General features: G+C 69.4%; 48 protein-coding genes (2 of these 48 running past the window's edge). 30 read left to right on the top strand and 18 right to left on the bottom strand.

All coding sequences use genetic code 11. The features are described from left to right. A protein-coding gene (gatB, locus tag JFB92_RS00750) for an Asp-tRNA(Asn)/Glu-tRNA(Gln) amidotransferase subunit GatB (protein ID WP_199033898.1) crosses the window boundary here: on the top strand, positions 1-256 show its final stretch. The gene continues 1,232 nt to the left of window position 1, outside the view; 256 of the gene's 1,488 nt are visible here — the last part of the coding sequence; its start codon lies beyond the left edge, outside the window; it ends in the stop codon at positions 254-256. Positions 257-558: 302 nt separating this feature from the next. Continuing rightward, the gene (gene mgtE, locus JFB92_RS00745; protein WP_199033897.1) at positions 559-1,899 is read left to right on the top strand and encodes a magnesium transporter; all 1,341 of its coding nucleotides are present in this window, start codon (positions 559-561) and stop codon (positions 1,897-1,899) included. Between the two features lie 27 nt (positions 1,900-1,926). On the opposite strand, the gene JFB92_RS00740 is transcribed toward mgtE, so the two are convergent. Beyond that, entirely contained in the window at positions 1,927-3,501 is a 1,575-nt protein-coding gene (locus JFB92_RS00740) for a metallophosphoesterase (protein WP_199033890.1), read from the bottom strand. Next, positions 3,501-4,658: a PQQ-dependent sugar dehydrogenase gene (locus JFB92_RS00735; protein ID WP_199033888.1), complete on the bottom strand. Its 1,158-nt coding sequence runs from the start codon at positions 4,656-4,658 to the stop codon at positions 3,501-3,503. The genes JFB92_RS00740 and JFB92_RS00735 overlap by 1 nt, the downstream gene beginning before the upstream one ends. 49 nt (positions 4,659-4,707) lie before the next feature. On the opposite strand from JFB92_RS00735, the gene JFB92_RS00730 reads away from it, so the two are divergent. Beyond that, positions 4,708-5,619: a 2-hydroxyacid dehydrogenase gene (locus JFB92_RS00730; protein ID WP_199033886.1), complete on the top strand. Its 912-nt coding sequence runs from the start codon at positions 4,708-4,710 to the stop codon at positions 5,617-5,619. On the opposite strand, the gene JFB92_RS00725 is transcribed toward JFB92_RS00730, so the two are convergent. Then, entirely contained in the window at positions 5,616-6,056 is a 441-nt protein-coding gene (locus JFB92_RS00725) for a PH domain-containing protein (RefSeq protein ID WP_199033884.1), read from the bottom strand. The genes JFB92_RS00730 and JFB92_RS00725 overlap by 4 nt on opposite strands. Positions 6,057-6,193: 137 nt before the next feature. Between JFB92_RS00725 and JFB92_RS00720 the strand changes: the two genes are divergently transcribed. From JFB92_RS00720 to JFB92_RS00690, 7 genes are all read left to right on the top strand, one after another. Continuing rightward, on the top strand, positions 6,194-6,688 hold the full coding sequence (locus JFB92_RS00720) for a hypothetical protein (protein WP_199033882.1): 495 nt from the start codon (positions 6,194-6,196) through the stop codon (positions 6,686-6,688). Between the two features lie 266 nt (positions 6,689-6,954). After that, positions 6,955-9,009 (top strand): ABC transporter substrate-binding protein, encoded by a 2,055-nt coding sequence (locus JFB92_RS00715; RefSeq protein ID WP_199033880.1) that lies wholly within the window; start codon positions 6,955-6,957, stop codon positions 9,007-9,009. Between the two features lie 16 nt (positions 9,010-9,025). After that, a complete protein-coding gene (locus tag JFB92_RS00710; protein WP_372451546.1) occupies positions 9,026-10,021 on the top strand; it encodes an ABC transporter permease in 996 nt (331 codons plus the stop codon). A 7-nt stretch (positions 10,022-10,028) separates the two neighbouring features. Further along, positions 10,029-11,171 (top strand): ABC transporter permease, encoded by a 1,143-nt coding sequence (locus JFB92_RS00705; RefSeq protein WP_199033876.1) that lies wholly within the window; start codon positions 10,029-10,031, stop codon positions 11,169-11,171. Positions 11,172-11,178: 7 nt separating this feature from the next. Then, positions 11,179-12,192, top strand: coding sequence for an ABC transporter ATP-binding protein (locus JFB92_RS00700; RefSeq protein WP_199033874.1), 1,014 nt, complete (start codon positions 11,179-11,181; stop codon positions 12,190-12,192). Beyond that, positions 12,189-13,202, top strand: coding sequence for an ABC transporter ATP-binding protein (locus tag JFB92_RS00695; RefSeq protein WP_199033872.1), 1,014 nt, complete (start codon positions 12,189-12,191; stop codon positions 13,200-13,202). The genes JFB92_RS00700 and JFB92_RS00695 overlap by 4 nt, the downstream gene beginning before the upstream one ends. Positions 13,203-13,265: 63 nt before the next feature. Next, entirely contained in the window at positions 13,266-15,230 is a 1,965-nt protein-coding gene (locus JFB92_RS00690) for a beta-galactosidase (RefSeq protein WP_199033864.1), read from the top strand. Between the two features lie 23 nt (positions 15,231-15,253). Here the strand turns inward: JFB92_RS00690 and JFB92_RS00685 are convergent, their stop codons facing one another. The 3 genes from JFB92_RS00685 to JFB92_RS00675 all read right to left on the bottom strand — a co-directional run bounded on the left by JFB92_RS00685 (position 15,254) and on the right by JFB92_RS00675 (position 17,597). Further along, complete coding sequence (locus JFB92_RS00685) at positions 15,254-15,820, bottom strand: hypothetical protein (protein ID WP_199033862.1); 567 nt, start codon at positions 15,818-15,820, stop codon at positions 15,254-15,256. 274 nt (positions 15,821-16,094) lie between these two features. Beyond that, positions 16,095-16,709: a Pycsar system effector family protein gene (locus tag JFB92_RS00680; RefSeq protein ID WP_199033860.1), complete on the bottom strand. Its 615-nt coding sequence runs from the start codon at positions 16,707-16,709 to the stop codon at positions 16,095-16,097. Between the two features lie 213 nt (positions 16,710-16,922). Further along, the gene (locus JFB92_RS00675; RefSeq protein ID WP_307788978.1) at positions 16,923-17,597 is read right to left on the bottom strand and encodes a DUF3159 domain-containing protein; all 675 of its coding nucleotides are present in this window, start codon (positions 17,595-17,597) and stop codon (positions 16,923-16,925) included. Positions 17,598-17,756: 159 nt separating this feature from the next. On the opposite strand from JFB92_RS00675, the gene JFB92_RS00670 reads away from it, so the two are divergent. From JFB92_RS00670 to bfr, 4 genes are all read left to right on the top strand, one after another. Beyond that, entirely contained in the window at positions 17,757-18,749 is a 993-nt protein-coding gene (locus JFB92_RS00670; protein ID WP_199033856.1) for a DUF6301 family protein, read from the top strand. 20 nt (positions 18,750-18,769) lie between these two features. Then, positions 18,770-19,780, top strand: coding sequence for a threonine aldolase family protein (locus JFB92_RS00665; RefSeq protein ID WP_372451549.1), 1,011 nt, complete (start codon positions 18,770-18,772; stop codon positions 19,778-19,780). A 90-nt stretch (positions 19,781-19,870) separates the two neighbouring features. Then, positions 19,871-20,059: a (2Fe-2S)-binding protein gene (locus tag JFB92_RS00660; RefSeq protein WP_199033846.1), complete on the top strand. Its 189-nt coding sequence runs from the start codon at positions 19,871-19,873 to the stop codon at positions 20,057-20,059. A gap of 162 nt (positions 20,060-20,221) precedes the next feature. Continuing rightward, the gene (gene bfr, locus JFB92_RS00655) at positions 20,222-20,704 is read left to right on the top strand and encodes a bacterioferritin (protein WP_199033840.1); all 483 of its coding nucleotides are present in this window, start codon (positions 20,222-20,224) and stop codon (positions 20,702-20,704) included. Positions 20,705-21,163: 459 nt separating this feature from the next. Here the strand turns inward: bfr and JFB92_RS00650 are convergent, their stop codons facing one another. The 3 genes from JFB92_RS00650 to proC form a co-directional block, all read right to left on the bottom strand. Further along, complete coding sequence (locus JFB92_RS00650; protein ID WP_199033836.1) at positions 21,164-21,601, bottom strand: GNAT family N-acetyltransferase; 438 nt, start codon at positions 21,599-21,601, stop codon at positions 21,164-21,166. 64 nt (positions 21,602-21,665) lie between these two features. Then, positions 21,666-22,613 carry an NAD-dependent epimerase/dehydratase family protein gene (locus JFB92_RS00645; RefSeq protein ID WP_199033834.1) on the bottom strand — a complete coding sequence of 316 codons (948 nt, stop codon included), beginning with the start codon at positions 22,611-22,613 and terminating at the stop codon, positions 21,666-21,668. A gap of 174 nt (positions 22,614-22,787) precedes the next feature. After that, entirely contained in the window at positions 22,788-23,594 is an 807-nt protein-coding gene (gene proC / locus JFB92_RS00640; protein WP_233162088.1) for a pyrroline-5-carboxylate reductase, read from the bottom strand. Positions 23,595-23,750: 156 nt separating this feature from the next. Here proC and JFB92_RS00635 point away from each other — a divergent pair, with 156 nt between their 5' ends. The 3 genes from JFB92_RS00635 (at position 23,751) to JFB92_RS00625 (ending at position 26,781) form a co-directional block, all read left to right on the top strand. After that, the gene (locus tag JFB92_RS00635) at positions 23,751-23,972 is read left to right on the top strand and encodes a hypothetical protein (RefSeq protein ID WP_199033830.1); all 222 of its coding nucleotides are present in this window, start codon (positions 23,751-23,753) and stop codon (positions 23,970-23,972) included. Between the two features lie 100 nt (positions 23,973-24,072). Beyond that, positions 24,073-24,717: a 2'-5' RNA ligase family protein gene (locus JFB92_RS00630; RefSeq protein ID WP_199033828.1), complete on the top strand. Its 645-nt coding sequence runs from the start codon at positions 24,073-24,075 to the stop codon at positions 24,715-24,717. A gap of 486 nt (positions 24,718-25,203) precedes the next feature. After that, the gene (locus JFB92_RS00625) at positions 25,204-26,781 is read left to right on the top strand and encodes a stealth family protein (RefSeq protein ID WP_199033826.1); all 1,578 of its coding nucleotides are present in this window, start codon (positions 25,204-25,206) and stop codon (positions 26,779-26,781) included. A gap of 33 nt (positions 26,782-26,814) precedes the next feature. Here the strand turns inward: JFB92_RS00625 and JFB92_RS00620 are convergent, their stop codons facing one another. Beyond that, complete coding sequence (locus JFB92_RS00620) at positions 26,815-28,860, bottom strand: M3 family metallopeptidase (RefSeq protein WP_199033824.1); 2,046 nt, start codon at positions 28,858-28,860, stop codon at positions 26,815-26,817. A 128-nt stretch (positions 28,861-28,988) separates the two neighbouring features. On the opposite strand from JFB92_RS00620, the gene JFB92_RS00615 reads away from it, so the two are divergent. From JFB92_RS00615 to JFB92_RS00600, 4 genes are all read left to right on the top strand, one after another. Further along, a complete protein-coding gene (locus tag JFB92_RS00615) occupies positions 28,989-30,005 on the top strand; it encodes a metallophosphoesterase (RefSeq protein WP_199033822.1) in 1,017 nt (338 codons plus the stop codon). Positions 30,006-30,379: 374 nt separating this feature from the next. Beyond that, positions 30,380-31,618: a helix-turn-helix domain-containing protein gene (locus JFB92_RS00610; RefSeq protein ID WP_307788977.1), complete on the top strand. Its 1,239-nt coding sequence runs from the start codon at positions 30,380-30,382 to the stop codon at positions 31,616-31,618. 99 nt (positions 31,619-31,717) lie between these two features. Beyond that, complete coding sequence (locus tag JFB92_RS00605) at positions 31,718-32,545, top strand: Nif3-like dinuclear metal center hexameric protein (RefSeq protein ID WP_199033820.1); 828 nt, start codon at positions 31,718-31,720, stop codon at positions 32,543-32,545. Further along, positions 32,542-33,324: a zinc ribbon domain-containing protein gene (locus tag JFB92_RS00600; RefSeq protein WP_199033817.1), complete on the top strand. Its 783-nt coding sequence runs from the start codon at positions 32,542-32,544 to the stop codon at positions 33,322-33,324. Before JFB92_RS00605 ends, JFB92_RS00600 begins: the two co-directional genes overlap by 4 nt. A 46-nt stretch (positions 33,325-33,370) precedes the next feature. On the opposite strand, the gene trpD is transcribed toward JFB92_RS00600, so the two are convergent. Then, complete coding sequence (gene trpD, locus JFB92_RS00595; RefSeq protein ID WP_199033815.1) at positions 33,371-34,432, bottom strand: anthranilate phosphoribosyltransferase; 1,062 nt, start codon at positions 34,430-34,432, stop codon at positions 33,371-33,373. 32 nt (positions 34,433-34,464) lie between these two features. Then, positions 34,465-34,824, bottom strand: a complete 360-nt coding sequence (locus tag JFB92_RS00590) for a hypothetical protein (protein ID WP_233162117.1) — start codon at positions 34,822-34,824, stop codon at positions 34,465-34,467. Positions 34,825-35,088: 264 nt separating this feature from the next. Between JFB92_RS00590 and ctaE the strand changes: the two genes are divergently transcribed. From ctaE to qcrB, 4 genes are all read left to right on the top strand, one after another. After that, entirely contained in the window at positions 35,089-35,703 is a 615-nt protein-coding gene (ctaE, locus tag JFB92_RS00585; RefSeq protein ID WP_372451545.1) for an aa3-type cytochrome oxidase subunit III, read from the top strand. 153 nt (positions 35,704-35,856) lie between these two features. After that, on the top strand, positions 35,857-36,663 hold the full coding sequence (gene qcrC, locus JFB92_RS00580; RefSeq protein WP_199033811.1) for a cytochrome bc1 complex diheme cytochrome c subunit: 807 nt from the start codon (positions 35,857-35,859) through the stop codon (positions 36,661-36,663). Then, positions 36,660-37,778, top strand: coding sequence for a cytochrome bc1 complex Rieske iron-sulfur subunit (gene qcrA / locus JFB92_RS00575; protein WP_199033809.1), 1,119 nt, complete (start codon positions 36,660-36,662; stop codon positions 37,776-37,778). The genes qcrC and qcrA overlap by 4 nt, the downstream gene beginning before the upstream one ends. Then, entirely contained in the window at positions 37,775-39,358 is a 1,584-nt protein-coding gene (gene qcrB, locus JFB92_RS00570; RefSeq protein WP_307788975.1) for a cytochrome bc1 complex cytochrome b subunit, read from the top strand. Before qcrA ends, qcrB begins: the two co-directional genes overlap by 4 nt. 67 nt (positions 39,359-39,425) lie before the next feature. On the opposite strand, the gene JFB92_RS00565 is transcribed toward qcrB, so the two are convergent. The 5 genes from JFB92_RS00565 to JFB92_RS00545 all read right to left on the bottom strand — a co-directional run bounded on the left by JFB92_RS00565 (position 39,426) and on the right by JFB92_RS00545 (position 47,610). Further along, entirely contained in the window at positions 39,426-41,141 is a 1,716-nt protein-coding gene (locus JFB92_RS00565; protein ID WP_233162086.1) for a RelA/SpoT family protein, read from the bottom strand. A gap of 173 nt (positions 41,142-41,314) precedes the next feature. Beyond that, positions 41,315-43,009 (bottom strand): DEDD exonuclease domain-containing protein, encoded by a 1,695-nt coding sequence (locus JFB92_RS00560; RefSeq protein ID WP_199033807.1) that lies wholly within the window; start codon positions 43,007-43,009, stop codon positions 41,315-41,317. 10 nt (positions 43,010-43,019) lie between these two features. Then, positions 43,020-45,356, bottom strand: a complete 2,337-nt coding sequence (locus JFB92_RS00555; RefSeq protein WP_199033806.1) for a transglutaminase TgpA family protein — start codon at positions 45,354-45,356, stop codon at positions 43,020-43,022. Next, entirely contained in the window at positions 45,353-46,600 is a 1,248-nt protein-coding gene (locus JFB92_RS26405) for a DUF58 domain-containing protein (RefSeq protein ID WP_199033805.1), read from the bottom strand. Before JFB92_RS26405 ends, JFB92_RS00555 begins: the two co-directional genes overlap by 4 nt. 2 nt (positions 46,601-46,602) lie before the next feature. Further along, the gene (locus JFB92_RS00545; RefSeq protein ID WP_233162085.1) at positions 46,603-47,610 is read right to left on the bottom strand and encodes an AAA family ATPase; all 1,008 of its coding nucleotides are present in this window, start codon (positions 47,608-47,610) and stop codon (positions 46,603-46,605) included. Positions 47,611-47,943: 333 nt separating this feature from the next. Here JFB92_RS00545 and leuS point away from each other — a divergent pair, with 333 nt between their 5' ends. Continuing rightward, positions 47,944-50,760, top strand: a complete 2,817-nt coding sequence (leuS, locus tag JFB92_RS00540) for a leucine--tRNA ligase (protein ID WP_199033804.1) — start codon at positions 47,944-47,946, stop codon at positions 50,758-50,760. A 198-nt stretch (positions 50,761-50,958) separates the two neighbouring features. Beyond that, complete coding sequence (locus JFB92_RS00535) at positions 50,959-52,365, top strand: endo-1,4-beta-xylanase (RefSeq protein WP_199033803.1); 1,407 nt, start codon at positions 50,959-50,961, stop codon at positions 52,363-52,365. Positions 52,366-52,415: 50 nt separating this feature from the next. On the opposite strand, the gene JFB92_RS00530 is transcribed toward JFB92_RS00535, so the two are convergent. Continuing rightward, positions 52,416-52,886 carry a Dps family protein gene (locus JFB92_RS00530; protein WP_199033802.1) on the bottom strand — a complete coding sequence of 157 codons (471 nt, stop codon included), beginning with the start codon at positions 52,884-52,886 and terminating at the stop codon, positions 52,416-52,418. A gap of 234 nt (positions 52,887-53,120) precedes the next feature. On the opposite strand from JFB92_RS00530, the gene JFB92_RS00525 reads away from it, so the two are divergent. The 3 genes in view from JFB92_RS00525 to xylA are tightly spaced (at most 15 nt apart) and all read left to right on the top strand, a layout consistent with a single transcriptional unit that may run on beyond the window. Further along, positions 53,121-55,418 (top strand): TIM-barrel domain-containing protein, encoded by a 2,298-nt coding sequence (locus tag JFB92_RS00525; RefSeq protein ID WP_199033801.1) that lies wholly within the window; start codon positions 53,121-53,123, stop codon positions 55,416-55,418. After that, positions 55,419-56,825: a xylulokinase gene (xylB, locus tag JFB92_RS00520; protein ID WP_199033800.1), complete on the top strand. Its 1,407-nt coding sequence runs from the start codon at positions 55,419-55,421 to the stop codon at positions 56,823-56,825. Between the two features lie 15 nt (positions 56,826-56,840). Beyond that, positions 56,841-57,671, top strand: partial view of a xylose isomerase gene (gene xylA / locus JFB92_RS00515; RefSeq protein WP_199033799.1) — the 5' portion only. It continues 342 nt past the right edge of the window; the window shows 831 of its 1,173 coding nt (coding positions 1-831); it begins with the start codon at positions 56,841-56,843; its stop codon lies off the right edge, out of view.

Here is a 57,671-nt window from a genome sequence, read left to right as displayed (position 1 = left end):
CATCGACGGTGTCCTGGCCGGCGAGGGCGGCCCGGCCGAAGTCGCCGCCGCGCGCGGCCTCGAAGTCGTCTCCGACACCGGCGCGCTGGAGGCCGCCGTCGAGGAGGCCATCGCGGCCAACCCCGACGTCGCCGAGAAGATCCGCGGCGGCAAGCACGCCGCCGCCGGGGCCCTCATCGGCGCGGTCATGAAGACCACCAAGGGCCAGGCCGACGCCAAGACGGTGCGTGAACTCATTCTGAACAAACTCACCTGAGCGGCTGAAACCACAGCGAATCACCACGCGGCACCGGCCCGAAGGGCCGGTGCCGCTGTTACGCTTGAGCGCGGCAGACGGGCCCCGACGGGCCCAGAGACGCCACCGAGAGGTGCACGGCCTGAGGAGGTGAGCGAAGTGGGCGACGACCCCAGTCCCAGTCGAGATACCGACGAGTTCTTCCCATTCGCTCATGACCGTGCCCCGCGTCCCCTTGCATTCTGAGGCGGGCGTCCTCGACCGCGGCTTTCACACCACCGCAGGCGGGCACGGCAGCAACCCCGTGTAAGGAGGTGGCTGAGATGTCGCAGACCATCCACCCGATCTCCCCGGCGGCCGTCGACGAGCTGGCGGCCCTTCGCCTGGAACTGGCCGATTCCTCGACCGTCGAACTGGCAGAGGAGCTGCCCCGCGTGGACCTGGCCGACCAGGCCGTCCGCTTCCGGCTGCTCCCCAAGGACCGCGCGCTCGCCGTCTTCGAGGAACTCGACACCGTCCACCAGCAGGAACTGCTCGACGCGCTCAAGACCGAGACCGTCCGCGACCTGCTCGACTCCATGGAGGCCGACGACCGGGCCAAGCTCTTCGACGAGATGCCCGCGATGGTCGCCACCCGCTTCCAGGCCCAGCTGAGTCCGGCCGAGCGCATCTCCACCGCCCGGCTCCTCGGCTACGACCCCGAGTCGGCCGGGCGCATCATGACCCCCGACTACGTCTCGCTGCGCGCCTCTATGAGCGCCGCCGCCGCGATCGAGCGCATCAGGCACCTGCGGGAACGCCCCCGCCACCTGGACGTCCTCCCGGTCACCGACGGGCACCGCAAGCTGCTGGGCACGGTGGCCCTGCCCGACCTGGTCGCCGCCGACCCGGACTCGGAGGTCGCCTCGCTCATGGCCGAGGACCACCACCAGGTCCGCACCGACACCGACCAGGAGGAGGCCGCGCGCCTGATCCAGGAGGCCAACCTGGCCGCCCTGCCCGTCGTCGACCACGAGGACCGCCTGGTCGGCCTGATCACCTTCGACGACGCGATGGAGGTCCTGGAGGCCGAGGACACCGAGGACGCGGCCCTGTCCGGCGGTTCCGAGCCGCTCGAGCGCCCCTACCTGTCGGCCGGGGTGTTCATTCTGGCCCGCAAGCGCGCGGTGTGGCTGCTCCTGCTGGGCCTGGCCGGGACGCTGACGGTCTCGGTGCTCAACTACTACGAGGCCGCCCTGGAGGAGGTCACGGTCCTGGCGGTGTTCATCTCGCTGCTGACCGGCGTGGGCGGTAACTCCGGCTCCCAGGCATCGGCGGTCATCATCCGCGCCATGGCCGTCGGCGAGGTCCGCTTCTCCGACACGATCAGGATCATCTGGCGCGAGGGCCGGGTGGGAGTGCTGCTCGGGGCGATGCTCGCGATCGTCGGCGGGCCTCTGGTCGCCGTCTTCTACGGGCCCGACATCGGCCTCGTCATCGCCCTGACGCTGCTGACGATCTGCACCTGGTCGACCTTCGTCGGGGCCTTCCTACCGCTGATCGCCAGGAAGGTCCGCATCGACCCGGCCGTCATCTCGGCGCCGATGGTCTCGACCCTGTGCGACGCGACCGGTCTGGTCCTGTACTTCTCCATCGCCGCCTTCGTGCTCGGCCCGCTGATGTGACGGCGGATCGGCGGGCCGGCGCCGGGGTCAGTCCTCGGGCTCGGTGGAGGGCTCGACCTCGGTCGGGGTCTGGCCGTCCGGGATCTCCTCGGTCTCGTCGTCGGGAGGGACGATGGTCCGGTCGAGGGTGATGTCCGATTCGCCGACGGTGCCGACCGAGATCGAGTCGTAGGCGACCAAGTCCTTCGTGTCGGGGTCGAAGTAGAGGACGTCCATGTCCATCTTGAGCACCTGCTCGTTGGCGAAGGCGCGCAGTCCGGCCGCGCCGGTCGAGCCCTCGACCATCAGCGTGGTGCCCTCGCCGAGGTCCTGGACGGCCCGCTTGTGGGTGTGCCCGGCCAGGACCAGCGGCACCTCTCCGGTCAGCGGCACCGACATCGGCGGCTCGTGGACCATCGCCACATCGGCGCCCCCGGAGTCGATGATCACCTCGCGGAGCCGCTCGCCGGCCTGTTCGAGCATCTGCTGGGCGTACTCGCTGGAGGGCTGATCGCCCTTGTCGGGGGTGAATCGCGGATCGGCCACCCCGGCGAACCGCAGCCCGGCGATCTCCTGGACCTCCCCGTCGAGCACGGTCACGTTGTCGTAGGCGGCCAGCGCCGCGACGGTCGTGGCCGAGTCGTGGTTGCCCTTGACGAATACGTACGGCGCGTCGATCTGGGTGACCCCGCGCGAGAAGATCTCGGCCTCCTGCTCCGAGCCCCAGTCGTTCAGGTCGCCGGTGTCGGCCACGGCGTCGATGTCGAACTGGGCGACCACCGACTCCATGACGTGCCAGGCCGAAGGGTTGAGGTGGATGTCGGAGACGTGCAGGACCCGGATGGTGTCGTCGTCGACCTCCAGCTGCGGGAGGTCGGTGGCCAGGGCGTAGAACGAGGAGATGTTGGTGACGAACTTCTGGAGGTTCGCCACGTACTGCTCGTAGTTGTCGGCGATGTCCTCGGCGTTGCCGACCACCTGCGGGGCGTAGGCCAGCAGCCCCTCGTAGCGGGGCTCGGCGATCGACTCCGGTTGCAGGGTCGAGGCCGAGTAGCCCAGCAGGGACGCGGTGACCGCCAGTGACGACAGTCCCGTCAGGAGGGTGCGCCGCATGTTCCGGAACACCAGCGCCCCCACCAGCAGCCCGAACAGCGTCACCACCGCCAGCGCCTCGACGACGACGCGCACGACCGCGGCGGTGACCTCGGAGGCCAGGTGCTGGGAGGCCGAGGTGACCCCGTCGGGGGTGTTGATGATGCCCTGCGCCGCCTCGGGGTCGACCGAGTCCAGCCGCATGCTCAGGCCGAGCGGCCCGTCATGGCTGTCGAAGACGACGTCGCCAAGCGGCGGGATGTTGACCACGGTCTCGCCGCGGAAGTCCGGATGGACGGCCAGGGTCGTGCCGAAGGGCCCGATGTCGGCCTGCGTGCTGCCCACCAGCAGCCCGCCCGCCGCGGCGACGGTGCCCATCAGGAGGACGGCGACGGCGGAGCCGAGGCGACGGGCGCCGGAGGACGAGCGGACCCTCCGGGACACCGCCCGGGCCCGCCTCCACGCCCGCTTCGCCCCGCGTCCGGCACGGCTCCAGGCCGCCCTGGTCTTCGAAGCGATCGGTCGAGCCATCAGATTCTTCCTTCCGCGGCGTATGCGGTGGCGAAGCGAAGAACGCGATCATCGGTCTCTCCGACCGTGCAACCGCGTTCGGCGACGCATTCTCCGTCGCGATTCGAGGTGGTCAGCCACAGCATCCCGTCGGGGCCCATGGCGACCGATCGTAGCCGACCGTACTCCGCCTCGAGCGTCGGACGCGGTTCGCCGGCGACCGCACCGTTCGAGTCGAACTCGAGTATCCACAGGCGCTGGCCCCGCAGGCACGCGGTCACCAGCGTCTGCTCGGCGAAGGCCGTGCCCGAGCAGGTAGCCTCGAACGGCTCCCAGTACGCGATCGGGTCGACGTACTCCTCGTCGCCGGCCGGGCCCTCGTAGATCGGCCACCCGTAGTTGCCGCCGGCCTCGATCATGTTGATCTCGTCGGCCAGATCGCCGCCGAACTCGCTGGCGAACAGCTGCCCGTCGGGGTTCCAGGCCAGCCCTTGGACGTTGTGGTGGCCGCTGGAGTACACCGGCGACTCCGCATCGGGGTTTCCCTCGGCCGGTTCGCCCTCGGTGGTGACGCTGAGGATCTTGCCGCCCAGCGAATCGGGGTCCTGCGCCAGCTCCGGGTTCCCGGCGTCGCCGGTGGCCGCCCACAGGTTCCCCTCGGGGCCGAAGGCGAGAGCGCCGCCGTTGGCGGACGGCCCGGACGGGATGCCGGTCAGGATCGGCTCGGGTTCGTCCTCGCCCGCGAGGTCGATCGCGGCGACCCGGTTGTCCTCGTCGGTCGTGTAGATGGCGTAGACGGTCGAGTCCTCCTGGTAGTCGGGGGAGACGGCCAGTCCGAGCAGGCCCCCGTCGCCCTCCGAGTCGATGTCCTCGACGACGTAGACCTCCTCCGGCTCCGAGGGTGTCCCGTCCTCGGCGACGGTGATCGACAGGATGCGGCCGGAGTCGCGCTCGCCGATGAGGGCCGCTCCGTCCGGCAGGAAGTCCATGCCCCAGGGCACCTCGAGGTTCTCGGCGACGACGTTCAGGAAGCTCGCCGGCTCCTCCTGCGCCCCTTCGGAGGGCGTCGGCAGGTTCGGTGGCTGCCCGGCCTCGGGCTCGGGCGGTTCGCCGAACGAGCACGAGGCGAGCGTGAGGGTGGCTGCGGCAACCAGAGCCGCCGGAGTCGATCGGCGCATGGCCTCCAGCCTAGTTCCGAACGTCCCGCCGTCGACTAGGCTGGGCCCGATGAAGGTATGGATCGCTCACGAGGAGGGTCGCCCACTCCTCGGACCGTTGCCCGACGAGGTCGAGGTCGAGGTGTTCTCGGGCCGCGGCGACTACCCCTCCGACCCGGCCGAGGTCGAGTTCTGGGTGCCGCCGTTCCTGGCCAAGTCGAAGGTAACCACGCCGCTGGAGGACATGCCGAACCTCAAGGCGGTCCAGCTGCTCAGCGCGGGCGCCGAGGTGTGGGTTCCCGCCGTCCCCGAGGGGGTCGTGCTCTGCGACGCCCGCGGAGTCCACACCGGAGTGACCGCCGAATGGACCGTCGGCGCCGTCATCGCCGCCCTGCGAGGGTTCGACCTCTTCGCGCGAAAGCAGGTCCACCACGAGTGGAAGGTCGAGTTCACCACCACCGTCACCGACAAGCGGGCGCTGATCCTCGGCGCCGGAGACATCGGCGAGAAGGTCGCCGACGTCCTCACACTGCTCGGCACCGAGGTCACGAAGGTCGCCAGGCGCCCGCGCGATGGCGTCCACGGCATCGACGAGATCGGCGCGCTCCTGCCCGAGCACGACGTGGTGGTCCTCATCCTGCCGCTCACCGAGGCCACCCGCGGGCTGGTGGACGCGAAGTTCCTCTCCCAGATGAAGGACGGCGCGCTGCTGGTCAACGCCGCTCGCGGGCCCATCGTCGACACCGACGCGCTGGTCTCCGAGGTCGCCTCGGGCCGCCTGCGGTGCGCCGTCGACGTGGTCGAGCCCGAGCCGCTTCCGGCCGGACACCCGCTGTGGGACCTCGAGGGTGCCCTGATCACGCCGCATGTCGGGGCCTCCACCGACGGACTGATCGGGCGCGCCTACGCCCCGGTGGGGCCGCAGATCCGCCGCTTCGCGGCCGGGGAACCGCTGGAGAACGTCGTCAGCGACGGTTACTAGCGCTCGTCCTCGGCCGGGGGAGCGTCCCGCAGTTCCTGGCCTCCCACCTCCAGTACCTGGGGGAGGTTCTCGGGTCGCATCGGCATCAGGCGCACCTGCGACTGGTCGTCCAGTATCGCCGCCACGCCCTCGTTGCCGGTGGCGAAGCCGTCGATGCGCTCCCAGGCGATGTGCCGCCGGGAGAACAGGCCGCGCACCGCGATGCCCTCGGCGGTGACGTCGACGCCCGATCTCCAGGCCCACAGCGAGACCAGGATCGGCGCGGCCAGCAGCGCCGCGCCGAGCGCGATCGACAGGGCCGGCAGGAAGGGCTGCTCGACCATGAGCGCCAGCGCCAGGGGAGCGGCGGTCAGCCACGTGACGAAGGCGGCGACTGTCACCGCCGCCGAGCGGCGGATGCGCAGGCGGGGCGAGGAGGCGGACGCGGCTGAGCTCATCTTCCGATGTTGACACACGGCCGCCTGGGGTCGTACTCCGGTCTGGTCCGGTTTCTGGGGGATTGTCGCTTGACGTACCGGTCCCGCATGGCACGATCACATCAGGAACCTCACTTCGAGTCCGGCGGTGATACGCGGTGGCTGCCAAGATCACATTCCGGCCGACACCGCGCCAGATCGCCGCGCGGACGCTCCTCATCGCCTCGCCGTCCTGCCTGGTCGCCCTCCTCCCGGCCGTCATCCACATGGCCGTCTCCGGCCGCTGGCGGCCCGGGGCGCTGGGCGCGATCGTCCTGGCGGCGGTGGTCATCGCCTGGACGGTGGCCGTGTGGGGCTCGCGGCGTGTCGGCGTGGTGGTCGACGAGCGCGGCATCCGCCCGATCGCCGGCGGCGGCGAGTGCGGCTGGCGCTGGACTGCCGTGGCCGACATCCGCGCGGAGCGCCGCGGCGGCCGCACCGTCCCGGTGCTCTACCCGGTCGACCCGGCGCGCGGGCCGTGGCGGCTGCGCGCCCCATACTCCGGACGCGGCCTGGCCGTTGACGAGGGGTTGGACGAGAAGATCTTCGTGATGCGGAGTCTGTGGGGAAGTCACCGTCTCGGACCGGCTTCCGGCCGAAAGTTTCGGTCCTGAGGACGGGATATCTTGTGGAATGCGATTGCCAATCGTGATCCGATCGTGATCTTGTCACGAGTCGACCAGGCTTGACGCGAAAAATGTGTTGCCGTAGTCTCACCGTCATTACCGAAAGTTTTCGGATACGTTCCGGAAGTTTTGTAAGCGCTTTCGGTTTTGACGGCGGGGTTCGAGCCGGGCCCCGTCGCCATGGCCTCCTGGAGGGCCATGAAACCCCTCGGCCGCCCCACGGCCGCGACCGACCACGGAAGGAGCGCTCACCGATGAGCACTCGCAACCCCCAGTCCAGCATGCTTTTCAACAGGCGCAACCAGAAGAGCTCCGGGTCGGCCCCATGGCCCGACCCCACGGTCACCCGGCGCGGACTCGTCGTCGCCGGCGGAACCGCGCTGACGGCCTCCGCGGCCGGATGCGGCTGGTTCTCCACTGATTCCGATTCCGGCGGCGGAGGCGGCGAGAAGGGCTCCGAGGCCCCCATGCTCGCCGAGCGCGTCGAGGCCGGCGACCTCCCGCCGGTCGAGGAGCGCCTTCCGAAAGAGCCGCAGGTCGTCACCGTCGCCGAATCCATGGGCGTATACGGAGGCACCTGGAACTCCACCGTCACCGGTGCCGCCGACGGCCCCTGGCTGTGGCGCACCATCAACGACGGCCACCTGCTCGAACGCTCGCGCGACTGGACCGAGATCAGGCCGAACATCGCCTCGAACTTCGAGGCGAACGAGGACGCGACCGAATTCACCATCACCCTCCGCGAGGGCGTCAAGTGGTCCGATGGTGAGCCGCTGACCACCGCCGACGTCGAATTCGCCTACAACGACGTCGCGCTCAACACCGAGCTGACCGAGGCCGTCCCGAGCGAGCTCACCGCCGCCGACGGCACGCCCATCGAACTCGAGATCGTCGACGACTACACCTTCATCGTCCGCTTCAGCAGCCCCAAACCGCTGTTCGAGGAGGACATGGCGGTCGGCGTCTCCGGGCAGCGCTTCACCATGTACCCGCGCCACTACCTCGAGCAGTTCCACATCGACTACAACGAGAACGCCGAGCAGGAGGCCCTCGACGAGGGATACGACAGCTGGGTCGCCCGCTTCACCGCGCTGGGTCACCTCTGGAGCCAGCAGTGGGAGAACCCCGACCTGCCGACCCTACTGCCGTGGGTCTGCAAGCAGCCGATCTCCGACGCCGAGTCCTCCCTGTTCGAGCGCAATCCGTATTACTGGAAGGTCGACGAGGAGGGCAGCCAGCTTCCCTACATGGACGAAGTCCGCTTCGACATCACCTCCGATGTGGAGACGATGTTCGCCCACGCCATCAACGGCGACTACGAGTTCCACTCGAGGCACTTCAACGACAACGCCCACCGCGCCGACGCCGTCGAGGGCGAGGCCAACGGCGAGTACAAGGTCGTGGAGCTGGAGTCGACCTACTCCAGCGACATGAACATCGGGTTCAACCTGAACCACCGCGACGCCGGCCTGCGAGAAATCTTCTCGGACAAGCAGTTCCGCATCGCGATGTCGCACGCGATCGACCGGCAGGAGCTCATCGACGTCCTCTGGAACCGCGTCGGCGAGCCCAGCCAGCCCGCGCCCAGGCCCGAATCGCGGTTCTACGACGAGGAGTTCGCCACCCAGTACACCGAGTTCGACCTCGACCTGGCCAACCAGATCCTCGACGACGCGGGGTACGAGCTGTCCGGCTCGACTCGGACGGCTCCGAACGGCACGCCACTGGAGTTCACGATGGCCGTAGCCGACGACGCCCTCCTGGGCACGATCTGGATCGACGCCCTCGACATGATCAAGGGTTGGTGGGCCGAGGCGGGCGTCACGATGCACATCAACAGCCAGCCCCGCGAGAACTGGCAGAACCTCATCAACGAGTTCGACTACGACGCCACCGTCTGGACCGGCGACGGAGGCCACATCGACGAGCACACCTCGTGCTACTGGTACATGGCCGCCGGGGCGGGCGGCGGGGCCTTCTTCGGCCGCCAGTGGTCGGAGCTCTACACCAACGGCTCGACCGAGGAGGATCTGGTCGCAGAGCCCCCGGCCCCCATCGAGGAGCAGTGGGACCTGCTCAACCAGTTCAAGACCGAGGCCGACCCGGCGGTCCGCGACGAGCTGTTCGGGCAGATCTTGGACATCGCCAAGGAGGAGTTCTACGCGATCGGCACGGTGCGGGGCCATGGCGGCTGGTGCGTCGTCGCCGACCGGCTCAAGAACGTCGGCGGGCCCATGCCGGAGAACCCGACCTACGGGACGCCGGGACCGGCCTCGCCCGAGCAGTGGTACATCACCGAGGACAAATAGGTCGAGGTAGAGGACATTGGTGCAATTCCTGGGTCGCCGTGTGTTCTACATGGCGGCGACATTGCTGGCGATCTCGCTGGTCGTGTTCGTGATCATCAGTCTGCCTCCCGGCGACTTCGTGACCGCGCTCGAGGCGAGGTACGCGGTGCAGGGCACGAGACTGACGCCGGACGAGGTGGCGCAGCTGCGGGCGCGGTACGGCCTGGACGGCAACGTATTCCAGCAGTACTGGCACTGGTTCTCGCAGATCGTCCTGCACGGCGACCTGGGCATGTCCTTCGAGCACCAGAAACCGGTCAAGGAGGTCATCGGGGCGCGCCTCGGCGCCACGCTCGGCATCTCGCTCATCACCCTGGTCGTCACCTGGGTGCTGGCCTTCGCCATCGGCATCTACTCGGCGGTCAAGCAGCGCTCGATCGGCGACTACGCCGCGACGACGGTCGGTTTCCTCGGACTGGCTACCCCGAACTTCCTGATCGCGCTGATCTTCATCTACTTCAGCGTCTCCTGGTTCGGCTCGGTCCCGTCGGGGCTGTGCTCGCCCGAGTGGTGCGACGCGTCCTGGAACCTCGGCAAGCTGCTGGACCTGTTGGGACACCTGTGGATCCCCATGATCGTCATCGGCACCGCCGGCGTGGCGGGGCTGATCCGCGTCATCCGCAACAACCTGCTCGACGAACTGCGGCGGCCGTACGTGACCGCCGCCCGAGCCCGCGGCGTCCCCGAGGGACGGCTGCTGCGCCGGTATCCGCTCAGGGTGGCCCTCAACCCGTTCGTCTCCACGATCGGTTGGGTGCTCCCAGTCCTGCTGGTCGGGGACATCGTGACCGGGCAGATCCTCGGCCTGCCCACTCTCGGGCCGATCCTGCTCGGAGCGCTCAAATCGCAGGACATGTACCTGGCCGGATCCATCATCATGGTCCTCAGCCTCGTCACGGTGATCGGAACCCTGATCTCCGACTTCCTGCTGGGCTGGCTCGACCCCCGCATCCGACTCGGAAACCAGAGGTGAGGCGACGATGACCCTCAAAGAGACCGAAGGAATTCCGCCCGAGGACGACAGGAAGACCGAGCGCGCCACCGCGTCCCAGCGGCAACTGGTGTGGTGGGGCTTCAAGAAGCACCGCCTCGCGCTGTTCTCGGCCTGGCTGCTGATCGGAATGCTGGTGGCGGTCGTCTTCACGGAGTTCCTCGCCCCGTTCGACGATCGGCACCGCGACTCGGACTACACCGCCGCACCGCCGCAGGTGCTGAAGCTGTGGGACACCGACGGAGGTGAAGGCTTCCAGTGGGGCCTGCACGTCGACGGCTACACCTCCGAGCAGGATCCGCGGAGCCTGCGCATCACCTATGAGGCCGACCCCGAGGACAGGGTCGAGATCGGCTTCTTCGTCAAGGGCGAGGAGTACGAGCTGTTCGGCCTCATCCCCTGGGACCGGCACCTCATCGGCCCCGAGGACCCCGAGGACCCGATGTACCTGCTGGGCACCACCACCGACGGGAAGGACCTGCTCACCGACCTGGTGTACGCCACCCGTGTCTCGGCTTCGGTCGGCATCATCGGCGTGGCGCTGGCCTTCCTGCTGGGCGTGGTCCTCGGCGCGGTGTCGGGCTACTTCGGAGGATGGATCGACAACGGCATCCAGCGGCTGATCGAGCTGATCATGGCCGTGCCGTCGATCCCGCTGTGGCTCGGCCTCGCGGCCGCGCTGCCGGTCGACATGGGGCCGGTGATGCGGTACTTCATCATCACCACGATCCTGGCGCTGGTGGCATGGACCGGCCTGGCCAGAGAGGTCCGGGGCCGATTCCTCGCAATGCGCAGCGAGGAATTCGTGACCTCGGCGATGCTCGACGGCTCCAGCCACCGACGGATCATGTTCCGCCACATGCTGCCCTCGTTCTCGTCCCACATCATCGCGGCGCTGAGCCTGTCGATCCCGACCATGATCCTGGCCGAGACCGCGCTGTCCTGGCTGGGCCTCGGGCTGCGGCCGCCGGCCATATCGTGGGGCGTGCAACTCCAGGAGGCGAGCAAGTGGAGCGTCCTCTCGGGAGCCCCGTGGCTGCTCATACCGGGCGCGGTGGTCGTGATCGTGGTCCTGGCCTTCAACTTCGTCGGCGACGGCCTGCGCGACGCCGCCGACCCGTACAAGCACTAGGTGAGCGATGTCTGAACCACTACTGGAGATCTCGGGGCTGCACACCAGCTTCGACACCTACGACGGGAAGGTCGGGGCCGTCGACGGCGTGGAACTGACCGTCGAGGCGGGCAAGACCCTCTGCGTGGTCGGCGAGTCCGGTTGCGGCAAGTCCGTCACCGCCCGATCGATCCTGCGGCTGGTCGAAAAGCCGGGGTCCATCGACTCGGGCACCGTGACCTGGCACGGAGGCGAAGAGCCGTTCGACGTCCTCTCTCTCGACGACAAGGACCCGCGGCTCCAGAAGCTGCGCGGCGACGACATCGGAATGATCTTCCAGGAGCCCGCCGCGTCGCTGCTGCCGCTCCGGTCGATCGGCGCTCAGTTGATCGAGGCGCTGCGCATCCACACCGGCATGGACAAGAAGGCCGCCCGAGCCAGGGCGGTCGAACTCCTCGGCCTGGTCGGCATCCCCGACGCTGAGCGGCGCGTCGACGCCTATCCGTTCCAACTGTCCGGCGGCATGTGCCAACGCGCCATGATCGCGATCGCCCTGTGCGCCGAGCCGGCGCTGCTGATCGCCGACGAGCCGACGACCGCTCTCGACGTCACCACTCAGGCCCGGATCCTCGACCTCATTCGGGACCTACAGGCGCGCAACCACATGGCGGTCATGTTCATCACCCACGACCTCGGCGTCGTCGCCGAGATGGCCGACGAGGTCGCCGTCATGTACTTGGGTCGGGTGGTCGAGCGCGCGAGTGTCGAAGAAGTGTTCGCCGATCCGAAGCACCCTTATACGAAGGCGCTGCTGCGCTCGGTCCCGGTCCTGGGCCGCGACCGGGGCCGGGACCTGCCGACCATCCCCGGAACCGTCCCCAACCCGCTGCACCGCCCGAAGGGCTGCTCGTTCCACCCCCGCTGCACCGAGGCGATCGCCGGGCGCTGCGACCTCGACGAGCCGCCCGAAGTGGTCTTCGACGGCGGCCGCACCGCGCAGTGCGTGCTCTACGACGACCAGTCCGAAGGAGACCGAGCATGACCGCGACACCCGAGACCGAGCCGCTGCTCGACATCCAGGACCTCCACGTGCGATTTCCGGTGCGGCGGAACCTCCTCGGCCGCACGACCGTCGAGAACCACGCCGTCAGCGGCGTCGACTTGGCCCTGCGGTCCGGCGAGACCCTCGGCCTGGTCGGCGAGTCCGGCTGCGGCAAGACCACCCTGGGGCGCACCATCGTCGGCGCCCAGGAGGCCACCAGCGGGTCGATCCGCTACGACGGCAATGACCTGACGCGGCTCAAGAACCGCGAGAAGGGCCGCTACCGCCGCCAGATCCGCATGGTCTTCCAGGACCCGTTCTCCTCGCTCAACCCGCGCATGACGCTCCGGCAGGTCATCGGGGACCCCCTGGTCGCGATGGGGGAGGCGAAGGGCTCGGAGCTGGAGGACCGGGTGGCCGAGATGATGCGCAGGGTCGGGCTGTCCCCGGACTACATGGACCGGTACCCGCACGCGTTCTCCGGCGGCCAGCGCCAGCGCGTCAACATCGCCCGCGCCCTCATCGTGGACCCGAAGCTGGTGATCGCCGACGAGCCGGTCAGCGCACTGGACGTCTCGGTCCGCGCCCAGATCCTCAACCTGCTGCGCGAACTCCAGGACGAGTACGGGCTGACCTACCTGTTCATCTCGCACGACCTCTCGGTGGTCGAGAACATCGCCGACCGCGTGGCGGTCATGTACTTCGGGAAGATCGTCGAACTGGCCGACACCGCCGAGCTCTACGAGAAGCCCGCCCACCCCTACACCGAGGCGCTGATGTCGGCCGTGCCGGTCCCCGATCCGTCGCTGCGCGACCGCGGCGGCCGGATCCTGCTGGCCGACGAGCTGCCCGACCCCTCGAACCCGCCCGCGGGCTGCGCCTTCGCCGGCCGGTGCCGGTACGCCGAACCGGGACGGTGCGACACCGGCACCGTCGACCTCGAAGGCGGGGTCCGCTGCGTCAGGAGCGAGGAGCTTGACTTGCGCGGGATCGAACTGACAGAATCCTGAGTCGGACTGGATAACGCTATCCTTGAAGGAACCCCCTTGTCACCGAAACCAGTACGAGACATCATGCCCACCGTCGACGGGCTCGCCTTCGGCGGCGACTACAACCCCGAGCAGTGGGAACGCGAAGTCTGGGAAGAGGACATCGCGCTGATGCGCGAGGCCGGCGTCAACGTCGCCACGGTCAATGTCTTCTCTTGGGCGAGCATCAACCCAGGCCCCGGCAAGTGGGAGTTCGGGCAGCTCGACGACATCATGGACCTCCTCGCCGACGGCGGTGTCAGGGCCGACCTGGCCACCTCCACCGCCTCCCCGCCGCCGTGGTTCTCCCATGCCCACCCCGAGACCCTCCCGGTGGCTCCCGAGGGACACCGCCTGTACTACGGCGCCCGCGCCGAGTACTGCCCGCACGCCCCGGCCTACCAGGAGGCCGTGGTCGAGATGGCCTCGAAACTGGCCGAACGCTACGCGGGCCACCCGGCCCTGGCGATGTGGCACGTCGGCAACGAGTACTACCGGTCCTGCTTCTGCGACCTCGCCGCCACGGAGTTCCGGACCTGGCTCCGCGAGCGCTACGGCGACCTCGACGGCCTCAACCGCGCCTGGGGGACGACCTTCTGGTCCCAGACCTTCACCGACTGGGAGCAGGTCCTGCCGCCGCGCGCCTGCGCCGAGACCCCTAACCCCGGCCATGTGCTCGACTTCCGCCGCTTCGGCTCCGACGCCCGGCTGCGGCTGTTCGACTCCGAGGCCGCCGCCATCGCCGAGCACAGCCCGGACAAGCCCATCACCACGAACTTGATGGTCACCGGGAACTTCGCCGGCAACGACTACTTCCGCTGGGGAGAGGACCTCAACGGCGAGAACCGGCTCATCGCCGTCGACCACTACCTCATCCCGGGCGACGAGATCGCATACGAGCCCCAGGTCGCCTACGCCTCCGCCCTCTCCCGCGGCCTCGCCCACGGACAGCCGTGGCTGCTCATGGAGCAGTCCGCGAACTCCTCGGCCTGGCGCGGCGGCGGCTTCCCCAAGCGGCCCGGCGAGCAGCTGCGCCACTCCCTCGGCTACGTCGCCCACGGCTCCGAGGGCGCCATGTACTTCCAATGGCGCGCATCGCGATACGGCACCGAGCGCTGGCACGCGGCGATGGTGCCCCACGGCGGCCGCGAGACCAAGACCTTCCAGGAGGCCGTCCAGCTCGGCCAGTGGCTCAAGAACCTGGCCGAGGTCAAGGGCTCGACCGTCGAGCCCCAGGCGGCGATCCTGCTCGACTACGAGTCGGTCTGGGCCTTCGACACCCCCGGCCAGCTCTCGTCGTCCATGGCGCCCTTCCCGGAGCTGCGGCGCTGGCACGCGGCCCTCTGGAAGCGCGGCGTGGTCTGCGACATCGCCCACCCGGCCGAGGACCTCTCGCGGTATCCGGTGGTCTTCGCCCCGTCCCTCCAGATGCTCGACGACGACGCGAACCTCCGCCGCTACGTCGAAGGCGGCGGCACCCTCGTCGTCGGCCCCTTCTCGGGCGTCATGGACCGCAACGAACACGTCCACCCCGGCCTCCCCGGCGCCCTCCGCGACCTGCTCGGCGTCCGCGTGGTCGAACACGTCCCGCTGCGAGAGGACGAGTCGGTCGCCCTCGACGACGGCACGACGGGTCGACTCTGGGCCGAGACGGCGGTCTCCGAAGGGGCCGAAGTGATCGCCACCTACACCGAATACCCGCATGGCCCGGCGGTCTTCCACCGCCGGATCGGCTCCGGCCGAGTCTGGTACCTCACCACCCGCCCCGAAGACCTGAACCCGTTCCTGGACCGCCTGGACCTGGAACCGGAGTTCCCCGACCTCCCCACCGGTGTGGAAACGGTCCGCAGAACCCACGACGACGGCCGCTCCTACCTATTCGCCCTCAACCACACCGACCAAGAGGCCAGGATCCCGGCCGAGGGCCGCGACCTACTGACCGACACCGAATGGACCCCGACCAAGCCCCTCCGACCCAACACCTGCGCGGTGATCCGCCAGCATCGATGAGCTTCGCGCGGAGCGGGAGCCGATCAAACCGTCACTAAAGTCGCCCGGTTCCCGGGCTGCCGGTTCCCCGCTTCGCGCGGCACCTGCCGAGGCACTTCGATCCGACCGGAGGGGTACGGCCATCGCGGAGGCGAGTCGGGCAGGAGCCCCATTCGGGCCAGGTCTGCGCGGTCCTTGGGTCGGAAGAGCTTGAGCTTGTAAGCGATGATCTCTCCGAAACCGAAGTAGCGGAGGCCATCGATGATCTCGGCGGAATCGATGAGGTCGTCGGTGTCACTGCCCTCCATGAACCAGTGATCGGCCACCTCGATCAGCCCGCCGTGCAGCTTCACGACCTTGGCTCCGCTGATGTGAGTCGTCGCAAGGTATCCCTGCCCGTCGTAGACCAGCTCGAGAGCCCTCGACCAGGTCTCGCCGCGGGCGACGATATCGATGTCCGAGATCCGGTCGCGGTGGCCGCTCAGCCACAGCCTGGCGCTGCCTGAGATCACGAAATCGTCGGGATCGAACCCCTTCTTCAGCACCAGTCGCTGGGCCAGATCGATGAGTCGGCTGCCGCTGTCACCGCGAGGTGGTCGTCCTTCGTCCACGGTTCCCCCTGCCGTCGGGTTGCTCGACTCAACACAAGCCGAGCAAACATGACGATTGTTCCCGACAGGCCACGCTGGCACCAAATGGCAGTCCTGTTCGAGAAAGGAGCAGAAAACGCTCCCTCCCCTTCTCGCTCAGTGGGAATCAGTAGTCGGCAGGAGTCGGGACTCGGCGGCACTGGGGGAGCGGGACGCGTTTCGTCCGGCTCCCCAACGTGATTCGGCCGGCGTCCATTGCCCTGTATAACTACAAGGGATGCTTAGTGTTCATCGACTATGCATTATGGACTGATAGTGTCACGGAGACGCAAATCACGAAAATGAGCAGGGTTCCCGTTCCGAGGCATAGGATCGCCTTCTGGACGCGCCGGAATTTTGCAGTTGCAAGCCGTGCGAGCAGGTTGGATTCTCTCGCGGCGTAGGTGCGTCGCTCGTCAGGATCCTGGGAATGGTCCACAGAGACTTTCACGAGTTGTTCGGGAGAAGTGGCGGAGACAAAAGATATTCCAACGTTCCCGCGCAGGTTCGGCCAGACCACTGACCCGAGGTAGCCGACTCCTAGCAGCATGAACGACGCGGCCGTCCAAGCGAGCACCAGATTGTGGGCCTCCAGCGTGGTCAAGGACGGGACCGCCAGGAGTATGCCCGCGATCGGGATCGCTATGGCCGCAAGCGACGCCGCCTTGGCGTCCGCCCGGGCGATCTCCATGCGTGCCAGGTCGCCGGCCCGGTGCAGGTCTTCGACGGCGAGATCGAACTGCTCCCAAGGGGCGGTCCGGTCGGCCGAGCCGCCCAGGGCAGGGCCCTTCCGGCCGGCCGCCGGGTTCCGGCGGTTGGTCACCGGCTCTAACGGCACGGACGCTTCGGTATCTCTCACATGGTGGCTCATCGGAGGATCCCATCGGCGGTATCCGGGCGAGCGGCTGTCCGACGGAGGTGTCGGACGTCGCTCGGTCACAGGTTCCCCGTAGGGAACCAGTATATTGAAGCTCTTCAGTCCATGTAGGTCATAGAACCGGTGATGTCGGAAGGTCGACACAGGTGCGGCGCTGGTCCTGGGGCTGCCGGGAAGCGCGGGCGTCGCCGGACCGCCGGGCCGGGGTCAGTCCGGGGCGTGCGGCCGGATCGGGGCCGCTTCGTCGACGGCGCGGGGATGGCGGATGCCGGGGTGGGGCCCGGGGAGGTTTGCCTTGATGATCCACCCTGAGACGGCCAGGCAGGCGATCAGGAGGGGGTAGGACAGGAGGACTTGGACCACGCCTCCGCCGATCACGGCGATCTCGTCCTCGTCCGAGTTCCAGAACGGAGTCAGGACCGCCACTCGCAGGGTGTACATCGCGACCCAGGCCCAAGAGGCCGCGCTGTAGGCGCGCAGGAGGGCCGGGTCCGATCTCCAGCGGGTCCTCTGGCCCAGGAGGGCTCCCACGATGAGACCGAGCAGTGGCCTGCGCACCGCGATCGAGCCCGCCCAGACCAGGGCGCTGGCCGCGTTGGTCAGGATGCGGGGGAGGAGGATGTCGGCCGCGCGGCCGGTGTAGAGCACGATGACCCCTGCCAGGCACACCGAGAGCAGCCCGAAGATCACCGCGCGCGGCTTGGTGCCCCGCGCCAGCCGCACCGCGGCGATCGCCGCCGCGCACAACACCGAGGCCGCCACGCCCCACAGGATGGAATTGCCGGTCAGGAGCCACGTGAGGACGAACACTATGAGCGGAGCGGTGGCGTCGAAGGCTCCTCGCCTGCCGCCTAGTAGGCTGACGAGCGTGTCTTGTCGCACAGTGTCGGACTCCGTAGAAGACAACCGCCAACCCTTACCCGCTAGTGCCGATACGACGAGGCAAGGCTACCCTAAACGCAGCGAGCCGCTGGGTGTCGCAACCCAGTCGGGCCCATCACGGACGGATTGGCGCAGTACCGGATGCTCGGCACACATCGGATGGACGAACCGCAGCTCATCGAGCTCATCCGCCGCGCCCGACAGACGGATTTCGGGCGCTGGACAAAGCAGGACCTGCAACGGGCCATGGCGAGCCTGGGATGGAACGTCCGCTCGGCCGAGGTCGACATCGGGATGTGGCGGGCTGAGACCGGATACGCCACCGGTGACGCCATCGCCGACTCCATTCCACCCGGTACCCCGGTTTCGGGGCGCGCCGACTTCTACTCCATCGAAGTGATGGTGCTGCGGTCGGCCGAGCGAGGGCGCCAGGGCGAGAACCACCGCACCCTGATCTTCCGCGAAGTGCTGCGGACCATGATGAACGAGCTCGGCGCCCCCGAAGTCCGCGGCGGCGACGGCGGGCCGTGGGTCCGCTGGCACCGCGGCCAGCTCGTGTTCGAGCTGCACCTGCGCCGCTTCCACGGCGGGGTGAACCTGCGGCTGCTCTCGCCGGAGCTGTTCGACCAGCTCGAGGCCCACGCCGTGGGCAAGGGCGACGTCTCCGGTTGGCAGGCGTACGCCCGCAAGTCCAAGCACCCGCCCGAGCCGGCCTGCTACGAGCTCGGCGAGTTCACCGAGCGCCTCAGCTCCCTGCTGGGCGACATGGCCGCCGACGTCCCGACCATCGACACCTCCGGGACGGTCCTGCTGCGCACCAGCGACTGGTCGGCGCGGTACGTGGCCGCGTTCGTCGACGGCGGCCTGCGGGTCGAGGCCTCGGCAGCGGTGACCGGCACCTGGCGGGGCGGGCTCTCGAGCCTGCCCGGCATGGGCTACCGCGCCCCCAGCGGCGGCCAGCCGAACTGGTCGCGGAGCTTCCCGTCCTCGGACCGGTCCGCCACCACGCAGGCCGCGCACATGATGGTCGACGCGCTTCGCGCCTTCGGAATCCAGGACCTGTTCGACATCGTCTACGACGGTTTCACCGCCGACGGCGAGCGCATGTACCTGCCGGTGCTCGGCATCGGGAGCGGTATCAATCCCTATTAGCGCGTTAGGGTGTGAGCATGATCGTCGATCTGCGCTCAGACACCGTCACCCGTCCCACGTCGGCGATGCTCGAGGCGATGGCCTCGGCCGAGGTCGGCGACGACGTCTACGGCGAGGACCCCACGGTCAACGCCCTCGAAGCCGAGGTCGCGGCCCTGCTCGGGCAGGAGGCGGCGATCTTCACCCCGACCGGGTCGATGGCCAACCAGATCGCGCTCCAGCTGCTGGTGCCGCGGGGCGACGAACTGCTGGCCGACGCCAAGTCGCACGTGGTGAACTTCGAGATGGGCGCGGCCGCCGCGCTCGGCGGCGTCTCCAGCCGCACCTTCTCCACGCCCGGCAGCCGTCTCGACGTCGCGGCGATCGAGCCGATGATCAACCGGCCGAACCCGTACGTGACGACGACACGGGCGGTCGCGGTCGAGAACACCCACAACATGGGCGGCGGCACCGTGCAGCCGCTGGCCGAGCTGAAGCGGCTCCGCGGGCTCGCCGATGCCGAAGGGATCGCCCTGCACCTCGACGGGGCCCGCCTGTGGAACGCCCATGCCGCCACCGGCGTACCGCTGAGCGAGTACGGACGCCTGTTCGACACCGTGTCGGTCTGCCTGTCCAAGGGGCTGGGCGCACCGGTCGGCTCCCTGATCGCGACCAGCGCCGAGCGCGCCGAGCGCGGCCGGATCCTCCGCAAGCGGCTGGGCGGCGGCATGCGGCAGGTCGGCTACCTGGCCGCGGCCGGACGCTACGCGCTGGCCAACCACATCGAGCGGCTGGCCGAGGACCACGCCCGCGCGAGGCGCCTGGCCGAGGCTCTGGAGCCCTGCGGGGTCTGCGGGGCCGCGCAGGTCGAGACCAATATCGTGCTGCTGCGCGTGCCGCAGATCGCGAAGGTCGCCGAGGCCGCGGCCGAAAGAGGGGTCAGGGTGTCGGTGCTCGGCCCCGATTGGGGCCGCCTGCTGACCCATCTCGACGTCGACGACGCCGGGATCGACCATGCGATCGAGGTGCTGACCGACCTGGTAGGCGAGTGATCGTCCGAACGGGCGGTTGCCGGAATCCTCCGCGCAATGTAGGTTAGGCATACCTTCTTTAGTCCGGCCTAATTATCTCGGAGGGCGGCGATGTACGCCTGCATCTGCCACGGAGTCCACGACCAGGAGGTCCGTGAGTGCATCCGTGCCGGCGCGCACACTGAGGACGCCATCGGCGACGCCTGCGAGGCCGGGACCGGCTGCGGCAACTGCCGCGAGCGGCTGGCCGACATGATCGAGAACTACTTCGCCTCCGAGCCGGCCGCCGCGGCGGCCTGAGGCCCCTGAAACCCCGTTTATCGGTGTATACCACTACCCTTGGTAAGGCTAGGTTGTCCTATTTTAGGCATTCCTGACTGGATACCGTCCCCGACCTCGCCCTACGCTGGGAATCGCCGGCCCGACGCCGGCCTGGGAACACCGTGGGAAGGACGGAGCGACATGCAGGGCGACGAGAGAGTCATCGAGTTCCTCAACGAGCAGTTGACGGCCGAGCTGACCGCCATCAACCAGTACTTCCTGCACTACAAGATGCAGGAGAACTGGGGCTACACGAAGCTGGCCAAGTACACCCGGAGCGAGTCGCTCGACGAGATGCGCCACGCCGAGATCCTCACCGACCGCATCCTCTTCCTGGACGGCCTGCCGAACTACCAGCGGCTCTTCCCGTTGCGGATCGGCCAGTCGGTCCCCGAGATCTTCCGCTGCGACCGGGAGATCGAGGTGGAGGCGATCGACCGCCTCAAGCGCGGCATCGAGCACATGGAGTCGGTCAAGGACTACGTCTCCAGGGACCTCTTCGAGAGCATCCTCAAGGACGAGGAGCACCACATCGACTACCTGGACACCCAGCTGGACCTGATCGAGAAGCTGGGGGAGAGCCTCTACCTCCAGACCCTCATCGAGCAGCCCGAGGGCGACTAAGGGGGTGTCTGGTGGTCCCGAACGGTCTGTATTCGGTCCGTTCGGGACCACCAGACACCCCTAGGGCGAACGCGCGAGAGGGGGCCGGCTTTCGCCGGCCCCCTCTGCTGTTTGCGGCAGAGCCCCTCACATCTCCACCACAGTGGTATGCCGTCGCTGGTGTTGACAGCGCCGACGTTCGGATCGTAACATACCGATACTTCGGATGAAAGTTTCGCGAAACTTTCAGTTCGGATCGCCGGGAAATTGGCACACTTGCGGTGCCGGACCGGATGAAGCCGCTAGCAGGCCGCCGTACGTTCGGGGGAGTACTTCACCTGAAACTTCCGGTATCGACCCTTCGGAGACCTGCGAGGGCCTTTCATGAGAGGGGAACAGGGGGCGGGACGTCCAGAGCCGGGGCGTCCCGCCTTTCCTTCGTTCCTCGCTCGTCTCCCGTAGCGCCGTGCCGGGCCGCGCTCATTTCCCGATGCGCCGCATCGGCACGTGCCAGATGTCGTCCTCGATGAACTCGGGTCCGTCCTCGACGAAGCCGTAGCGCCGGTAGAACCCGGACGCCTGGACCTGGGAGTCGAGCACCACTTCCGCTTCCGGCCCGACCTGGTCGAGGGCCGCGGTCAGCATCGTTCCGCTGAGGCCCCGCCCGCGTTCGGCCGGGACGCAGCAGACCCGGCCGATCCGCCAGCCGGGCCCGTCGCGCAGCAGCCGCAGGCAGGCAACCGGTGAGGTTCCTTCGCCGATCCAGAAGTGCACCGTCTCCGGGGCGAAGTCATTGTCGTCGAGGTCGGGGTAGGCGCAGTCCTGCTCGACCACGAACACGTCCTGTCTGAGGCGGGCCAGCCCGAACACCGTCGCGCCGTCGAGTTCCTCGAACCGGCCTTGTTGTATTTCGCGCATGCCCGCCATTAGAACAGGTATCCGCTTATTTCTGCCAGCAAGCGTCTAGACGGTGACCGCTCCGTCACCGGAGGGCGGCCGGCCGCTCGCCCCACCATTCCAGAGTCTCGGCGAGCGCGGTGTCGGTGTCGGTCGGCTTGTCGCCGAACACTTCGGTGAAGTCGGCGGACTCCATGATGTAGGGACCGTCCCACTGGTGCCGTGTCTCTTTGAGTCCGCGCAGGTGCGGCTGGAACGCGCCTATCGCGTGTATCAGGACCCACCACGGGAGACGGCGGATCGGGGCCGGTTCTCGGCCGAGGACACCAGCCATGGCCCCGATCATCTCGCGCATGCTCCTGGCCGGGGCGGTGGGCACGTGCCAGGGGCGGCCCCAGGCGCGGTCGTCTCCGCCGAGCCGCACCAGCGCCGAGGCGACGTCCGGAATGTAGGTGAAGCTGTGCGGCGCGTCCGGATCGCCCACCACCGACACGATCTTGTCCTCGACGACGGGGCGGACGATCCGCTCGCCCAGCATCGCGTCGGCCAGCGCGCCGGGCCCGAAGTAGTCCGAGCCCCGGGCCTCGGTGAAGCGGATGTCGCCCTGCTCGTGGAGGGCCATGGCGTCGTTCCACATCCGGATGCGGATCCGCCCCTTTTCGCCGGGGGAGCGCAGCGGGGTGCGCTCGGTCATGGGCTCGGTGACCGGCCCGTAGACGTAGAGGTTGCCGGTGTTGACCAGGCTCGCGCCGCCCGCACGGGCGGCGGCCAGGATGGCCGCGAACATCGGCGGCCACTCCTGGGCCCACTGGTGGTAGCCGGCCGGGTTGAGGCAGTTGTAGATGACGTCGGCGCCGGCCGAGGCCGCGGTGAGGGCCTGCGGGTCGCGGGCATCGACCTTGACGTGCTCGATGCCGGGGGTGCTCCGGCCGCCGGAGCGGCTGAGGACGCGGACCCGCTCGCCTTGTTCGGCGAGGATGGCGGCGACGGTGGACCCGATCTGGCCCTTGCCGAGTACGACGTGGTCGGTCATGGCGAGTTTCCCTTCGAATGCGAGAGCGCTGCTCTCTGTTGAGATCAACGATCGCACGCGGGTCGCCCTTTGTCAAGATCACTGCTCTCGATTTTGATCGGCGATTTCAGAATCTCGCGGGCAAGAAGAAACCGCGGCGCGCCAGGCGCCGCGGCTGATCGGTCCGATCGCAGGTCAGGCGTACTCGTCGGCGATCTCCCGCGCCCGGTCCCGCGCGGCCTCGATGGCGTCGTTGACCGCCGAGCGCACCCGGTGGTCGTCCAGGCGCCGGACCGCGCTGATGGTGGTCCCGGCCGGGGACTCCACGGCCTCCCGCAGCTCGACCGGAGAGGAGTCGGCCTCGCGCAGCATCCGCGCCGCCCCCAGCGCGGTCTGCGAGACCAGCTCGACGGCGACGTGCCGCGGCAGGCCCATCAGCACGCTGGCCTCGGTCATCGCCTCGGCGAGGTAGTAGAAGTAGGCGGGCCCCGAACCCGAGATCGCGGTGACCGCGTCCTGGTGCCGCTCCTCGACGACCAGGGTCCGGCCCAGCGGCTTGAACAGCTCCTCGACCGCGGCCAGGCACGTCGCGTCGCTGTGGGTGCCGGGGGACAGCACCGTCATCGCCTCGTCGACCAGCGCGGGCGTGTTCGGCATCGCCCGCACCACCGGTGTGGTGTCGGGCAGCCGCTTCTCGAAGAAGGAGGTCGGCAGGCCGGCGCAGATGCTCACCACCGGGGCGCTGGAATCGAACTCCCCGGCCAGCTCCTCGAGCAGGCTCGCGGCGTCCTGCGGCTTGACCGCCACGACCACGACGTCGGCCCGGCGAACCGCCTCGGCGTTCGAGGCGACCTCGACGCCGTACCGCTCGCGCAGCGCCGCCGCGCGATCGGCGCTCCGCGCCGTCGCGACCACCGATGACCTCTCCCAGCCCGCGCGCAGCAGGCCCGACAGGATCGCCTGGCCCATCTTTCCAGCTCCCAGCACCGCCACCGTATGCATCCGCTCCTCCTTCGAAATCGGTTGCCCCATCGATTGTGCCAGCTCCGAACCGATTCGCCGCCGGTCGCCGCCGCGCGGCCTCGTGAAGCCCGCCCGGCCCGTCGCCCGGGACCCGCTCGTACCCAACCGGACCGGAAATGCCGATAGGGTCGTGGCGTGAGTTCGAAAACGGATTCGGATCCCGACGACTACGCCCCCAGTTTCGTGCTTTTCCTCGCATTCATCGCCATCTTCGCGGCGCTGTTCTTCCCCGGAGGGTTCGGCGACCGCCTCCTGATCGCCTCGGTGCCTCTCGCCGTGATCGGTGGCTGCCTCAAGATCGCCAGTGCGGTCCGCCACACCGGTCGCGGGTCGGCGGAGTTAGCCACCGCTGTGTAGACTCCGTTGACGATGACACCCGTATCATTCGGTGGCTTCCTTCTCGCGGGTCCCGTCCGGGACACCGCACCTCCTGCGCACTCACCGAGGAAACTCTCCCGTGACTTATTCTGCGCCTGCGCCCGAGCGCGAGGCCCCCAGGTCGGGCCAGACCTGGCCCGAAGGCTGGACCAAGCTCCACGTCTACCTGACCGACCTCGAAGAGGTGAAGACCCTGGCCGACTCCTACCGGCCGGTCATCGACGAGGCGCCCGGAGACGTCCCGGTGCCGCACGAGTGGCTCCACGCCACCATCGCCTCCGTCGAATGCGACGCGGCCACCGTCACCGAGACGACCCGCTCGCTTCTGGTCGAGCGGCTGCGGCGACGGGTGGGGGAGCTGCCGGCCTTCGACCTGACCGTCGGCCCGGCGCTGGCCTCGATGAGCGCCATCATGCTCGACACCTTCCCGGACCGCGACTTCCAGCGCCTGGTCACCACTTGCGTGGAGGTCATCGACGAGGTCGTCGACGGCGGTGTCGGGCGGCCCTGCGGCGGGCCCGGACACGTCTCGCTGTCCTACCGGTCCGATTCGGCCGGAGACGACGACGCCCGCGGGCACGTCCAGAACCACCTGCGGGACGTCCGACCCGGGAGGACCAATATCACAGTGACCGGAGTGGAACTGGTACGGGTGTTCCAGACCTCCGGCGCCTCCTCCTACACCTGGGAGAACGTCGCGCGAATCCCTTTGGGGCAGAGCTGATCTCGGCATAACCGAGCCTGACGCCCGCGAGTTTAACGCAGGGTGAATCTTCGATCAGTTGACGTTACAGACGTTTTTCTGACACTATCTCGTCACCGGTCTGTGGCCTACTGTTGAGGCATGTGTCAGAGTCCGGCCACGTGGCGTTCAAACGTGGCCGACGAAGGATCCGCTTCTCGCAGCGCCGCATAGGGCAACCCCGCGGCAGAGTCGCCGGCCGGACTCCCCTCGGCATTCGCCGACCGGACACATCCTCGACGGCCGCCGGCAGTGCACATCCAAGGCGGCCGCCGACCGAATGCATCTCCGGCAGCCGCCGGATCTGCCACTGCTTTGCGTCAGGAGGTGTCGATGTCCGCTGAATACGAGCGTCGAATCGCAACCCGCTCAGCCCGGTTCCACTCCACGGTCGACAAGACCCCGCGTCTGTCCGTCCCCCGACCCGTCGACCCTCCCTCAGCGGCCGAGCCGAGCGGCGGAGCCGAGGTGTCCGAACCCTACCGGTTCTTCACCGACCTCGCTTCCAGCCACATTCTCCACGCCTTCCAGATCCGACCGGCCTACTCCCTGCCCGCCCCCACCCCGCTCGAGGTGTGGCGGCGCAACTTCGAGATCGTCGCGACACTCCTGGGCGCCATCGGCGTCGACTTCTTCGCCGTCCCCGGATTCAGCCTCACCCGACCCGTCCTCGGCGTGTCCGAGGCCGACCGCCAGCGCGTGTGCGGCGCACTCGGCATGCTGTGCGACTCCACCGGCGGCCGCCTCTCAGTGCCCGAACCGGCCTATCTGGAGTCCGAGTCGGCCCTGAACCGCCCGGCCTGGCCCAGCCGCGCCGACCTGTCCGACGTCCCCATGGTCCGCGCCGACTGGCTGTGGACCGACCCGACCCGCAACGTCGTGTTCGGGCCCGAGCACGGCTGCGAGGTCGAGTTCTGGACCGACCCCGGCGACGGGCACCTGGTCGCCCCGCGGCACAACCGGATCAGTCCGGTCATCCGCCGCGACTCCGCCTCGGTCACCGCGCCGGGGCGGCTGTTCAACCCCCTCGCCGCCGGCCCGCGCGCCGTCCTGCCCGAACTGCCCACCCGGCCCGAGTTCGCCGAGCCCGGACCCGACCACGCCGGCTTCCCGATCGACGCGGTCTACACCTGGGTGGACGGCCACGACCACGCCTGGCTGCGCCGCCGCGCCGACGCCCGGAACGAGCCCTACCACCCCGAGTCGGCCAGCGCCTCCCGCTACGCCGACCGCGACGAACTGCGCTACTCCCTGCGCTCGCTGCACGCCCACGCCCCGTGGATCCGCCACATCTACCTGGTCACCGACGAGCAGCGGCCCTCCTGGCTGGACCCCGATGCGCCCGGCCTGACCGTGGTCGACCACCGGGACCTGTTCGACGACCCCGAGTGCCTGCCGACCTTCAACTCCCACGCCATCGAATCCCAGCTGCACCGCATCGAGGGCCTCTCAGAGCACTTCCTGTACTTCAACGACGACATGTTCCTGGGCCGCCCGGTCGGACCGCAGCTGTTCTTCGAACCCAACGGGCTCGCCCGGTTCTTCCCGTCCGACACCTTCATCGACCAGGAACCGGTCAGCGCGGCCGACACGCCCCCGAACGCGGCCTTCAAGAACGACCGATCCCTGGTCGAGGCCGCATTCGGGCGCACGGTCACCCGCATGATGAAGCACGTGCCCTACCCGATGCAGCGCAGCGTCCTGGCCGAGATCGAGAAGGAGTTCGGCGACGCCCACGCCCGGACCGCCGCCAGCACCTTCCGGGACGTCTCCGACCTGTCGGTGGTGACCCTCCAGCACTACTACGCCTTCCTGACCGGGCGGGCCGTGCCCGGGGCGAACCGGCACGCCTACCTCGAACTGGGCCGCCCCGACCTGGCCGAACGGCTGGCCGAACTGCTGGACCGGCGCGACCGGGAGACCTTCTGCATCAACGACGCGGGCCTGACCGAGGCCGCCGCCGATGAGCGCTCGGGGATGCTGCGGCGCTTCCTCGAGTCGTACTTCCCGGTGGCCTCCCCGTTCGAGATCCCCATGGCACTGTGAGCCGAGGCCGTACGGCCCCGGCTCAACCGGCCCCTATTTGAGGCCGCGGCGTTCCAGAAGCGGGTCGATCTCGGCGTCGCGGCCGCGGAAGCGGCGGTAGGACTCCATCGGGTCGATCGAGCCGCCCCGGCTCAGCAGGTGCTCGCGGAAGTGGTCGCCGTTCTCGCGGGTCAGGCCGCCGTTCTCCTTGAACCACTCGACGGTGTCGGCGTCCAGGATCTCCGACCAGATGTAGGAGTAGTACCCGGCCGAGTAGCCGCCCGCGAAGATGTGCGCGAAATAGCCCGAGCGGTAGCGCGGCGCGATCTGGTCCACCGCGATGCCGGCCTCGGTCAGGGCCGCGCGCTCGAAGTCCTCGACGGCCGCGGCGGGGTCGTCGCCGGCCTCCGGCACCTCCTCGGGGGAGAGCCGGTGCCATGCCTGGTCGAGAATGGCCGCGGCCAGGTACTCGGTCGAGGCGAAACCCTCGCCGAACGAGCCCGAGTCGCCCCACTGCTCGAGCAGCTCGGCGGGCGCGGCCTCGCCGGTCTCGTGGTGGCGCGCGTAGTTCGCGACCACCTCGGGCCAGCGGATCCACATCTCGTTGACCTGCGAGGGGTACTCGACGAAGTCCCTCGGCGTGGACGTCATCGACGTCTTGCCGTACCGGCAGGCCGACAGCAGCCCGTGCAGGGCGTGCCCGAACTCGTGGAACATCGTCCGCACGTTGTCGGCGCTGATGAGGGCCGGCTGCCCCTCGCTGGGCCTGACGATGTTGAGGTTGTTGACCACCACCGGCTTCTCACCGGTCAAGTCGGCCTGCACCACCAGCGCGTTCATCCACGCCCCGCCCTTTTTGGAGTCGCGGGTGAAGAAGTCGGCCAGGAACAGGCCCAGCGCGGTCCCGTCGGCGTCGAAGACCTCGAAGACGCGGACCTCCGGGTGGTAGCCGACCAGGTCCTCCCGCTCGCGGAAGGTCAGGCCGAATTCCAGCTCGGCGGCGTGGAACACGCCCTCGAACAGGACGCGGTCCAACTCCAGGTACGGCTTGAGCGCCTCGGACTCGAAGCCGTACTTCGACTCCCGCACCTTCGCGGCGTAGTGGGACCAGTCCCAGGCGGCCAGCTCGAAGCCGCCGCCCTCGGCGTCGATGAGCTCCTGGAGCTCGGCGGCCTCGCGGCGGGCGTTGCGCACCGAGGCCCTGGCCAGGTCCGAGAGGCGCTCGGCGATGAGCTCGGCGTTCCCGGCGGTCTGGTCGGCGGCGATGTAGGCGGCGTGGTGGTCGAAACCCAGCAGCCGGGCCCGCTCGGCCCGCAGCCGCACCATCGACAGCAGCGTGGAGGCGTTCTCGGAGCCGCGCGAGGTCGAGGCCCGCCACAGCCGCTCGCGCAGGCTCCGGTCGGTCAGCCGCTCCAGCTTCGGGTGGCAGCTGAACAGCTCCATGGTCAGCAGGTAGCCCTCGAGATCCCGGTCGGCGGCCGCTGCCGCCGCCGCGGCGAGGGCCTCCTCGCCGAGCCCGTCGAGCTGGGCGCGGTCGGTGACGTGCACCGCGGCGTCGTTGATGTCGGCCAGTACCTGCTGGTTGTACTTGGCCGACAGCTCGGCCAGTTCGGCGTTGATCCGCTCGAGGCGGGTCTTGCCGTCCGCGTCCAGCGCGGCCCCGCCGCGCACGAACTCGGTGTGGTACCGCTCGAGGAGCCGTTCGTCCTGCTCGTCGAGCCCGATCTCGTCGCGTCGCCGCCACAGCGAGTCGACCCGGGCGAACAGCTCCGGGTCGAGCAGGATCGAGTCCTCGTGGGATGCCAGCTTGGGGCTGTACTCGGTCTCGATCTGCTGGAGTTCGGGACTGGTGTCCGAGGTGTTCTTGTTGAAGAAGACATGGCTGACGCGGCCGAGCACGCCCTCCTGGGTCCGCTCCAGGGCGACGATCGTGTTCTCGAAGGTCGGCTCGTCGGGGTTCCGCGCGATGGCCCGGACGGCGGCGAGCTGCTCGTCCATGCCGGCGTCGAAGGCCGGCCGGTAGTGCTCGACCTCGATGTCGGCGAACTTCGGGAGGCTGTAGGGCAGGTCGGAGACGGTCAGGAACGGGTTGTCGGTCACGGGGAATCCCTCTCGATTCGACGGGCGGCGGTGGCGAAATCCTATTCCCACCGGTCCCGACCGGCAACCGGGAAAGCGACGGGCCGCATCCTCTCCGAACGCCGCCGCCCCGCATTAGTATCAGGGCCATGCCTGAATCGAGTCCGCTGTTCGTGGCCAGCGACATCCACGGCCATTGCGACGCTCTCGTCGAGGCGCTGCGCGGGCGCGGGCTCGTCGATGAGGACGCCACCTGGACCGGCGGCGAGGCGCGGCTGTGGGTCCTGGGGGACCTGTTCGACCGGGGCCGCCAGGGCGTGGAGGTGCTGCGCCTGCTGCGCCGCCTGGCCGGCCAGGCGGCGGCCGACGGCGGGACCGTCGACACGCTCTTGGGCAACCACGAGGTGCTGGTCCTGGGTTCGAAGCGCTTCGGCGACGAGACCTTCACCGATGTGGAGGGCCAGGACCGGCAGTTCCTGCACTGGTGGGTGCTCAACGGCGGCTTCGAGGACGAGCTGGAGGAGCTGACCGAGGACGAGTTCGACTGGCTCGCCTCCCGCCGGGTCGTCCACCTGGTCGACCAGTCGCTGCTGGTCCACTCCGACGCCGAGAGCTACCTCGGGTACGGGCGCAGCGAGGAGGCGGTCAACACCGCCGTCCGGGCGGTCCTGGCCTCCGACGAGCCCGAGGAGTGGTGGCAGCTGTTCCGCGAGCTGACCCGCCGCCACGAGTTCATGGGCGACGACGGCCCGAAGCGGGTGCGGGCGATGCTGCGCTCGTTCGGCGGCGAGGAGGTCATCCACGGCCACTCGACCATCCCCGACACCACCGAGCTGGAGCCGGAGCAGGTGACCCAGGCGCGGCGCTACTGCGACGGGCTCGTCCTCAATGTGGACGGGGGCGTTTACCAGGGCGGCCGCTGCCTGGTGGTTCGGCTGAACTTAATCGAGGCCCGCCTCCAGCCACACGCTCAGCGCCGTGGCCGCGCCCAGGCCGACCACCACCCATCCGGCGAGCGCCGAGAAGGCGACCAGGAAGCCGATGCCCCCTGCCGCGGCCGTGGTTCCGACCGCGACGGCGAGGGCGGTGACGAAGGCATGCCGGTGGGCGCGCCGCTCCAGGACTCGGTTGTGTCTCATATCCGACACAACGAAGCGCGACCCTGAATAGGCACGCTGCATGTGCAGATTTCCCGCGTTCGGGTGTCTCAAACCCACCACTGCCTCACATAAGCGACAGACATCAGTCCGGATCGCGGAATACTGTAAGTAGCCCATTCGCGGAGAGTGACATTCGAGCCTCCCGAGCGTTGTGCCGGGCGTCGAAAACCTGTAGATACATATTGTCGGGGCGCGAATCCGGCGGCATGCGTGCTGGGAAGACCGAGACTTCTGGACGCCGCCGAGAATCGAACTCCCCCCGAAGGCGACGGCCGCGACCGTCTGGTCGCGGGAGCGGCCGTCGCCGCCAACTGAACAACAGCTTCGGAATCACGAAGCCCGATCATTACGTGTAACTCCTATAAGGACGGTGGGGTCTGATGGAGTCGGAAACACAACCGATGGGGCGGCGAGTCGCATATTGGCGACATCGCCGCGGAATGTCGCAGCAGGTATTCGCCGACCAGATCGGCAAATCCAAGAGCTGGGTCGACAAGATCGAGCGAGGAGTGCGGCGACTCGACAAGTATTCGGTGATCACCGAGATCGCCGAGGCGCTCAGCATAGACGCCGGCCAACTCCTCGGCCGCGAACCGAAACGAAGGCCCGGACTCGGCGGCTGCCTCGACCAGGTCGAGGTCGAATCGATCCGCCAATCCCTCGAACGCTACGAGCGGCTCGGCCGCTTCCTGGAGGCGGCTCCGATAGAGCCGACCCCCATTCCCGACCTGAGAGGATCGGTCAACTACGCCTGGCTCGCCTTCGAGAAGGGCCACTACCCGGTCGTGGCCCGATCGCTCATCCAGCTCCTGCGCGACACTCCCGTCGCGGAGGAGAACCCCGTCGGCGGCACCAGCGCCGACGCCGCCGAACTGATGACGCAGGTCTACCAGATCGCCTCCACAGTGCTCCGCAAGCTCGGTGAAGCACAACTCGCCTGGCTCGCCGCCGACCGCGCGATCAGCGCCGCCCAGCGCGGCAACGACCCGCTCCTGGCCGGCATCGCCACCACCCGCGTCGCCAACGCGCTCCGGGCGCTCGGCCGCTACCAGGCCGCCCTGGACCTCAACGTCCAGGTGGCCCACGGCCTCATCAGCGAGACCGGGGGAGAGGAGGCGGGCCCGGCCGCGATCAGCGTCTACGGCGCGCTCCTGCTCCAGGGAGCCATGGCCGCGGCCCTGGCCGGAGAGCCGGCCACCAGCGCCGACCTCATCGACAGCGCCGAGCGGGCCGCGAACATCCTCGGCAGGGACGCGAACTACTACTACACCTCCTTCGGGCCGACCAACGTCAAACTCCACCGCGCCGCCGCGCTGGTCGAGCTCGGCGAAGGCGGCGACGCCCTGACTATCCACGACCGGATCGACCGGCGCGCCTTCGGTGAACTGGTCGCCGAGCGCCGCGCTCACCACTGGCTCGACATGGCCAGGGCCTGCATCCAGGTCGGCGACATCGAGCGCGCGGGCCGGGCCCTGGCCACCGCCGACCAGACCGCTCCGGCCGAGATCCGCTGCCGCCCGGTGGCGGTCGAGCTGATCGATCAGATCCTGCACCGCGCCAAGGGGGAGCCGGCTCCGGAGCTGCGCCGACTGGCCGACGAGGTGGGAGCCTTGAACTAGCACCCACGGCGACGCTTGCGGAGCCGTAAGTCGGCACAGCGCGTGGGTCCGGGACACCTATGCTGCTCGGGTCCCGGACCCACTCAATACACTGGTCCCATGCCGAAGCTCAGCGAGGTCACCGCCGCTCTCGACCGGATCTACCCGCGCCACTGGGCCGAGGAATGGGACCGCGTGGGCCTGGTCTGCGGCAGGGACGACATCGAGGTGCGGCGCGTCCTGTGCGTGGTCGACGTGGTGCCCGAGACCGTCGCCGAGGCGATCGCGACCAGCGCCGACCTCATCGTCGCCCACCACCCGCTGCTGCTGCGCGGCGTCTCCAGCCTCGACCCGGCCGAGTACAAGGGCGACCTGGTCCACACCCTCATCGAGCGGCGCATCGGCCTCTACGTCGCCCACACCAACGCCGACGTGGCCAACCCGGGCGTGTCCGACGCCCTGGCCGACCGGCTCGGACTGGTCGACCTGCGGCCCCTGCGCCCGCTCACCGGCCCCGAGCACGAGGGCTCGGGGCGCGGCATCGGCCGCGTCGGCCGCCTGCCGGCCCCGCTGAGCCTGGCCGACCTGGTCGACCGCGCCGTGAAGGCGCTGCCGCCGACGGTCTGGGGCCTGCGCGCGGCGGGGGAGCCGGACCGCCGCGTCAGCGTCGTGGCCGTCTCCGGCGGGGCCGGAGACGGCTACCTGAACGACGCGGCCGCGGCCGGCGCGGGCGCCTACCTGACCGCCGATCTGCGGCACCATCCGGCCAGCGAGCACACCGCCCGCAGCGGACCCGCGCTCATCGACGCCGCCCACTGGGCGACCGAGCGGCCCTGGCTCGATACTGTGGCCGGACACCTGTCGGAACTCGTAGACGACGTCTCGGTCTCCGACATCGACACCGATCCGTGGACGATCCACCAGAACACCGGGGGGAACCGAGCTTGAAAGCCGACCTGTTCGACCAGCGACGCCTGCTCGAATTGCAGGCAGTAGACACCACTCTCACGCAGCTCGACCAGCGACGCCGAAAACTCGAGGCCGACGACGCCGTTCCCGCGGCCCGGCGCCGCATCCAGGCGCTGAACGACCGCGTCGCCTCCCTCCAGGCCGACATCGCCGACCTCGACCGCGACATCAAGCGCATCGAGCAGGAGGTCGAGCTCGTCACCAAGCGCGCCGAGAACGACCGCAGCCGCATGGCCTCGGGCGCGGCCGCCCCCAAGGAGCTCGAAGGGCTCCAGAGCGAGCTGGAGTCACTGGCCCGCCGCCAGAACAGCCTCGAGGACGACGAACTGGAGTACATGGAGCGCCGCGAGGGCCTCGAAGGCGAACTGGCCGAGAGCCGGTCCCAGGCCGAGGAGGCCGAGCGCGCCCTCGCCGAGGCCGAGGCCGACCACGCCGGGAAGCTCGAGCGCCTCAAGACCGAGACCGACGACGCCTCCTCCGACCGGCGGGCGCTCACGATCGCGATCCCCGACCGGCTCGTCGAGCTCTACGAGCGCATCCACGCCCGTCAGCCGATCGCCGCCGCCGAACTGGTCGGCCGCCGCTGCGGGAGCTGCCGGATCGAGAAGTCCCCGGCCGACATGGCCCCGATCCAGGCCGCCCCGATCGACGAGGTCCTGCGCTGCGAGGAGTGCAACGCCATCCTCATCCGCTCCGACCCGCCCACCGACTCCGGGCGCCCGGCGCCCCGGGACGAGCTGGACGAGTTCACCCGGTAGCAGGAGAAAAGGCGGGGCATGTGCCCCGCCTTCCGCTCTTCGCGCCTCAGGACCTGCTGAACTCGGCCCAGCGCTCGACCAGCGCCGTGGCCGAGCCCTGCTCGACCGCCTTGAGGGCCTTCTCGATCCCGGCCAGCATCATCGAGCGCCGCCGAGCCGTGTCGTGCAGGTCGACGCCGTCGATCAGGGCCTCCCGCGAGGCCAGGGCCGCCGCGGCGTTGACCAGGACCGCGTCCCGCACGGGACCGGCCTTCCCGGCGAACACGTCCCGCGCGACCTTGGTGTTGTACTCGATGTCGCCGCCGTGCAGCGCCTCGGCGTCGGCCTTGACCAGGCCGAACTCCTCGATGTCGATCGAGCCTTCCGAGACGCGCCCGCCCGAGACGATCCACTCGGTGGTCGTCGACATCGTCGAGATCTCGTCCAGGCCGTCGTCGCCGCGGACGACGAACAGCGAGGCGCCCCGCTGGGCGAAGACCTCGGCCATCAGCGGCGCCATGCGCGGGTCGGCGCAGCCGATCAGGCCCGCCTTCGGCTGGCCGGGGTTCGTCAGCGGGCCGAGCACGTTGAACACCGTCGGGATGCCGAGCGCGGACCGCACGGGCCCGGCGTGCCGCATCCCGGGGTGGAAGGTCCGGGCGAAGCAGAAGCCGATGCCCACCTCGCGGACCGACGCCTCGACCCGCTCGGCCTCGGCCTCGAGGTCGACCCCCAGCGCCTCCAGCAGGTCGGCCGAGCCGACCGAGGAGGAGGCGGAGCGGTTGCCGTGCTTGATCACCGGCACGCCGGTGGCGGCGACGATGACCGCCGCCATCGTGGAAATGTTGACGCTGTTCGAACCGTCGCCGCCGGTGCCGACGATGTCGACCGCCACGCCCAGGTCCGAGACGTCGATGCGGGTGGTCTCGGCCAGCATCCGCCCGGCGATGGCGGCGATCTCCTCGGCCGTCTCGCCCTTCGAGCGCAGCAGGACCGCGAAGGCCGCGAGCTGGGCCGGGTCGGCCTTGCCCGCCATGATCTGCGCCATCGCCCAGTCGGCGCTGGCCTCGTCGAGGTGGCCGCCGCCGGAGAGGCGCGCGAGGACAGCGGGCCAGGTCGTATCGGTCATCGGGGGACTCCCTGGGATAGCCGGATCGGAACTCAGGCCGCGCGCTGCGAGGGCAATGCGGCCGAGCGGCGGCTGACCAGCAAGTCTACTACCGTCTCGGCGGTCGTCACCGGGTTGAGCGGGTGGGTCAGGGCGGCGTCGGCCCGCGACCAGGCCGCGAGCCACTGGTCGGCGGCCCGGGCCAGGACCACCGCGATCGCGGGCGGGTCGTCGAGCTCGTCGCGCAGCTGCCTGGCGATGCCCAGGCCCCCGGCCGGCTGGGCCTCGCCGTCGAGCAGCACCAGATCGATCGCGTACTTGTCGATCAGCGCTACCGCGTCGTCGTAGTCCCCGGACACGGCGTACTCGATCTTCACTCCCTCGGCCGGCTCCTCGCCGATCGCCGAGCGCATCTGCTCGATCACGGAGGGGCGGTGGCTGTAGAGCAGGACCGCGTACTCAGTCGTTGAAGTACTCACGCCTCGCATATTAAACCGGCCACACCGAAAGGGGAAGGGCGGCGCGTCCGCTCGGGCCGAATCCACCGCCTACTGTGGCCGTACCCTGGATGACCTGGGCACTCGGGCGAGTGAGGCCGGAAGCCTACTCCGAGGCGACACGCGGTGAAAAGACACCCCATGCGCGGGATGCACTCGACGGACCGTAATAATGTGCGCGTGACTGCCGCCGAAGCAACTATCGACCCCAGCCGAATTCATTCGCTGACGAGGCCCAACGTCGTCAGCGTCGGCACCATCGTGTGGTTGAGCAGCGAACTGATGTTCTTTGCGGGCCTGTTCGCGATGTACTTCTCCATCCGCGCCGCCGCCCCGGAGCTGTGGGTCGAGGCCGGCCATCACCTGAACTTCCCCTATGCCCTGGTGTTCACGGTGATCCTGGTCGCCTCCTCGATCACCTGCCAGCTCGGCGTCTTCGCCGCCGAGCGCGGCGACGTGTACGGGCTGCGGCGCTGGTTCGCGATCACCTTCGTCATGGGCCTGATCTTCGTCCTCGGCCAGGTCAACGAGTACCGGGAGCTGGTCGTGGAGGGTCACACCATCGCCAGCGACGGCTTCTGGTCGATGTTCTACCTGACGACCGGCTTCCACGGGCTCCACGTGACCGGCGGCCTGGTCGCCTTCATCTTCTTCCTCATCCGCTCCACGATGGGGCGTTTCACCCCCGCCCAGGCCACGGCTGCGATCGTGGTGTCCTACTACTGGCACTTCGTCGATGTCGTGTGGATCGCGCTGTTCGCGATGATCTATCCGCTGACGATCTACTTCACCTAGGGCTCCAGGGGCCCGGACTACCAGATTCACGGTATCGCCCGTGATACATAATCCCGAGACAAGCGGCTCCCGCCCCCCGGAGGCGGTGGCCCGGCCGGAGAGGACCCCACAGCCCTCACCGGTGAGCGAGCTAGATAAAGGTGGCAAACAACCGTGGCTGCATCAGCGAAACGGCGGCGAGGCTGGCGCAAGCGCCTCGGCGCGCTGGCCAGGTTCACCGGCGCGTTGGTCATCGTCGGCGGGCTTTACTCGGCGTTCGCGCCGAGTCTGTACGCCCAGGAGGCCGAAGACAACGCCATCGACTCCGAGGTCGTCAAGGGCCAGGAGCTCTACGACACCAGCTGCATCAGCTGCCACGGTGACAACGGCGAGGGCGTGGAGGGCCGCGGGCCGAGCCTGATCGGCATCGGCTCGGGCGCGGTCGAGTTCCAGGTGAACACCGGCCGCATGCCGATGGCCGCCCAGGGCGCCCAGGCCCCCTCGGGCGAACCGGTGTTCACCGAGGAGGAGGCCGAGTGGCTCGGCGCCTACATCGAGTACCTCGGCGGCGGCGCCGAGGTGCCCGACGACCTCGAGATCCTGGTCGAGGACGCCGACACCGCCGAAGGCGGCGACCTCTACCGCGTCAACTGCTCCTCCTGCCACGGCTTCGCCGGCGGCGGCGGGGCGCTCTCCTCGGGCGCCCACGCCCCGGACCTGATCGGGGTCAGCGACGAGGAGCTGTACCAGGCGATGCTCACCGGACCGCAGAACATGCCGGTCTTCGCCGACAACGAGCTCACCCCTGAGCAGAAGGCCGACATCATCGCCTACGTCCAATACATCGTCAACGACGACAAGGACCCGGGCGGCGTATTCGACCTCGGACGATTCGGACCTTCGACGGAAGGTCTCGCCATCTTCCTGGTCGGCATCAGCGCGCTGCTGCTGGCCACGCTCTGGATTGCAGGTAAATCGTGAGTGCCCACAACGATGAGAACCGGCCCGACGAAGTGGACCTGAGCGATCCGAAGCTCACTCGCTTCGAGGTCTACCGCGAGGGCCTGCGCCGGGACGACATCGAGATCATCCACTACGAGCCGCGGTTCCCCAAGCCGGGGACCGGTGCCGAGAAGCGCATGGAGCGCATCGTCGGCGGGCTCTTCCTCGGCGCCGGCCTGTTCGCGACCCTGTTCGTGGTGGCCTACATCTGGTGGCCCTGGGAGTACGACGGCACCGCCTCCTGGCGCGACCCGCAGACGTGGTACACGCCGATCCTCGGCGTCACGCTGGGCCTGTCGCTGCTGTTGTTCGCCGTGGGCGTCCTGACCTGGGCCAAGAAGCTGCTGCCGGTCGAGGAGCTGGTCCAGGACCGCCACGACGGCGGCTCGTCCACGGAGGACCGCCGCATCGCGGAGTCCACGGTCGACACGACGGTCGAGGACATGGGGCTCAAGCGCCGTCCGTTCCTTGTCAAGGCCGCTCTGCTGGGCGCCGCCCCGCTCGGCCTGGCCGCGGTCGCCCCCCTCGGCGGCCTGATCAAGGACCCCGGCGACTCGCTCATGGTCACCGCCTGGAACGCCGAGCGGTACAACGACGGCGACCCGGTCGGCCTGATGATGAAGGACGGCGCCCTGGTCCGGCCCGACATGGTCTCGGTCGGAGGCCAGATCACCGTCTTCCCGGCGATCGAGCACGGCGCCAGCAACGAGTTCGCCAACGCCCCGACGCTGCTGATCCACCTGCGCGAGCAGGACGCCGAGAAGCTGCGCGAGAACCTCTACCCGATGTATCAAGAGGTCGACGCGATGTGGGGCAACTTCGTCGCGTACTCCAAGATCTGCACCCACGTCGGCTGCCCGGCCAGCCTCTACGAGCAGCAGAGCCAGCGGCTCCTGTGCCCGTGCCACCAGTCGCAGTTCAACGTGATCGACAATGCCGCCCCGATCTTCGGACCGGCGACGCGGCACCTGCCGATGCTGCCGATTACAGTTGACGAGCAGGAGGGGCACTTCGTCGCCACGTCCGACTTCCTGGTGCCCCCGGGACCGGCGTTCTGGAACCGCCCGAGCCTCCCCGAGGAGGATGAAGAGTGAAACGCCGCAACGGCAATGCCGACAGCCTGATGACCAAGGCCGGCGGGGAGCTCGACGACCGCTTCAAGCTCGCCAGGCCGGCCCGGGTCCTGATGAACAAGGTCTTCCCGGACCACTGGTCGTTCCTGCTCGGCGAGATCGCGCTGTTCTCGTTCATCCTGCTGCTGCTGACCGGCACGTTCCTGGCCCTGTTCTTCGAGCCGTCGATGGCGCACACGACCTATGAGGGCTCCTACGTGCCGCTCCAGGGCGTGGGAATGTCGAAGGCCTACGAGTCGACGCTGGACATCTCGTTCGAGGTCCGCGGCGGCCTGATCATGCGGCAGATGCACCACTGGGCGACGCTGCTGTTCATGGCCTCGATGCTGGTCCACATGATGCGGATCTTCTTCACCGGCGCGTTCCGCGCGCCGCGCGAGACCAACTGGCTGATCGGCATCCTGATGTTCTGGGTGGCCTTCTTCGAGGGCTTCTTCGGCTACTCGCTGCCCGACGACGGCCTGTCCGGCACCGGCCTCCGCATCATGGAGGGCATGACCGCGTCGATCCCGTTCATCGGCCCGTGGGCCTCGGCCGCCCTGTTCGGCGGGCCCTTCCCGGGCGACAGCGTCATCTCGATGATCTACATCTTCCACGTGTTCCTGTTCCCGCTGATCCTGTTGGCGCTGATCACCGTCCACGTCGGCCTGGTGTTCGCGCAGAAGCACACGCAGTGGCCGGGACCGGGACGCACCGAGCACAACGTGGTCGGCTTCCGCATGTTCCCGAACTACGTCATGAAGCAGGTCGGGTTCATGCTGTTCATCTGGGGCGTGGTCGCTGCCATGGCGGGGCTGTTCCAGATCAACCCGGTCTGGCTGTTCGGTCCGTACGAGGCCTCGGTGGTCTCCTCGGGCTCGCAACCGGACTTCTACGTCATGTACCTGGACGGCCTCATCCGGCTATTCCCGGCCTGGGAGTTCAGGATGGCCCCGTACTTCACGCTGGCGCCGGTGTTCTGGCCCGGCATCGTCGGCATGGGCCTGTCGGTCCTGCTGCCGCTGCTGTATCCGGCGATCGAGCGCAGATTCACCAAGGACCGCGGCCACCACAACCTGCTCCAGCGCCCGCGCGACGTTCCGGCCCGCACCGGCGTCGGCGTCATGGTGATCGTCTTCTGGCTGATCGGCGTGGTCTCCGGCGGCAACGACGTGTTCGCCGAGACGTTCGACATCAGCCTGAACGCGATGACCTGGGGCGGTCGCATCGGCATCGTGGTGCTGCCGATCCTGTCGTACTACCTGACCTACCGGATCTGCCTGGGACTCCAGCAGCACGACCGGGAGGTTCTGGCGCACGGCCTGGAGACCGGCATCCTCATGCGCGACCCGGACGGCCGCTTCTACGAGGTGCACCAACCGCTGGCCGAGCCCGACGAGCACGGCCACACCGAGCTGGAGTACTCCGGCGCCCCGGTGCCGAAGAAGATGAACCGGGTCGGCGCCCTGCCGCCGACCGACAAGGGCTTCTTCAAGTCGATCGAGGAACCCTCCGACAACGGCGGGACCAGCCGCGACGAGATCGAGGCCGGCCACAAGTAAGGCCGAGACGAACACAGGCGGGCCGCACCGGAAGGCGCGGCCCGCCTCTCGCGTCCGGTGCGACCGCTCAGTAGCGGTCGACGGTGGTGATGAGCTTGTCCGCCAGCTCGTCCGGGTCGAGCTTCTCGCGGGCCAGCGCCAGGTACATCGAGTCCAGGTCCGGGTATCCCAGCGAGGACGCCACCCCGTGGAGGGGCTGCTCCCCGGCCAGGCCGCGGCCCCGCCTGATCAGCGAGCGCCACAGGCGGTTCTTGCCGTCCTTGACCTCGTCCTCGAACCGCTGCATCGGCACGACCGGCAGCTCGCCGGTGTTCTCCAGGTCCTCCCGCGAGTCGAACCAGTCGCCGATGTGCAGCTGCGCTTCGGGGGTCTTGGCGTGCTCGAGCCACTGCTTCGAAGGACCGTAGGGCTGCTCGTTGGTCAGCACCAGCTCGATCGAGTCGCCGTCCTTCAGCGGCTGCGACAGCGGCGCGATCTCGCCGTTGACGTACGCCGCGATCAGCCGGTGACCGGTCGAGGGGCCCGAGCAGTAGGCCACGTCCACCGGGCTGGCGTGCTTGGGGACCATCACCTGCTCGCCGCGCCCGGTGAAGACCAGGATGTCCTGGTCGGCCAGGTCGCACCGCAGCGAGTCCAGGAACTGCCCGGAGTCGGCGATCTCGTGCTGCCAGTCAAGCAGCCGCCGCAGCCACGGCAGCTGCACCTGCGCCGGATCGGCGCCGGGGTCCTTGAGACCGGCCACGATCCCGATCTCGGCGGTCTCGTGCATCTCCTTGGTCCGGATCAGGAACTCCACGTTCGTCCCGCCCGGCCCGTTCACCGCCGTGTGCAGCGACTGGTACAGGTTGAACTTCTTGGCCGCGATCAGGTCCCGGAACTTCCCGCCGACCGGTTTCCACTGGGCGTGGATGGCTCCCAGCGCCGCGTAGCAGTCGGTCAGCGGGCCGTCCACGACCACCACCAGGCGCGGCGGGTCGGCCGGGCCGGTCCCCGGATGCTTCTGCATCTCCCGGTACACCGAGTAGGGGTGCCGGGGCCGGTCGATGAGCTTGGCCGAGACCTTGTAGGCGCGCAGGGCCCGCCGCACCTGCGGCACGATCTCGGCGACCTGCCGCAGCCGGTCGGTGTCCGAGCCCAGGTGCTCGCGGATGCGCGTGAAGACCTCCGGCTCCAGCGTCTCGAGGACGATGTCCTCCAGCTCGCGCTTGATGACGTAGAGGCCGAGCCGGTCGGCAAGCGGGATGAGGACGTCCTTGGTGGCCTCGGCGATGCGGATCTGGCTGGCGCGCTTCTTGAACTTGATGGTCCGCATGTTGTGCAGCCGGTCGGCCAGCTTGATGACCATGACCCGGATGTCCCGCCCCGCGGTCAGGACGAGCTTGCGGAACGTCTCGGCCTCGGCCGCCGAGCCCAGGTGGATCTTGTCGAGCTTGGTGACCCCGTCGACCATGATCGCGATCTCGCCGCCGAAGTCGCTGCGCAGCGACTCCAGCGAATAGCTGGTGTCCTCGACGGTGTCGTGCAGGAGCCCGGCCGCGATCGTGGAGGTGTCGACGCCCAGCTCGGCCAGGATGGTCGAGACCGCGATCGGGTGCGTGATGTAGGGCTCACCCGACTTGCGGGCCTGGCCCCGGTGCATCTGCTCGGCGATGCGGTAGGCGCGTCTGACCAGCAGGAGGTCCGGTTCACGCCAGTTCGCGCGGTGGGCGGCCTCGAGCTCTGCGACGCGCCCGGCGAGGTTCCAGGGGTCCTCCTGCCTCGCCGACCGAGTAGCCGAAAGCAATGCGCGCAACATGAAGAGCCTCCGATGCCCAGAGATGACCGCATTCTAGATGTACAACGATCCTCGGTGAGAATCGACACTTGCGGTTGTCGGATTTCATCACTGGAGCCGATTCGCAAGAGGCGCAAAGGGTTCCGAATCCGGCTCTGGGCGAAATGTCGCATAGCGAATGGTCACCCGGGGTTCAGGTGGTCCCTCCAGCGCTCGGCGCCGTCGAGCCGACACGACCACTCCGACTCGACCGAGACCAGGCGCACCTCCGGGCGGGCCAGCCACTGGAGCAGCAGGCTCGCCTCCGCCGCGTGGGCGGCGTCGAGGACGTCGCCGGCCGGCTCGACCGCGCGGGAGGTCCGGCGGGTCTGGCCGATCAGCGGCATCGGATCGACCCGCGGGGGCGTGCGCACCGCTCCGGCCAGGAGGCCGTGGCGGATCACCGCCACCTCCCAGCCGCCGGACGGGGCCCGCCCGGCGGCGATGATCTCCCCGGCGTCGACCAGGCGGCGCAGCCGCTGGGTGGAGGCGGCCAGCGACAGGAACGCGGTCAGCTCGTCGCGCTTGGCGGCGGCGGCCTCGAAGCGCTCGGCCCCGGCCAACTCGGCCAGGCGCCCGGTCACCGCCTCGGCCACCGGGGCCGGGTCGTCCATCGCCCGGGCGGTCTCGGCCGCGATCCGGGCGTACTGCTCGACCGAGACCTCGTGGCGGCACGGCTCGGGGCACCGCCCGATCTCGCCGAGGATGCACGAGGGCGAGGTCCGCTTCGGCGACAGGCGGGTCTTGCACCGCCGGATCGGCAGCGCCTCCTCGATCGCGTCGATCGCGGCCTGGGCCTGGGTTCCCGAGGACGGCCCGAGGCGCGGCTCGCCCGGCCGCGGAGGCTTCCTGGAGATCGTCAGGCGCGGATACGGCTCGTCGGTCAGCCGCACCCAGCTGCGGTGCTCCGGATGCTTCTGGGCCCGGTTGTAGGGCGGCTTGCCGCCCGAGATGAGCCGCAGCTCGGCCACCCCGGCCTCCAGCCGGTGCGCGCACTCGACGACCTCCACCCGCTCGGCCGAGGCGATCATGTCCCGCAGCCGCCGCCGCTGCTCGGCCGCCGAGAAGTAGCTGCGGACCCGCGCGGCCACGTCCACCGACACGCCGATGTAGAGCGCCCGGTCGTCGGCGTCGCGGAAGATATAGACGCCGGGCGCGTGCGGGAGCCCGTCGGCCAGGTGCCGCTTGCGCCGTTGCAGCTCCGAGGGGATCGCCCGGCAGAACTCGGCCAGGTCGGCGTCGGTCACCACGCCGTGGCCGCTGGCGCGCTCGATGAGTCCGTGCAGGACGGTGACGGTGGCGCGGGCGTCGTCCAGCGCGCGGTGGTTCGGTGTGACCGGCGAGCCGAACAGCCGCGCCAGCGTCCCCAGCCGACGGTTGGGGATCTCGCTCCGCTCGGTCAGGCGCCGGGCCAGGACGACCGTGTCGATCACCGGCGGCCGCGGCCAGCGGGTGTCGCACAGCTCGCAGGCATGGCGCAGGAACCCGATGTCGAAGCCCGCGTTGTGCGCCACCAGCGTGCATCCGGACGCGAACTCGAGGAACATCGGCAGCACGGCCTCGACGCCGGGAGCGTCGGCCACCATCTCGTCGGTGATGCCGGTCAGCCGTGTCACCCTCGGATCGATCGGCTCCCCGGGATTGACCAACGTGGAGAACTCGCCGAGCACCTTGCCGCCCTTGACCTTCACCGCGCCGATCTCGGTGATGCCGCAGGCGTCGGCGGCCAGTCCGGTGGTCTCCAGGTCGACCACGCAGAACGTCACCTCGGACAGCGGGGTGCCCAGGCTGTCGAGCGTGGGCTGTGAATAGCCTGTGCTGACTCCGCTCTCGTACACGGCGCCCAGACTACGGGCGGCCTGTGACAGGTCCCGGACGGCCCGCGTTCGAACGCCGCGGCCACCGCAGCGTCGGCCGCTTCCGATCGCGGCGGCCCGAGACGCGCTCGCGCCAGGCCGAGAACCGATCGGCCAGGGACGCCGGCCGGAAGATCGCCTGGAACCGGGTCCGCTGGTCGACGCTCTTGTCGAGCGCGATCCGCAGATCCTTGACCGCGTCGGGGAGCCCGTCGATCAGCGCGCCGCGGCCGGAGTACCGGTGGAGCTCCACCGCCGAAGCCAGCGCGGACACGGGCGCCCGCGAGGCCGGCACGGCCTGCGCGAGCGAGGCCGCGGCCTGCCGCGGCGTCTGCGCGTCGCCCACGGGCATGCCGTAGTCGCGGGCGAGGTCGACCGTCTCGTCCCAGGCGCTCACGGCGCTCAGGCGCTTCGGCCGCAACCGGGTCCACCTGAGGGCCGATCGCCACAGCAGCGGGATCAGCGGGAGCACCGCCAGCAGCGCCAGCGACAGCCACGCGGGGTTGAACCCTCCCGAGTCGTCGCTCTGGCCGATGGCTCCGGCGTCGCTGTCGGGGGTCGGGGACTCCGGAAGCTCCTCGCTGGGGGCCCCGGAGGCCTCATCGGAGGCGCTCGATTCGTCGGTGGGGGACTCGGTGCCCTCGTCGGGCTCCTCGATGCTCTCGTCGGGCTCGTCGTCCCAGGGGATGTTGAGCGAACCGGACACGCCCGTGCCAGGGGTCGGGTCGAACGGCACCCAGCCCTGCCCGTCGAAGTAGACCTCGACCCACGCGTGGAAGTTGTTGCTGGTGAGGGTCCATTGCTCGCCGTCGTAGCTGCCCTTGCTCAGACCGATGACGACCCGGGTGGGCACGTCGGCCACGCGCAGCATCCAGGCCATCGCGCTCGCGTACTGCTGGCAGAAGCCCTCCCCGGACTCCAGGAAGTTCAGGATCGCCTCGTCGTTGCCGCTGTTGCCGACCTCTTCGTCGTAGGTGAAGCCGTTCTCGGTCGACAGGAAGTCGAGCACGCCCCGAACCTTGTCGAAGTCGCTATCGGCCCCGGCGGTGGCCTCCTCGACGTAGTCGTCGAGCTCGGGGATGTCCCCGGGGTGGTCGGTGTAGTACTGGCGGATCGGGTCGTCCTCCGGAAGCGGGTCGGTCCCGGCCAGTATGTTCTCGTCGAACTGGAAGTCGGTGAACTCGAACGAGAACTCGTCCACGTCGGCCATGCTGGAGTCCTCGCTGCGGATGACGCCGGTCTCGGACTCCACGCCCCACTCGTCGCCCAGGTCGACCGAGACGGGGTCGCCGTAGACGGGCGCGACCTCGTCGATCAGCTCCAGGTTCTCCACGGTCGCCGAGTAGACGTCGCCGCCGTCGTAGGGCAAGGTGTCCAGCGGCTGGACGTCGTCCCAGTCGCCGGGGCCGAAACCGCGGTCGGGGACGAGGTCGTCGGCCACGTGCATCCGCATGTAGAACGGGGTCGGATCGTCGGTGGTGACACGGGCGACCTCGATGGTGTCGGGCCGGTTGAGGGCGCCGCCGAGCTGGGCCCAGGGGTCGACGGCCCCGAAGGAGCCGTCGCCGAGCCCGTCGCCCTCGCCGTAGCCCTGGGCCACCTGGTCGAGCAGGCCGGAGGTGTTGGTCGGGATGATCGTCAGGAGGGCGAGCGTGACGGCGACGAACAGCGCTCCGCTGACCCTCGCGGAGGCGGCCAGCGGCGAGGGGAAGCGCGGGCCCACCAGGTGGCCCTGGCCGGTGAACCGGTGCCCGAAGCGGGAGACGCGCCGCAGGTTGTCGTCGGCGAGGATCCACAGGTAGGCGGCGGCGGGGAGGATGAACCAGAACCAGGAGGTGGCCTCGGGGGAGACCGAGACCGGCACCAGGTACATCGTCAGCAGCGTCAGCCCGGCCAGGGCCGGGGTCCGCAGCCCGACGATGAACATGTCGTGGAGGATCGTCACGAGGCCGACGCCGAACATCGTCAGGAACAGGATGCCGCCCTCGGCCTCGACGGGGGGCGCCAGCACGATGATGTCGGAGATCCCGGCGGCGGCCAGGTTCGCGAAGTGCTCGAAGGTGGCCGGGGTCGGCACGACGAACAGGAACCCGGTGCCGCCGCCGAACCCGACCGTCAGCAGCACCAGCAGCGCGCCGGCCATCGCCAGCGTCTGGAGTCCCTGGCCGCGCCCGCCGGCGCGTACCAGTCCCGCCGAGCCGGAGATGACCGCGATCGTCGCCAGCAGCGGAATCGTCCAGCCCAGCCCGGAGAACAGGCCCAGCATCGGCGTCAGGGTGATCGCGATGCTCGCCGCGGCCACGAGTGTGGCGTGCCGCTGTGAGTTCACGCCGCCACCGCTTTCCACATTCCGAGGCGGGCCCATATCCGCCGCAGATCGGTCCCGGCGACGACCGGCATGACCTGCCAGCCCCCGCTCCTCAATGTCGCGGCGGCCCGGTGGTGCTGCTGGGTGAAGGCCGCCTCGCGCGGGTCGCCCGGACCGTGCGAGGGCCCCCAGCGGACGGGGTCGAGCAGGAGCGCGGCGCAGTGCCCGCCGCGGCGCGCCAACTGCGCCAGCAGCGCGGCCTCTTCGGGCGAAAGGTGGCCGAGCAGGGCCACCAGCGCCGAGGCCGAGCGGTGCCGCTTGGTCTTCTCCACCATGTGCTCGATCGGCGAACCGGTCCCGACCACGACCGTGGCCAGGTACCGCAGCGCCTGGGAGTAGTCGCCCCGGCGGCACTCGAACTCGGCGTCGGCGGTCACCAGCCGCGGCGACATGCCGTCGCGCGTCATGCGAGCCGTGCCGGAGGCGGCGGCCTCCACCATCCACTCGAAGCTGGACTGGTCGCCGTCGCCGCGGTGGGCGCCCCGGCGGGTGTCCAGGAGGATCGTGGCCGAGTTCTCCCAGGGCTGCTCCTCGCGGCGCACCATCAGTTCACCGCGGTGCGCGCTGGCCTTCCAGTGGACGCGGCGCAGGTCGTCGCCGTGGCGGTACTCGCGGATGGCGATGTCGTCGCTGCCGGTGATCGACACCGCCTGCGCCTGAGACTCGTCCGATGACAGCCCCGCGCCGCCGGGGAGCCTGAGGCTCGGCAGCGGCTGGATGCGCGGGGTGACGATCAGCTCGGTCGTCATCGGGAACTCCTGGTTGGACACGGCCAGGCCGAACGGGTCGGACGAGCGCACCCGCAGCGGTCCCAGTTCGTACGAGCCGCGCGCGCCGGGGGTGATCGTGTAGTTCACCACGCTCCGCGAACCCGGGGCCAGGCGCTCGAGCACCAGACGGGGCCGGTTTCCCAGCCGGTAGGGGATGCGGTCCTCCAGCATCAGCGCCGGGGGCCGGCGCCTGCCGATGTTCTGGATGCCCAGCCGCACCTGCGTGTGCTGGCCGGCCTCGACCTGCGCCGGATTGAGGATCCGGTTCGACTCCAGGAGCGGGCGCGTCCAGCGCAGCATCAGCAGTCCGCCCAGTGGCGCGACCGCGGCCAGCATGGCGGCCCGAAGCAGGTCTCCCTCGCCCACCGCCAGGGCGGTGAGTCCGACCGCGAGGCTCACGGCCAGCAGGGTCTTCCCGCGCCCGGTGAGCTCCACCCCTAGTACCTCCCCGGTTGGGAGACGATCGGGACGTGGCGGAGGATGTCGGCCACGATCGCGGTGCTGTCGCCGCCGCCCATGGTGGTCTCGGCGGTCGGGATGAGACGGTGGGCCAGCACCGGGACGGCCAGTTGCTGGATGTCGTCGGGCAGGGCGAAGTCGCGGCCGTCCATGGCCGCCAGGACCCGCGCGCACCGCAGCAGTTGGAGCGTCGCCCGCGGGCTCGCCCCGAGCTTGAGCTGCGCGTTGGAGCGGGTGGCGTTGACCAGGTCCACCGCGTAGCGCTTGAGCTCGGGGGCCAGGTGGACGGCGCGGGCGGTCGCGATCATGCGCACCACGGTCTCGCCGTCGCACACGGGTTTGAGTGCTTCCAGCGGGTTGAACTCGCCGCGGTGGTCGAGCATCGCCAGCTCGGCGCCCACGTCCGGGTAGCCGATGGCCAGGCGGGCGGCGAAGCGGTCGCGCTGGGCCTCGGGGAGGGGGTAGGTGCCCTCCATCTCCACCGGGTTCTGGGTCGCGATGACCATGAACGGGCTGCGCAGCCGGTAGGTGTTGCCGTCGACGGTGACCTGGCGCTCCTCCATGCACTCCAGGAGCGCGGCCTGGGTCTTGGGGCTGGCCCGGTTGATCTCGTCGCCGAGGATCAGGTTGCCGAAGATCGCTCCGGCCTTGAAGACGAAGTCGCGCTTCTCGGGGTCGAAGACGCTGACTCCGGTCACGTCCGAAGGCAGCAGGTCGGGGGTGAACTGGATGCGCCGGACGGTGCAGTCGACCGACTTCGCCAGGGCCTTGGCCAGTTGGGTCTTGCCCACCCCCGGCACGTCCTCGAGCAAGAGATGGCCCTCGGCGAGCATCACCGCCAGAGCGAGCCGGATCGTCGGGGCCTTGCCCTCGATGACCCACTCGACATTGGTCAGGATCGCCTCGGCCGTCGCCTTGAACTCCTGCGGGCTCAAAGGTGTCGGCGCCTGCGCCTGTGCCTGCTGCGGGGATGACTCGAAAGCCAATGGTCCTCCCGGGGATGTGGTTCATGGAGCGGGGAAGGCGTGCCGTGATCGTCGCTTGCCCGCAATCGTACTCGGCCGCTCCCAGCTCGACAGCCCCACCGAATAGGCCGCGCCACCTGCGGAGCGATCGGCTACACTGGGGCCATGCCTCGGCGATTCGAGCTGCTTCTTATATAGCCGTGCTGATCTGAACCTCAGCGCGGCGACCCCCTTGGCGAGCTTGCGAGCCATAAATTGGCCCGGCGTGTTCAGGGGTTTTTTCGTGTCTGGGTTAGATTCCCCGAATACGCCGACCGAAACCGAAGAAGCACACGAGCCACAGGATGACCACCGATGAGCGAACCGACGTACCGATACGACGCCCGCCTGGCCAATGAGATCGAGCCGCGCTGGCAGGCCCGCTGGGAGTCCGAGCGGACCTTCCGGGCGGCCAATCCCGCCGGCGACCTGGCCGAGCCGGACCACCCTCGGGCCGGGGCCCCGAAGCAGTTCGTGATGGACATGTTCCCCTACCCCTCGGGGGAGGGGCTGCACGTGGGCCACCCGCTGGGCTACATCGCCACCGACGTGTACTCCCGCTACCTGCGCATGGCCGGGTACAACGTGCTGCACCCGATGGGCTTCGACGCCTTCGGCCTGCCCACCGAGCAGTACGCCGTGGCCACCGGCCGCCAGCCCGCCGAGATCACCGCCGAGAACATCGCCCGCTACAAGGAGCAGCTGCGGACCCTGGGCATGGGCTACGACACCCGTCGGGAGTTCGCCACCACCGACCCGGACTTCTTCAAGTGGACGCAGTGGATCTTCCTGCAGATCTTCAATTCCTACTACGACACCGAGGCCGACCGGGCCCGGCCGATCGCCGAGCTGATCGCGCGGTTCGAGTCCGGTGAGAAGTCCGCGCCCGACGGGCGGGCCTGGTCTGAGCTGACCGAGGTCGAGCGCCGCCGCGCCGTCGACTCCCACCGCCTGGCCTATGTCACCGAGGCGCCGGTGAACTGGTGCCCGGGCCTGGGCACGGTGCTGTCCAACGAGGAGGTCACCGCCGAGGGCCGCAGCGAGCGTGGGAACTTCCCGGTCTACACCCGGACCCTGAAGCAGTGGATGCTGCGCATCACCGCCTACTCCGAGCGGCTGCTGAGCGACCTGGACGGCCTGGACTGGTTCGACTCGCTGAAGACCATGCAGCGCAACTGGATCGGCAAGTCCACCGGCGCCTACGCCGATTTCGCGACCTACGCGGGGGACATCCGGGTGTTCACCACCCGGCCCGACACGCTGTTCGGGGCCACGTACATGGTCCTGGCCCCCGAGCACGAGCTGGTCGACGCGCTGACCGCCGAGGCCTGGCCGGCCGGCACCCCCGAGGCGTGGAAGGGCGGGCACGCGACCCCGGCCGAGGCCGTCACCGCCTACCGCAACGAGGCCGCCGCGAAGACCGACGTCGAGCGGCAGGCCGACGCCAAGCAGAAGACCGGCGTGTTCATCGGCGGCTACGCGACCAACCCGGTCAACGGCGAGAGCATCCCGGTCTTCATCGCCGACTACGTGCTGGCCGGGTACGGCACCGGCGCGATCATGGCCGTCCCGGCCCACGACGAGCGCGACTTCGCCTTCGCCAGGGCCTTCGGCGTCCCGATCCGCCAGGTCGTCGCGGGCAAGGACGAGTGGGACGGCGAGTCGGCCTTCACCGACAACGTCGACGGCGTGTGCGTCAACTCGGACTTCCTGAACGGGCTGAAGGTCCCCGAGGCCAAGGCGCGGATCGCCGCCTGGCTGGCCGAGAAGGGCCGCGGCGAGGCCACGGTGACCTACCGGCTGCGCGACTGGCTGTTCAGCCGCCAGCGCTACTGGGGCGAGCCGTTCCCGATCGTCTACGACGAGACGGGCCTGCCGGTGGCGCTGCCCGAGGAGATGCTGCCGGTCGAGCTGCCGCAGATGGAGGACTTCTCGCCCAAGACCTTCGACCCCGAGGACGCCGACACCGCGCCCGAGCCGCCGCTGGGCCGGGCCAAGGAGTGGGTCGAGGTCGAGCTGGACCTGGGCGACGGACCGAAGACCTACACCCGCGAGCTGAACACGATGCCGAACTGGGCCGGCTCGTCCTGGTACCAGCTGCGCTACACCGACCCGCACGACTCGGAGCGGATCGCCGAATCGGCCAACGAGTCGTACTGGATGGGCCCGCAGGGCGAGGGCGACGTCGGCGGCGTCGACCTGTACATCGGCGGGGTCGAGCACGCGGTCCTGCACCTGCTGTACGCCCGGTTCTGGCAGAAGGTCCTGTACGACCTGGGCCACGTCTCCAGCCCCGAGCCGTTCCGGCGCCTGTTCAACCAGGGCTACATCCAGGCGCCCGCCTTCACCGACGCGCGCGGGGTCTACGTGCCCGCCGACGAGGTCGAGGAGCGCGACGGCGTCTTCTACTACCAGGGCGAGAAGGTCAACCGCGAGTTCGGCAAGATCGGCAAGTCCCTGAAGAACGTGGTCACCCCCGACGGCATGTGCGCCGAGTACGGGGCCGACACGTTCCGGGTCTACGAGATGTCGATGGGCCCGCTGGCCGACTCCAAGCCGTGGGAGACCCGCGCAGTGGTCGGCTCGCACCGGTTCCTGCAGCGCCTGTGGCGCAACATCGTCGACGAGGACACCGGAGAGGTCGTCGTGGTCGACGCCGAGCCGGACGAGGCGACGCTGAAGGAGCTGCACAAGGCGATCGCCGGGGTCCACGAGGACTACCGGCACCTGCGGATGAACACCGCCGTGGCCAAGCTGATCACGCTGAACAACCACGTGACCGGCCTGGAGGAGGTGCCGCGGAGCGTGGCCGAGGCGCTGGTGAAGATGGCCGCCCCGGTGGCCCCGCACATCGCCGAGGAGCTGTGGGAGCGCCTGGGACACGACGGGGGGATCGCCTACGCGGACTTCCCGGTGGCCGAGGAGCGCTACCTGGTCGAGGAGACCGTCACCTATCCGGTGCAGGTCAACGGCAAGGTGCGCGGCCGCATCGAGGTGGCCGCCGACGCCGCCGAGGAGACGGTGCGCGAGGCCGCGCTGGCCGAGGAGAAGGTGGCCGCGAACGTGGCCGGCAAGGACGTCAAGAAGGTCATCGTGATTCCGGGCCGGATGGTCTCGGTCGTCGCCAAATAGCTCGCGAGCGGAGGGCGGGCCCGATTGCGGGGCCCGCCCTCCGTCGTCTCCGGGTCCCGCCGATCTGGCGGCATTGACCAAGATCTATGTATCCGCTAGGCTGTGCTCACCTCACTGGGAGCGCTCCGCCTCCGGTGGGGCCAAGTACTTCGGAACAGCCTCGTTCCCTCACGCGCGGCAGAAGCATGAGGAGCAATAGTGTTGCAAACTCGCACCCGCCGTCGAGCATGGATCGCGGGGATCGTGGCCGCGGTCGTGGCGTTCGCCGGCGTCGCGCTGTCGGCCCAGTACGCCCATGCGCAGACCACCCTCCGCGGTGCCGCAGATGCGCTCGGCATCGACATCGGCGTCGCCGTCGACGTCAACAAACTCCAGAACGACCAGACCTATCGCGACATCGTGGCCACCGAGTTCAACTCGGTCACCGCCGAGAACGTGATGAAGATGGAGACCCTGCAGCCCAGCAAGGGCCAGTACAACTTCGGCCAGGCCGACACGCTGGTCGCCTTCGCCCAGCAGAACGGGCAGTCCGTCTACGGGCACACCCTGGTCTGGCACAGCCAGTCTCCCGACTGGGTCGAGAACGAGTCCGGCCAGACGCTGCGCCAGTCGATGCAGGACCACATCACGACCGTGATGGACCACTTCGAGGGCGACGTGTTCGCCTGGGACGTGGTCAACGAGGTCGTCAGCGACAACAACGGCCAGCTGCGCGACTCGTTCTGGCTCCAAGGGCTCGGCGAGAGCTACATCACCGACGCGTTCGAGTTCGCCCGCCAGGCCGACCCGAACGCCGACCTATACATGAACGACTACTCCATCGACGGGATCAACGCCAAGTCCGACCGGTACTACGAGCTGGCGCAGGGCCTGGTGAACCAGGGCCTGCTGGACGGGATGGGCTTCCAGGCCCACCTGATCCTGGGCCAGGTGCCCGGCAACATGGAGCAGAACCTCCAGCGCTTCGCCGACCTCGGCCTGAAGGTGCGCATCACCGAGCTGGACATCCGCATGGACCTGCCCAGCAGCCAGCAGATGTTCGAGCAGCAGGCGCAGGACTTCGAGCGCGTGGTGAACATCTGCACCAACCTGGCCGACTGCTCGGGCGTGACGGTCTGGGGCGTGCGCGACAGCGACTCGTGGGTGCCCGACGTGTTCGACGGCCAGGGCGACCCGCTGCTGTTCAACGACGACGGCAGCAAGAAGCCGGCCTACGACGCGGTCCTGAACGCCCTCGGCGGCGACCCGGACGAGACCACCCCGCCCGACGACACCACTCCGCCCGACGAGACCACCCCGCCCGCGGACGGCGACTGCACCGCCCGGATCGAGGTGGTCAACGACTGGGGCTCGGGCTGGCAGGCCAATGTGTCGGTCACCGCGGGCCAGGCGGCCGTGGACGGCTGGACGCTCACGTGGGACTGGCCGAGCGGGCAGTCCATATCCAGTTCGTGGAACGCCGACATCTCGACCTCGGGGTCGACGGTGACCGCGGGCGACGTGGGCTGGAACGCCGGCGTCGGCGCGGGCCAGACCAGGGAGGTGTTCGGCTTCATCGGATCGGGAACCAGCGCTGAGCCGTCGGTGACCTGCCAAGCCGGCTGACGCCGACCGTTCGACAGAGGGTGAGGGTCCGGGGGTGCGAACCCGGGCCCTCAGTTCAATTCGGCCTGGAACATCCAGGACTGCTTCTCCAGCTCGGCGGTGATGCCGATGAGGATGTCCTGGGTGACCGGGTCGGCGGTGTCGGTCACTTCGATGCGTTCGCGCATCTTGCCTATGATCGCCGTGTAGGCGTCGATGAACAGGGAGACGACCTCGCTGTCGGCGATCTGGCCGGGCTCGATCTTGGGAGCCGAGGACTCGTCGGCGACCGTGAGCGCCCGCCCGTCGGCGCTGGCGCCGATCGCGATGGCGCGCTCGGCGACGGTGTCGGCCGCGTTGCGGGCGGTGTTGACGGTCTCGTCGAGCTGGAGGTGGAGCGAGCGGAAGTGCTTCCCGTAGACGTTCCAGTGGGCCTGCTTGCCGATCAGCGACAGGTCGATGAGGTCGACCAGGGCGCCCTGGAGCGCGTCGGCGGCTATCTTGCGGTTCTCTTCGGTCAAGCTGGAGCGGACGGTTGACATCTCGACACCTCGCAGGGAGCGTTCGGTTCCTCTGGTCTCTCATTCAGGGTAGTGGGGCAGTACCCGGGTTCGCATGAAGTAATGCAATGCCCCCCGATGTCATTTGTTGGATTAGTCGATAAACTAAAGGCGACGCCCACCGGACCGGACCGGCGGCGCGGGGCCGCAGCGGCGGCCCGCAGGGTTCGCCGTGAGAGGCGAGCAAGTTGGAAACCTCGAACTGCAGGAGACACGATGCCTTACCGCCCACCGCTGGTCGCACGCGAGTTCTTCTTCGCCGAGCCCCCGGAGCTGCACCAGCGCGGCCCCGGTGAGGAGGGCCTGTCGGCGGTCCGGGCCGCCGAGGTCGTCGAGGCCGGCCCCGCCTCGGTCCTGCTCAAGGCCCGCACCTCGGCCGACGAGGAACTCTACGTCGACCTCGCCGCCGTCGCCGAGGGCGTGGTGCGCGCCCGCCTCTCGGCCGACCCGGCGGCCCGCCCCGCCTCCGAGCGGATCACCGAGATGGTCCACGCCGGAACCTACGATCGGGCCAAGGTCTCGGTCGAGGGCGGCACCGTCACCGTCGACGCCGGCCCGGTGCGCGCCGTAGCCACGCTCGCGACCTGGTCGCTGCGCTACGAGGACGCCTCGGGACGCACCCTGGTCGCCCAGAACCCCGGCGAGCAGGACATCTCCGGACGCCTGCGCACCCTGCCGTTCGGACGGTCCCTCGTCGACGGCGAACCGGCCGCCTACCACGAGTCCTTCACCTGCCCGCCCGACGAGGCGTTCGCCGGGTTCGGCGAGCGCTTCGCCCCGCTCAACGCCCGCGGCCAGCGCCCGGTGATCTGGAACTTCGACGCCTTCGGCTCGGAGTCCATCCGCGCCTACAAGAACGTGCCGCTCTACCTGTCCGACCGCGGCTACGCGGTCCTGGTCAACTCCGGGGCCCCGGTCGAGTTCGACATGGCCCAGGCCACGCACGGCGCCGTCGAGATCGTCGCCCCCGACGAGGTCCTGGAGTACTTCGTCCTCGACGCGCCCGGCCCCCTGGAGTTCCTCGAGCGCTTCGACGCGCTGACCTGCCGCCCCGTGCTCCCCCCGAAGTGGGCGTTCGGAACCTGGATCTCCTCGGGCTTCTTCCGGGACAGCCAGGACCGCGTGATGGACCGGGCCAAGAAGATCCGCGAGCGGGGCATCCCCTGCGACGTGCTCCACCTGGACACCTTCTGGCAGCACGAGCCCCACTGGTCCGACCTCCAGTGGGACCCGGCCGCCTTCCCCGAGCCCGAGAAGATGCTCGCCGATCTGGCCGAGCAGGGCTTCAAGGTCTGCCTGTGGATGAACTCCTACATCTCCCACAAGTCCCCGGTGTTCGCCGAGGGCGACAGCAAGGGCTACTTCCTCAAGAACGCCGCCGGCGAGACCTACGTGGCCGACACCTGGAACGGCTCGCACGAGCCCGGCGGCATCGTCGACTTCACCAATCCCGACGCCGTCGAGTGGTGGAAGGAACTGCTGCGGGGCCCGCTGCGCGCCGGCGCGGCCGCCTACAAGACCGACTTCGCCGAGGGCGTCCCGTTCGACTCCGTGGCCCACAACGGCATGACCGGCACCGAGCTGCACAACGTCTACACCCTGCTCTACAACGACGCGGTGTGCGAGGTCACCCGGGAGATCAACGGCCACGAGCTGGTCTGGGCCCGTTCGTCCTACCTCGGCGGGCAGCGCCACGCCGCCCAGTGGTCCGGCGACGTCCAGACCACCTGGGCGGGCCTGGGCGGCACCATCCGCGGCGGCATCAGCCACGGCCTCTCGGGCATCCCCTACTGGTCGCACGACACCGGCGGCTTCAACGGCCGCCCGTCGGACGAGCTCTACATCCGCTGGGCCCAGTTCGGCGCGCTCTCCCCGCTGCTGCGCTACCACGGCACCACCACCCGCGAGCCGTGGGAGTTCAGCGAGCAGGCCGAGCGGCTCGCGGTCGAATCGCTCGAACTGCGCTACTCGCTGGCGCCGTACCTGTACTCGGCGGCGGTCCGCTCGGCCCGCACCGGCGAGCCGATGCTGCGCGGCCTGAACGTCGACACCCCCGACGACCCGATCGCCTGGACCGCCGACCAGGAGTACCGGCTCGGCCGCGACCTCCTGGTCGCCCCGGTCAACGACCCGTCCGGACGCCGCAAGGTCTACCTTCCGCGGGGCAGGTGGATCGACTTCTGGACCAAGGAGGTCGTCGAGGGCGGACGCTACGTCGACACCGAGCACGGCCTGGAGACCTTCCCGCTGTACGTCCGCTACGGCGCGATCATCCCGCGCGTCGAGCCGGGGCAGACCCTCGGCGACGAGCCGTTCGAGGCGATCACCCTCGAGGTCTGGGGCGCACCGGAAGAGGGCCTGACGCTCTCCGACGTCGACGGCGACACGGTCATCACCGTCGAAACAGTTTCTGAAACAGTTGCCCTGGTGGCGCGCGGCCCCGCCGACATCGCTAGTGTGAGTGTCATCGAAGTTGCGGGCAAGCCCACGAAGGTCGAGCTGGAGCGTGAATAGATGAGCCTCGTCGCTGGAGTCGACTCCTCCACCCAGTCAACGAAGGTCCTGTTGGTCGAGTCCGAGACCGGTGCGATCGTCGACTCCGGCAAGGCTCCCCATCCCGACGGCACCGAGTGCCATCCCGACCGCTGGTGGGAGGCCCTCCAGCGGGCCGGCGAGGGCATCCTCGACCGGGCCGAGGCCGTCGCGGTCTCGGCCCAGCAGCACGGCATGGTCGTCCTCGACGAGAACGACGAGGTCATCCGGCCCGCGCTGCTGTGGAACGACACCCGCTCGGCCCCGCAGGCCGAGCGCCTGATCGCCGAGGGCGGCGGCCCCCGGTCGTGGGCCGAGGAGACCGGGCTGGTCCTGGTGGCGTCCTTCACCGTCACCAAGCTCGCCTGGCTGGCCGAACACGAACCCGAGAACGCGAAGCGGGTCGCCTCGGTCATGCTCCCGCACGACTGGCTGACGATGAAGCTGCGCGGCGCGACCGCCGCCGAGGCCACCACCGACCGCTCCGACGCCTCCGGCACCGGCTACTGGTCGCCGCGGACGGGGGAGTACCTGCCCGACAGGCTCGTCCGGGCCCTCGGCCACGAGGCCGCGCTGCCCCGCACGGCCGCCCCGAACGAGATCGTCGGGCGCACCCCGAGCGGCGCGGCGGTCGCGCCCGGCACCGGCGACAACGCCGGGGCCGCGCTCGGCCTCGGCCTCGGGTCCGGCGACGTGGTCGTCTCCCTGGGCACCTCCGGGACCGTCTTCGGCGTCTCGGACGTGCCCGCGGCCGACCCGTCCGGCCAGGTCGCAGGCTTCGCCGACGCCACCGGCCGATTCTTGCCGCTGGTTACCACCCTCAACGCCGCACGGGTGATCGACACCGTCCGGCGCCTGCTCGATGTCGACCACGCCGACTTCGACGCGCTGGCCCTCCAGGCCGAGTCCGGCTCCGGCGGGCTGACGCTCCTGCCGTACCTCGACGGCGAGCGCACCCCCAACCGGCCGAACGCCCGCGGCGTCCTCGCCGGCCTGACCACCGGCGCCACGCGCGCCGACCTGGCCCGCGCCGCCGTCGAAGGCATGCTCTCGGCCCTGGCCGACGGACTCGCGGCGGTCGCCGCCCAAGGACTCGAGGCCCGGAGGGTGCTGCTGATCGGCGGCGCCTCCGCCTCGGAAGCCGTCCGACAGATCGCTCCGGCGGTCTTCGGCGTAGATGTGGAAGTCCCTCCGACGGCCGAGTACGTGGCGCTCGGCGCGGCCAAACAGGCCGCCTGGGCGCTGTCGGGCTCGGCCAATCCGCCACAGTGGAATGTAGGTGACACGGCGAAGTTCAGTGGCTCGAGTTCCGGTTCTGCCGCAACTGCTGTGTCCGAGCAGTATTCGACGCTCAGGGACGAAACCGCCTCCTGGGCGTCTCACCAGTAAGCAAAGGACACCATTATGAGCGACAAATTCACACCGACCCCCGAGGACAAGTTCTCGTTCGGGATCTGGACGGTCGGCTGGGCCGCCCAAGACGTGTTCGGCCCGGCCACCCGTGCGCCGATGGCCGCCGAACGCGCCGTCCGCAAGCTTGCCGAGATCGGCGCGTACGGCGTGAACTTCCACGACAACGACGTCTTCGACTTCGACGCGAGCGAGTCCGAGCGCGACGAGCGCATCTCGGCCTTCCGCAAGGCCCTGGACGAGACCGGCCTGAAGGTCACCACCGCCACCACGAACCTGTTCGGCCACCCGATCTTCAAGGACGGCGGGTTCACCCACAACGACCGCGAGGTGCGCCGCTTCGCCATCGCCAAGGTGATGCGCAACCTGGACCTGGCCGCCGAGCTGGGCGCGGAGGTCTACGTGTGCTGGGGCGGGCGCGAGGGCGCCGAGTCCGGCGGGTCCAAGGACGTGCAGTCGGCCATGGCCCGCATGAAGGAGGCCTTCGACGTCCTCGGCGACTACGTGGTCTCCCAGGGCTACGACATCCGCTTCGCGATCGAGCCGAAGCCGAACGAGCCGCGCGGGAACATCCTGCTGCCGACCCTCGGGCACGCCCTGGCGTTCATCAACGAGCTGGAGCGCCCGGAACTGGTGGGCATCAACCCCGAGATCGGGCACGAGGAGATGGCCGGGCTCGACTACGCGGCCGGCATCCGGCAGGCCCTGTGGCACGACAAGCTCTACCACATCGACCTCAACGGCCAGACCGGCCCGCGCTACGACCAGGACCTGCGCTTCGGCGCCGGGAACGTCGGCGGGGCGTTCTGGGTCGTCGACGCGGTC

It is taken from the genome of Glycomyces salinus (assembly GCF_016428645.1).
GTDB lineage: Bacteria > Actinomycetota > Actinomycetes > Mycobacteriales > Micromonosporaceae > Glycomyces > Glycomyces salinus.
This window is presented reverse-complemented; position numbering and strand designations above follow the sequence as displayed.

What these genes read in the sequence shown, in the direction of transcription:
- mgtE (WP_199033897.1), top strand. Translation starts at nt 559, where the DNA reads ATGTCGCAGACCATCCACCCGATCTCCCCGGCGGCCGTCGACGAGCTG.
- JFB92_RS00740 (WP_199033890.1), bottom strand. Translation starts at nt 3,501, where the DNA reads ATGGCTCGACCGATCGCTTCGAAGACCAGGGCGGCCTGGAGCCGTGCC.
- JFB92_RS00735 (WP_199033888.1), bottom strand. Translation starts at nt 4,658, where the DNA reads ATGCGCCGATCGACTCCGGCGGCTCTGGTTGCCGCAGCCACCCTCACG.
- JFB92_RS00730 (WP_199033886.1), top strand. Translation starts at nt 4,708, where the DNA reads ATGAAGGTATGGATCGCTCACGAGGAGGGTCGCCCACTCCTCGGACCG.
- JFB92_RS00725 (WP_199033884.1), bottom strand. Translation starts at nt 6,056, where the DNA reads ATGAGCTCAGCCGCGTCCGCCTCCTCGCCCCGCCTGCGCATCCGCCGC.
- JFB92_RS00715 (WP_199033880.1), top strand. Translation starts at nt 6,955, where the DNA reads ATGAGCACTCGCAACCCCCAGTCCAGCATGCTTTTCAACAGGCGCAAC.
- JFB92_RS00705 (WP_199033876.1), top strand. Translation starts at nt 10,029, where the DNA reads ATGACCCTCAAAGAGACCGAAGGAATTCCGCCCGAGGACGACAGGAAG.
- JFB92_RS00700 (WP_199033874.1), top strand. Translation starts at nt 11,179, where the DNA reads ATGTCTGAACCACTACTGGAGATCTCGGGGCTGCACACCAGCTTCGAC.
- JFB92_RS00695 (WP_199033872.1), top strand. Translation starts at nt 12,189, where the DNA reads ATGACCGCGACACCCGAGACCGAGCCGCTGCTCGACATCCAGGACCTC.
- JFB92_RS00690 (WP_199033864.1), top strand. Translation starts at nt 13,266, where the DNA reads ATGCCCACCGTCGACGGGCTCGCCTTCGGCGGCGACTACAACCCCGAG.
- JFB92_RS00680 (WP_199033860.1), bottom strand. Translation starts at nt 16,709, where the DNA reads ATGAGCCACCATGTGAGAGATACCGAAGCGTCCGTGCCGTTAGAGCCG.
- JFB92_RS00670 (WP_199033856.1), top strand. Translation starts at nt 17,757, where the DNA reads ATGGACGAACCGCAGCTCATCGAGCTCATCCGCCGCGCCCGACAGACG.
- JFB92_RS00660 (WP_199033846.1), top strand. Translation starts at nt 19,871, where the DNA reads ATGTACGCCTGCATCTGCCACGGAGTCCACGACCAGGAGGTCCGTGAG.
- bfr (WP_199033840.1), top strand. Translation starts at nt 20,222, where the DNA reads ATGCAGGGCGACGAGAGAGTCATCGAGTTCCTCAACGAGCAGTTGACG.
- JFB92_RS00650 (WP_199033836.1), bottom strand. Translation starts at nt 21,601, where the DNA reads ATGCGCGAAATACAACAAGGCCGGTTCGAGGAACTCGACGGCGCGACG.
- JFB92_RS00645 (WP_199033834.1), bottom strand. Translation starts at nt 22,613, where the DNA reads ATGACCGACCACGTCGTACTCGGCAAGGGCCAGATCGGGTCCACCGTC.
- proC (WP_233162088.1), bottom strand. Translation starts at nt 23,594, where the DNA reads ATGCATACGGTGGCGGTGCTGGGAGCTGGAAAGATGGGCCAGGCGATC.
- JFB92_RS00615 (WP_199033822.1), top strand. Translation starts at nt 28,989, where the DNA reads ATGCCTGAATCGAGTCCGCTGTTCGTGGCCAGCGACATCCACGGCCAT.
- JFB92_RS00610 (WP_307788977.1), top strand. Translation starts at nt 30,380, where the DNA reads ATGGAGTCGGAAACACAACCGATGGGGCGGCGAGTCGCATATTGGCGA.
- JFB92_RS00605 (WP_199033820.1), top strand. Translation starts at nt 31,718, where the DNA reads ATGCCGAAGCTCAGCGAGGTCACCGCCGCTCTCGACCGGATCTACCCG.
- trpD (WP_199033815.1), bottom strand. Translation starts at nt 34,432, where the DNA reads ATGACCGATACGACCTGGCCCGCTGTCCTCGCGCGCCTCTCCGGCGGC.
- JFB92_RS00590 (WP_233162117.1), bottom strand. Translation starts at nt 34,824, where the DNA reads ATGCGCTCGGCGATCGGCGAGGAGCCGGCCGAGGGAGTGAAGATCGAG.
- leuS (WP_199033804.1), top strand. Translation starts at nt 47,944, where the DNA reads ATGAGCGAACCGACGTACCGATACGACGCCCGCCTGGCCAATGAGATC.
- JFB92_RS00530 (WP_199033802.1), bottom strand. Translation starts at nt 52,886, where the DNA reads ATGTCAACCGTCCGCTCCAGCTTGACCGAAGAGAACCGCAAGATAGCC.
- JFB92_RS00525 (WP_199033801.1), top strand. Translation starts at nt 53,121, where the DNA reads ATGCCTTACCGCCCACCGCTGGTCGCACGCGAGTTCTTCTTCGCCGAG.
- xylB (WP_199033800.1), top strand. Translation starts at nt 55,419, where the DNA reads ATGAGCCTCGTCGCTGGAGTCGACTCCTCCACCCAGTCAACGAAGGTC.